Origin of the sequence: Actinacidiphila acidipaludis (genome assembly GCF_019890725.1) — a bacterium.
GTDB classification, from domain to species: Bacteria; Actinomycetota; Actinomycetes; order Streptomycetales; family Streptomycetaceae; genus Actinacidiphila; species Actinacidiphila acidipaludis.
This window is the reverse complement of sequence record NZ_JAINZZ010000010.1, coordinates 1-54,316: the sequence shown is the minus strand read 5'-3', so window position 1 is coordinate 54,316 and position 54,316 is coordinate 1. Positions and strand designations below refer to the sequence as shown.

Below are 54,316 nucleotides of genomic sequence, written 5' to 3'. Positions count from 1 at the left end.
GCTGCCGCGCAGAACCGCCGCCCACACCGCCGACGCCGCGACGACCCCGGTCAGGACTCCGGCCCACACCCGGCGTCGCGCCACGCGGACCGGTGCTTCCTGACGACCGCCGCCTGCGGCCGGGCCGTCCGCCGGAGCACCGCCCTCGATCAGGTCGTCCGCCGGAGCACCCCCTGCGGCCGGGCCGTCCACCGCGCCCGGCCGTCCGGGCTCCTCCGACACTTCCTCCGGCTCCCCGATCACCGGGCCCCCTCTCCCCCGCACGCCCCTCCACCCTACGAGCGACGGCGCACGCGCCTCCAGAGCCGTGACAACCGCTCCCGGGGCACGATCCGGCGCCGGAGCCGCACCCCCGGCCGCGTCCGCGCCCACCTCCGGGGCGGCCTTGCCCCGGCGTTCGTGTCGCGGATAGAACTCGTGTCATGACCACACGTCAGAACGCGTCCGGCGACTCCGGGACCCCCGTCGAGGACTTCCTGCGCGGTCTGGGGGCCGACCGCATCCCCCACCCGGGCGGGACCCTGCTGGCGCACCTCGGCCGGGTCGCCCGGGCGCTGGCCGAGTGGGGAGCGGCGCCCGAGGTCCGGGCCGCCGGCCTCTGCCACGCCGCCTACGGAACGGACGGCTTCGACGAGTCACTGCTCGGCCTCGACGAGCGGGCCCGGCTCGCCGGACTCATCGGCGACCGGGCCGAGGCACTCGTCTACTTCTACGGGAGCTGCGACCGCTCGGCGGTGTACCCACAGCTCGGCGGGAACCGGCCGCTCGTCTTCCGCGACCGTTTCACCGGCGCCGAGCACACCCCCGCCGACGACGACCTGCGTGCTCTACTCGAGATCACCGCCGCCAACGAACTCGATCTCGTGCAGCACAACGAGGACCTGGCCGTCCGCTACGGCGCGGACCTCGCGCGGCTGTTCACCCGTTCCCGCGCCTGGCTGTCCGCACCGGCCCGAGCCGCCAGCACCCGGCTGCTGGCCCCCTACGTCACGGGCCCGACGCGGGCCTGACGCGCCGCTGACGTCGGCACGGCGTCCGCACGCGCTCCCGTCCGGGCCGTTCCGCCGACAGTGAAGACCGGCCCGGTGCGGCGCGCCCGTCACTACGGTCAGGTGTCATGACGGCAGTCACCACGCGAACGGTCGCCTACCCCGCCGACGGCCTGACGATGACCGGGCACCTCGCGCTGCCCTCCGGTTCCGGCCGGCGGCCCGGCGTGCTGCTGGGGCCCGAGGGGCCGGGGATCAGCGACGTCCTGCGCCGCCGGGCCGACGCGCTCGCCGAACTCGGCTACGTGGCGCTGGCCTTCGACATCAACGGCGGACGCTGGTTCGCCGATCCGCGGGAGATGCTGGCGTATGTCACCCCGATGCTCGCCGACCCCGACCGGATGCGCGGGATCGGGCGTGCGGCGCTCGACGTGCTGCGCGCAGAACCGCGGACCGACCCCGACCGGATCGCCGCCGTCGGCTACGGCACCGGCGGTGCGATCGCCCTGGAACTCGGCCGCGCCGGCGAGGATCTGCGGGTGATCGGGACGGTGAACGCCCTGACGACGGGCCGGCCGGGCGAGGCGGCGCGCATCCGCTGCCCGGTGTGGGCGGGGGTCGGATCGGAGGATCCGATCATGCCGCCCGCTCAGCGGGACGCCTTCGCCGCCGAGATGCGGGCCGCGGGTCTCGACTGGCGCCTCGTCGTCTACGGCGGGGCCCAGCACGCCTTCCACCACCCGTCGGATCCCCACGCCGTGGTCCCGGGCGTCGCCTACCACCCGCGGCAGGCGGGCCGTGCCTGGCGCGACGTCGTCGGCCTGCTCGACGAGTGCCTGCCCGTCACCGGGTGAACACGCGCCGGCCGTACCGGGTGACCCGCGCACTCAGTGCTCGTGCGGGTCCTGCGTATGGACCGGGCCGTGCGGCTCCTCGCAGTGCCCGGGCGCCTCGCCGACCTGAAGGGTGGCGCCCTCGGTGCTGTGGTCGACCTGCAGGGTGGTGTGGCCGATGCCCCAGCGCTCGGAGAGCAGCGCCTCGATGTCCCGGCGCGTCCGGTGGCAGTCGCCCTGGGGACGGACCAGGACGTGCGCGGACAGCGCCGGCTGCCCGGAGGTGATCTGCCAGACGTGCAGGTCGTGCACCTCCGTGACCGGGTCCACCGCTGCCATGGCGTCGCCCACCTCCGCGGGGTCGATGTCGGCGGGCGCGGCCTCCAGGAAAATGCGGCCCGATTCCCGCAGCAGGCCCAGACCGGCTCTGGCCATGAGCGCCACGACGAGCAGCGTCGCGATCGCGTCGGCGCGGTCGAACCCGGCGGTCACCACGACGATCGCGGCGATCGCCGTCCCGATGAACGCGAACAGGTCGTTCAGGATGTGCTGGTAGGCGCCCTCGACGTTCAGCGACGTGCGGTTGGCGCGCGAGATGGACCAGGCGGCCGCGATGTTCACCCCGATGCCGACCAGCGCCGTCGCCAGCATGAGGCCGCCCTCGACGTGCGGCGGGTTGACCAGGCGCCGTACCGCCTCCACGGCCAGCCACACGCCCAGGAGCAGCAGGGTCAGTCCGTTGGCCTGGGCGGAGAGGATCTCCGCCCGTTTGAGCCCGTAGGTGAACCTGCCCGTGGCGGGGCGGGCCGCCAGGCGCATCGCGATCAGCGCCAGGACGATGGCGGCGGCGTCGGTGAGCATGTGGGCCGCGTCCGAGATCAGCGCCAGCGACGACGCGGCGACGCCGACGACGACCTCGGCGGCCATGTAGACGACGATCAGGCTCAGGGCGATCGCGAGCCATTTGCGGTCCGCGTCCCGCGCAACGCCGTGCGTGTGCCCGGCATGACCGCCGTCCTCGTGCGGGTGCCCGCCGTGGCCGTGCCCGGCCTCCGTCCCCCGCCCCTGCTCAGCCATCCACCATGTCCTTGTCCGTAGTCCGGCGTTGTCGGGAGTCAATCCCAGCCGGGCGCGCACGGCCAAACCCTGGATCGATGACCGTTTTCATCTCCGGATGTGCCGGGGACGGCGGTCGGGGTCGATCGACAGGGCGGGACGGCGGGCAACGGTCCCCATTCCCACCGCCCCGCGCTCCGGGTGGCACACCGGCCGGTCACGTGCACATCTTCAAGAGTGGCACGCGTGCGGCGCTCTCATCGGCACCTGGGCACGGCGGACCGCGTGCCGCCGCGATCGCGGTCCGGGCGCGCGGCATGGCGCGGGGACACCGGGGGGCTCAGCGGGCATCGCGCGCTCGTACCGTGCGGGGACGGTGTGGCTCGGACCGGCCCTAACCGCTCGCGCCGGGCTTCCAGTCCCGCGCGAGGAGTCCGAGCAGCACCTCGTCGAGGAACTCGCCCATCACCCAGGCCGAGGAGCGCAGCACGCCCTCGCGGACGAAGCCGTTGCGCTCGGCGGAGCGCAGCATCGCGGCGTTGTCCGAGAGCGTCTCGATCTGCAGGCGGTGCAGGCCGCGCACGACGAAGCCGTAGTGGCACAGCACCGCGACCACGTCGGTGCCGTACCCCTTGCCGCGGGCGGACGGCCGCAGTCCCAGCCCGATGTGCGCGGACCGGTTGTGGGTGTCGATGTCCCACAGGGTCGCGGTGCCGACCAGCGTGCCCCCGGCCAGCTCCACGACGGAGAACGGGACGCTCCCCTGTTCCTTGTCGTCGGTCACGAGCCGCGGATCCTTCGAGCCGGGCGCGATCGGCCGCCACGGCCCGGCTTCGGCCCGCGAGGCGTTGACCACGTCGTCGTAGAGCTCGGCCCGCAGGACCGGGATGTCGTCCTCGTGCCGGGCCCGGAACCCGACCTTGCTGCCCTTTAGCATGCGAGTTTCCTATCCGGCCGGGACGGTCGGCGGCAAGCCGGTCGGCGTACCGGCGGCCTACCACTTCTACATCATGTAGTAGGTTGCCTCGGGTCCTCCTTCCGGAGCCGAGAGGAACACCTTCGTTGGACGCGCCGGTCCCCCACCTGCTCACCGTCGTCCCGCTCGCGGGCACGACCGCGACCCACGCCCTGGGACGCGCATGACGTCCGCGAACCGGCTCCCGGACGAGAGCACCGCGACGCCGGGCGGTCACGGACGGCGCGCCGCGTCACGTCACGGCTCCCGGGCCGCCGCGGCGCGAACACCCGGTCCGGAGCGCGACGGCGGCCGGGACGACGCCGGCGGAGTCGTCCCGGTGCTCGTACGCGTGGCCGAACTGTCGGCGTGCTGCGCCGCGTCGTTCCTGGTGAGCCTGCTCGCGGTCGCGGCTCTCGCGACGGTGGCGGTGATCGTCTACACGCTCGTCAAGTAGCCGGGCGGGTGACCCGGTTGCGGGCCGGTGGCCACCACCGGGCCCAGGTGAGGCCCGGGTTCGCGACAGCCCGTCCGCACGTCCAGCGGGCCGGCGGCATCACACCGGGGGTTCCGTGGACGCCACGCGGTGCGCCGGCGCAATCGCACGCTCACGGCCGACACGGGTCGCGCTGGTGGCCCTGCCCGGCGGGCGACCCGCCCCGGGCCGGGTTTACGTGGGCGATGGCCGGTGACTGCCGGTCCGCACACCAGGTGCCGGTGAGTCGTGGGGGCGGCCGGACGGCGCCCGAGAAGAGAAAGTGAACCCATGAGGCCTCATGTCGCACGTATTGCGGCCGTGGCTGTCGGCACGGCCGCCGCACTGCTGGTGGCCGGCCAGGCCGCTTCCGCCGCACCGGCCGGCGGCCCCGGCGGGAGCGGCGGGAGCGGCCAGCCGTTCCTCAAACCCCTGCGCACCGTCAGCACCATCGCCTCGACCGTTCCCGGCGACGGTGATGTGAACCCGTACGGCACCGTCGTCATCGACAAGAGCCCTGCGGAGTGACCCAGGCGGGAAGTCCGTTCACGGGGGTGCGCGAACCGATCGCCAGCGTGCCGTCGGCCATGCCGGCCAGCACCTCACGCCACCGGTCCACGCGCTCCTCCGCGCTGCGCCGGACCTTAGGGTCCTGGTGGGTCACGGCGGTGAGGAAGGCGCGGGCCAACTCGCCCCGGGGATAGGCGTCCTGGACGCCGGCCCGGTCCGAAGTGGTTCCGTCCCGGTCCGGCGCGGTGCCGTCGTGGCCGTCGTGGCGGCCGGAGTCGTTCGTGTCCATAGCCGGCATGGCGGGCTCCGCCCCCGCGCCCTCCGGGTCCAGAGCCCGGTGCTCTCCTGCCTGAGCTACATGCCGTCGTACCCGGTGAGCCTACGGTCCGGCCGACCGCCCGGCCAGCGAATTCCACACGGCCCGGCCCATCCGGCACGGACGGGCGTCAGCTCCGGGTACCGGGAGGGACGACGGCGCCCGCCGCCTGACTGACGGGCCGTCAGGAGGTGCGGCGGAACACCGGGTTGGCGGTGACCAGCCGGGCGTGGTCCAGCAGGCGGTTCTCGATCTCCCGCGGGTCGACGATCCCGATCAGCAGGTCCATCGCATAGCCGTCCTCCAGGGCGACGAAGGAGCGGCCGAGGGCGTCCGCGTCACCGGCCAGCGCGAAGTCGCCGCTCGCCTGCCCGCTCTCCAGCACGTCCCGGTAGAGCCCGGCCTGCTGGTCGGCGAAGAGGCGGTGGCGTTCGGCGGCGCTCTCGTTGCGCAGCGCCACGGGGAAGAGCTCGAAGAGCAGCCGGGTGCTCTCCTCGGCCTGCCCCGGCCACGGCACGCCGGAGTGGATGCAGGCCCGCAGCCGTGCGGTCGGGCCCTCCGCGTCCGCTATGGCCTCACTGCGCGTGACGAAGTAGGTGGCGGCGCTGCGCTCGAACACGGCGGCGAACAGTTCGTGGATGTCGGCGTAGTAGTAGAGCACCGAGGCGGGGGTGACGCCGGCGGCCCTGGCGACGTCGCGCAGCTTGGTGGCCGGAGCTCCGAGGTCCACCACGGTCCTGGCGGTCGCGTCGATGAGCTGGGCGCGGCGTTCCGCCTGGTTTCGGGGTCGGACCATGGGGGACATGGTCGCACACCGCCCCGGGCGGCCCGCGTGATCGTCTCCGGCAGGCCATTGACCCGACCTCATTCGTTAACTAACTTTCGTTTAACGAACTCGAGCCGGATCTGGAGAACCATGTCCCGTGCCCTCCCCCTCGTCCTGGCCCAGGCGGCTCAGCGCGCCGCCGACGACCTCGACGGCTTGGCCATCGACGTACGAAGGCGAACCGCGGGACTGCCCCCGGCGCCCCTGGTCGTCTACCCGGAACTGCATCTGGGCGGCCCGGCCGCCGGCGCCCCGCTGGCATCCGACGAGCTTCCCGAAGCCCTCGCCGAGCCCCTGGACGGCCCGCGCGACAAGGCTCTGGCCGAGCTCGCGGGCGACCTGGGCGTATGGCTGGCGCCCGGCAGCGTCTACGAGCGCGGCGCCGACGGACGCGTGTACAACACCGCGACGGTGTACTCGCCGCGCGGCAGGCGGGCCGCGAGCTACCGGAAGATCTTCCCGTGGCGGCCCTACGAGACCGTCGCCCCCGGCTCCGCGTTCACCGTCCTCGATCTCGACGGCATCGGCCGCGTGGGCCTGTCCATCTGCTACGACGCCTGGTTCCCGGAGTCCACCCGCCACCTGGCCTGGATGGGCGCGGAGCTGGTGCTGAACTTCGTCCAGACCTCGGGCAGCGACCGGGCCCAGGAACTGGTGCTGGCCCGCGCCAACGCCATCGTCAACCAGGTCTTCGTCGCCAGCGTCAACTGCGCGGCACCCGTCGGCACCGGCCGCAGCGTGCTCGTCGACCCGCAGGGCACCGTCCTCTCCGAGACCGCGGCCGACAGCGACACCACCCTCACCGACGTCATCGACCTGGACCAGGTCGCGAACGTCCGCCGGTTCGGAACGGCCGCGCTCAACCGGCCGTGGCAGCAGTTCCGCCCCGACGACCGGCCCCTCGACCTGCCGCTCTATGGTGGCCGCATCGACCCCGCGACCTGGTCCGGCGCCACCGCACCCCTGTCCGGTCAGCCCGCCAGGCCCCACCACACGCTCGGGGAAGAGAGAATGCCGTGACCGATCAACCCGCCCGCATGCGCGGAAACCTCGGACTCCTGTCCGTGGTCGCCTTCGGCGTGGCCTACATGGCGCCCGCCGTCGTCACGTCGATCTTCGGCGTCATCGCCGCCGGCAGCCGGGGCGCGTCGCCCACCGCGTACCTGATCGCCACCGGCGCGATGCTCGTCACCGGCCTCAGCTACGCCAAGATGGCCAAGGTCCACCCCAGCTCCGGGTCGGTCTACACCTACGCGCGCAAGGAACTCGACTCGCGGGTCGGCTTCCTCGCCGGCTGGGCCCTGCTGCTCGACTACCTCTTCCTTCCGATGGTCGCCTGGCTCCTCCAGGCGATCTATCTGCACGCGCAGTTCCCGGCCTTCCCGGAGTGGGCGTGGCTGGTGGTGAACGTGGTCCTGGCCACGGCCATCAACGTCGTCGGGCTCAAGGTCGCCGACCGCGTGAACCGCGTGCTGCTGCTGGGCGTCACCGCGCTGCTGGTCGTGCTCGCCGTGCTCTGCGTGCACTACGGACTCGGGCACGGCGGCACCCCGGCGGCCGGCCACGCCTTCTGGAACAGCACCGGCAGTGTCTCCTCTGTCACCGCCGCGGCCGCCGTCGCCGCCTACGCCTTCCTGGGCTTCGACGCGGTGAGCACCCTCAGCGAGGAGGTGCGCGACCCCCGGCGCACCATCCCGCGCAGCATCGTGCTGACCGTCCTGACCGGCGGCGGCATCTTCGTCGCGATCTCCTTCGTGATGCAGTGGGCGCACCCCGGCGGGTCCTTCCCCGACGAGAACTCCGCCGGCTACCTCGTCTCCACGACGGTCGGCGGGAAGACCTTCGCGGACGTGGCCAACATCGTCAGCATGCTCGGCGGATTCGCGTCCTGCGTGGCGATCCAGGCCAGCACCAGCCGCCTGATGTTCGTCATGGGCCGGGACGGCGCGCTGCCGCGACGGGTCTTCGGGCGCCTGCACCGCAAGCTCCTCACCCCGGTCACCAACGTGCTGGTCATCGGCGCCGTCGGCCTGCTGGCGATGAACCTGTCCCTCGCCGACGCGACCTCCTTCATCAACTTCGGCGCCTTCCTCGGCTTCACCGTCGTCAACGTCTGCGTGATCGCCTACGCCGTGCGCCAGTGGCGCACCGGGACCCGCCACCCGGTGGCGCGCTACCTGCTCCTGCCGGCCGCCGGCGCCGTGATCGACGTCTATCTGATCACGCAGCTCGGCCACACCGCCGTCGAGCTCGGACTCGGCTGGCTGGTGATCGGCATCGCGTGGCTGGCCGTCATCACCCGCGGCTTCCGCCGCCCGGCCCCCGAGCTGCACCTGAACCCGGACGACGAGAACGCCCCCGCCACGGCCGAGTCTCCCGCCCGGGCCTTCGAGCCCGCGGCCCAGCCGCAGGAGAACTGACCGCGTCACCTGTCCGTGCGGCGGGCCCAGCCGACCAGGGCCGGGCCCGCCGGCAGGTCCCGTGCCGGCTCCGGCCCGGCGCCGGCTCACTCCCGGGGCGGCGGGACGGCGGCGAACAGCGGCCGGTCGTGGACGACGAGCCTGGCCCGGACGGTGGTCCGCATCGGCGGCCGGCCGCGGTCCGCGAGCCGGCGGAACAGCAGCTCGGCGCCGGCGCTCCCCACCTGGAACGGGTCGCTGTCGACGACCGAGACCCCCAGCTGCGGTGCCAGGTCGAAGGCGTCGAAGCCGACCAGTTCCGGATGGCGCAGGGCGTACTCCGGCGACCGCAGGACGCCGACGGTCATCCGGTTGTTGTCGGCGAACAGCGCGGTGGGCGGGTCGTCGAGGCGGAGCAGCTCGGTGGCCGCGCGGGCGGCGTCGGCCTCGGTGGTCAGGCCCCGCCGCGCCAGGTCGTCGTCGACGCCGATGCCCGCGTGACGCAGGGCCTGGCAGTAGCCCAGCCAGCGCTTCTGCGCGCCGTCCCCGCGGGGCGGGTGCCCGAGATAGCCGATCCGGCGGTGGCCACGGCCGATCAGATGGGTCACGGCCGTGCGTGTGCCGGCCGTGTTGGTGGTGATGACGGCGTCCGCCGTCAGGCCGGGCGGCCAGGAGTCGATGAAGACGATCGCCGAGCCGAACCGCGCCTCCTGGGCGAGGTGGCCGAAGTCGGTGCCGGTGGGGGCGATGATCAGGCCGGCCACGCGTTGGGCGAGGATCGCCTGGATCGACTCGCGCTCCACACCGGCGTCGCCCTGGGCGTCGGCGCTGATCACCAGGTAGCCGTTGCGGGCGGCGACACGGTGGATGCCGCGCAGCATCGGCGGGAAGAACGGGTTGGCGAGGTCGCCGAGCACGACCCCGAGGGTCTTCATGGTCTGGCCGGTGCTGCGCAGCCCCGCGGCGATGTCGTTGCGGCGGAAGCCGAGGCGCTCGGCCTCGGCGAGGACGCGTTCGCGGGTGGACCGGCGGACGTTCGGCGCGCCGGACAGGGCGCGCGAGACCGTCTTGACCGTGACGCCGGTGGCGTCGGCGATGTCCTGCATACGCGGTCGCGGCACGGGCCGCGCCACCGCCTCGTCCTCCCGCCCGTCCCCACCGCTCAAGCCCGGGTCCCCTTCCTTCTCGGCCCGGGCCAGCATAGGGGGCCCGGCGCACCACGCATGGGTACGGCCGCGCTGACCTGGTCGGATAGCGCGACACCGTGAGGCGCGTAGCGTGAAGAAAAGACCTCCGCGAGCTAGCCCGGCGGCGATGATCATGGATATAAACGGCTCGGTTGCCCTGGTCACGGGAGCCAACCGCGGCATCGGCATGGCCTTCACCGAGGCCCTCCTCGCACACGGCGCGGCCAAGGTGTACGCCGGTGTCCGGGACCCGGCGTCCGTCGTCGCCTCGGGGCTCACCCCGTTGCGGCTCGACGTCACCGACGAGGAACAGGTGGCCGCGGCCGCCAGGACCGCCGCCGACGTCGACATCGTCGTGAACAACGCCGGGGTGACGGGTGGGCCGCCACTGCTGGAGGGGTCCCTGGACGGCGCCAGGTTCGAGATGGAGGTCAACTACCTGGGCACGTGGCGCGTTTCGCGCGCCTTCGCCCCGGTGCTGGCCGCCAACGGCGGCGGCGCGCTGGTGAACATGCTCTCCGTGGCGTCGTGGGTCGCCAACCGGCAGTTCCCCGGCTACGCGGCCTCCAAGTCCGCGCAGTGGTCGCTGACCAACGCCTTCCGTCTGCAACTGCGCGAGCAGGGCACGCTGGTGGTCGGCGTGCACGCCGGTTACGTCGACACGGACCTGGCGGCCGACGTCGACTCCCCGAAGATCCTCGCGGGCGACGTGGCCGAGGCGGCGCTGACCGGAGTCCTCGACGACGCGTCCGAGGTGCTCGTCGACGAGCCCGCGCGCCGGATCCGCGGCGCGCTCTCCGGGGACCTGGACGCGCTCTACGCCAACCGCTGACCGATTCCGCTCCCCCGAATGCGGTCACCCCGTTCGCTCGGTCTCCGCGCCGCGCTTACCTAGGCAACCGCGCGTCGTCAATGCGCGAATCTAGGTCATGTGACAGATTACGGGGCCGCGTCTCCTCCCGCATGATGAGTGGGCGCCGGAAAACACCAGCAGGAAATCCTCGGTGATTCCGGCAGCGGCATTCTTATGTTCCTGAGTTCATGACGAGGAGACGGTCATGTCTGTCACTCCTGAAATCCGCCCTTTCACTTTCGAGTTCCCCGACGCCGAACTCGCGGAGCTGCGCACGCGTATCGCGGCGACGCGGTGGCCCGAGAAGGAGACGGTCGCGGACCAGTCGCAGGGTCCGCAGCTGGAGACCATGAAGGAGCTGGCGCGCTACTGGGCCACCGAGTACGACTGGCGCAAGGTGGAGGCGAAGCTGAAGGCGCTGCCGCACTTCGTCACCGAGATAGACGGGCTGGACATCCACTTCATCCACGTCCGTTCCCGGCACGAGAACGCGCTTCCGCTGATCGTGACGCACGGCTGGCCGGGCTCGGTCGTCGAGCAGCTGAAGATCATCGAGCCGCTCACGAACCCCACCGCGCACGGCGGGAGTGCCGCGGACGCCTTCGACGTGGTGATCCCGTCCATGCCGGGCTACGGGTTCTCGGGCAAGCCCACCACGGGCGGCTGGGGTCCCGACCGCATCGCCCGCGCCTGGGGCGAGCTGATGAAGCGCCTGGGTTACACCAGGTACGTCGCGCAGGGCGGCGACTGGGGCGCGATCGTCACCGACCTCATGGGCGCGCAGGAGCCCGAGGGGCTGGTCGGCATTCACACCAACATGCCGAAGGTGATTCCCGGCGACATCGACGCCGCGCTGCTGACCGGCAATCCGCTGCCGGAGGGTCTGTCCCTGTCCGACGAGGAGCGCCGGGCGGTCGAGCAGCTCGACTTCGTGTACCGGCACGTCTACTACGCCTACATGATGGCCTCGCGTCCGCAGACGCTGACCGGCCTGGTGGACTCCCCCGTCGGTCTGGCGGCGTTCCTGCTCGACCACGACAAGGCCAGCCTGGCCCTGATCACCCGGGCGTTCGCGGGCGAGACCGAGGGCCTCACGCGGGACGACGTGCTGGACAACATCACGCTGTTCTGGCTGACCGGCACCGCGGTGTCCGCGGCCCGCCTCTACGCGGAGAACACGGCGTCCTTCTTCGGGATCAACGACGTCAAGCTGCCCGTCGCGGTGAGCGTCTTCCCCGACGAGCTCTACCAGGCCCCGAAGAGCTGGGCCGAGCAGGCCTACCCGAACCTGGTCCACTACAACCGGCTTCCCAAGGGCGGCCACTTCGCCGCCTGGGAGCAGCCGGAGCTGTTCGTGGACGAGGTCCGCGCCGGCTTCCGGCCGGTCCGCTGATCAGCGAAAGTCACCCGCGCTGCGACGGCCACGGGATGGCCGGGTGACTCGGGTCCGAGTCGCCCGGCCGTCCCCGGGGCGGGGTGCTCGGGCCCGGTCCCGGTCGCGGACCCCGCCGACGATCACAGCGGAGTCGCCTCGTCCTCTTCCAGCGCCTCCCGCAGCATGGCCCGGGAGGTGATCCCCAGCTTGGGAAAGACCTGGTAGAGATGGGCGCCGACGGTCCGGTGGGAGAGGAAGAGACGCCCGGCTATCTCCTTGTTGGTCAGGCCCGACGCCGCCAGGCGCGCGATCTCCCGCTCCTGCGGCGTCAGCGTGCGGGTGCGCGGCGCGCTCGCCCGCGGGCCCCGGGCGCCGGCGGCGCGCAGTTCGTTCCTCGCCCGGTCGGCCCACGGTCGCGCTCCCAGTCGCTCGAACGTGGCCAGGGCACTGCCCAGCGGCTCTCTGGACTCGGTGGTCGCCCGGCTCCGCCGCAGTCGCTCACCCAGCAGAAGCCGCACACGCGCGACGTCGAAGGACCAGCGTTCCACGCCCGGTACGGCCAGTGCCCTCCGGAACAGCCGCACGGCGTCGGCGTCCTCGGCGGCGCACAGCGCGGCGGCGGCCTCCACCAGCATCGCCAGCCGGGGGGAGAGCGCGGCGACGCCGGCTTCCCGTGCGGCCCGCACGTGCCGGGCGGCCTGTTCGTGCCGCTCCGTCCGGACGGCGGCCTCGACCAGGTCCAGGATCACCCACAGGGCGTGCGGCACATGGGAGGCGAGCCGGCCCGTCGGGCTGATGGCGTTCGCGTGCCCGTAGGCCGCGGTGAAGTCCCCCTGCCCGAGGGCGGCGACGGTCGCCGCGTGATGCGCGTAGTGCACGGCGCCGTGCACGCCCCGGGGAGTCGCCCAGCGCGTGATCCGGTCGACGGCGGCCCCGCAGGTCGCGGCCTCACCGCGAACGGCGGCGAGCACCGCCTGGATGTAGACGTAGTACCAGGCGAAGAAGCTGTATCCGTACTCGTCGCAGAGCCGCGCGCCCTCGTCGGCCAGTCGCCGCGCCTCGTCCCACAGGCCGACGAGGTAGTCGTCCAGGCAGAGGTGCATCAGTCCCGCGAGATGCCGCCGGGCCGGGCCGCCGGCACGGCCCTGCCGCACCACCCGCCACGCCGCCTCGCGCGTGTCGCCGAGGCGGTCCAGATACAGGGCGGCCGTCCCCGTGCGCGCGATCTCGGCGGGATCGGTCTCCGCGGGGAGTCGGGCGAGGAGTAGTTCGAGCTCTCCCCGGGCCGAGGCGCCCGTTCGCGCCGGATCCGAGAACGTCCTGGCCGCCACGGACAGCGCCGGTGGAACCTGCGGTCCGAGCTGCCCGAGCGCCGTGCGGAAGGGCCGCCACAGCTCCGCTCGTCCGCCGTGGAAGCAGATCAGCAGCAGCAGATGCAGGGCGTCGAGGCGCGCGGGGTCCTCGGCGCCGGGAACGTACGGCGTGTTCTCGAGCGCGGTCACCAGCAGCCGGTGCGCCGTGTCGAGATCGCCGTCGCCGTTGAGTACCAGGACGGCGACCGCCGCGGCGGAGCGCAGCGAGCCCCGCCGGTCGGCGTCGATCGTGTGGGCGTCGTCCAGGAGGGACCGTGCGCTGAGCAGGGAGCCGGTGGACTCGGCGCCGATGTAGGCGGCCTCGGTCAGCCGGCGGTAGCGGTCGGCGCCGCGCGGGGTCAGCGCGGCGGACCGGATCAGCGTCCGCACGCCGCCCACCGCGTCGCCGCGCTCCAGGGCGCGTCCGGCGGCCCGTTCGAGGAGGGCGGCCACGTGCTCGTCCGGTTCGACCGCGGCCTCGCCCAGATGCCAGGCCTGGTGCTCGGGTCGGTCGACGAGTGTTCGCGCGAGCACCTCGTGCGCCGCGCGGCGCTCGCCGCTCGTCGCGGCGGCCACGACCGCGGAACGCGTCAGCGGATGGCGGAAGTTCAGACGGCGCGTCGCGGCGTCGACGTGCACGAGCTGGGCCCGTTCCGCGTCCTCCAGGTCGTGCAGACCGTCGCCGTGACCGGCCCGGCGCACCGCTGTCCGCAGGACGGCGAGGTCGCCGGTCCCTTCCAGCGCCGCCAGCAGCAGCAGCCGCCGGGACGCCTGCGGAAGACCGGCGATCCGCGCGCCGAAGAGCTCCTCCAGCCGCCGGCCGAGCGGCAGGACGGCGGGCAGATCCTCCACGGAGGCGCGCTGCGCCGAACCCAGCGCGGCCGGCAGCTCCAGCAGCGCGAGCGGATTGCCCTGCGCGGCGGTCAGCACACGCCGGCGCACGGGGCCGGCCAGCCCCGGGAAGCGCGCGTCCACCACCTGCTCCGCGGCTCCCTTCGCCAGGGACCCCAGCGCGTACACGGGGAGGGCGCCGGCCTCGTTCGGGGACCGTGATCCTGGGCGCGCCGCGGCCAGCAGGCGCACTCCCGATCCCGCGAGCCGGCGGGCGACCAGGCCGAGCACGGCGGCGCTCGCCGTGTCGATCCAGGGGAGGTCGTCGACCACCACGAGTACCGGCTGGTGTGCGGCGGCATCGCGCAGGAGCGCGAGCGTGGCGTTGCAGACGATCAGCTTCCCGGGCGGCGGTCCGCTGCCGAAGCCCAGCGCGATCCGCAGGGCCTCCTGGTACGGCTGGTCGACGGCGTCCATCGCGGGCTGCAGCGGCAGCAGGATCTGGTTGAGGCCCGCGTAGGCGCAGTCCGCCTCGAACTCCGTGCCCGAGGCCCGCAGGACCCGGGCCCCCTGTGCCGCCGCCTCCTCCGCGACGGCGTCCAGCACCGCCGACTTCCCGATTCCCGCCTCACCGGACAGCAGCAGCGCCCCGCCGCCGGACTCCGCGCCCAGCAGGCGGCGGATCCGCCGGAGATCCTCGCCACGACCGGCCAGGGCGCTCGTCGCCGTCAGCCCGGACGCGTCGCCACCGCTCACCACAACACTCCTCAGTCCCTGATGCCGTCCCCCGGCGCTCGGCGGCGGCTACGCCCGCTGCGCGGGGGACATCACGTGCGGGAAGAGCGTGGGGAGGCCGCCGTGCGGCCACGGCCCCGGGGTGCCGGGGGCCAGGACGGATCGATCCGCCCGGCCGCCGTCGAGCTGTACCGCTGCCCAGGTTCACCGAGGTGCGCCCGCCCGGTACCGGGGAAACCCCCGGGGGTCGCCCCCGGGGATCGCGCCGACCCGCTTCACCGCCCCGCGCGCTCCGGGCGACCGCCGTCCCTCGCCAGGTCCCCGTCCCGTCCCCGTCTCGTCCTCGTCCCGTCCCCGCCGGGCCCTGGCAGCCGCATGCCCGCGATGTCGCATTACGCCATAATTGGGGGGACAGGAGAGAGCAGCCGAGACCCATGCGCATCCCAGCGGTGTGCCGACGGCGTCGGCCCTGCGGGCGTCCGCCGTCCATCGCGACGAGCCGCATGGAGGGCTCCCATGAGCGACACAGAGCACGACGAGACAGCGAAGAACACCACAGCGGTGGAGGTGGCCGTCGAGGTCGTCGTCATCCCGGTCGAGGACGTCGACCGCGCCCTGTCCTTCTACCAGGGGCTGGGCTGGCGGCTGGACGCCGACTACGAGGCCGGCCCGGAGTTCCGGATCGTGCAGGTCACCCCGCCGGGGTCGCCGTGCTCGGTGCACTTCGGCCGCGGGCTCACCACGGCGGAGCCCGGTTCCGCGCGTGCCTATCTGGTCGCCTCCGACATCGAAGCGGCCCGCGCCGACCTGATCGGCAAGGGCGCCGACGTGAGCCCGGTCTTCCACAACGTCTACGACACCGGCGCCGAAGTGCGGGTGGACGGCCGCGACCCGGACGGTCGCAGCTACGCCACCTACGCCTCGTTCACCGACCCGGACGCCAACGTGTGGACGCTCCAGGAAGTCGGGGAGCGCGCACCCGGGCGGTAGGGGGCCCGCCCGAGCGGCGGGGCGGCTCCGGCCGCCCGCCGAGAGGGAAGGGGCACATATGACGCTGCCGTCCGCACCGGGAGCGGTCGCCCTTCGGGGCAGGGACAGGGAGACGGCGGCACTGGACGCCGTCCTGGCCACCGTGCGGGCGGGCACCGGTTCGGTGCTGGTTCTCCGGGGTGAGCCGGGCATCGGGAAGACGACGCTGCTGGACCACGCCGCCGCGAGGGCGGACGGCCTCAGGATCGCCCGGGTGTCCGGCGTCGAGTCCGAGATGGAGTTGCCGTTCGCCGGCCTGGAGCAGCTGTGCGGGCCGTTCCGGGCCGAGTCCCGCGAACTGCCCGGCCCGCAGCGCGACGCGCTGTCCGTCGCCTTCGGGCTGCGGGCCGGCCCGGCACCGGACCCGTTCCTCGTCGGTCTGGCCGTGCTCACCCTCCTCGCCGGCGCCGCCGAAGTCCGCCCCCTGGTCTGTCTGGTGGATGACGCACAGTGGCTCGATCGCGGGACCCTGCGGGCACTGGCGTTCGCCGCCCGGCGGCTGCGGGCCGAACCCGTCGCCATGGTGTTCGCGCTGCGGCGCCCGGACGGAGACGAGGTCGGAGGCGGGGACGGGGACGCGGACGAAGCTGGGGAACTGGCCGGCCTGCCGGAACTGGCGGTCGGCAGCCTCGGCGGCACCGACGCGCGGGCCCTGCTCGCCTCGGCCGCGCACGCGCCGCTCGACCCCTCCGTGCGCGACCGGATCGTCGCGGAGGCCCGGGGCAATCCGCTGGCCCTGCTGTACCTTCCGCAGACGCTCTCGCCCACCGAGTGGGCGGGTGGCTTCTGGCTGCCGGACTCCCGTCCACCGGCGAGCCGCGTCGAAGACGTCCTGCACGGCCGGTTCCGGGCGCTGCCCCGCGACAGTCGCCGTCTGCTCCTCACCGCCGCCGCCGAACCCGCCGGGAACGCTGACGTGTTGTGGCGGGCCGCGGCTCTCCTGGGGATCCCCGCGGACGCGGCCGGTCCGGCCGAGGCGGCGGAACTGGTCGAGTTCGACGGCACGGTGCGGTTCCGTCACCCCCTGGTGCGATCGGCCGTCTACCGGCGAGCGCCCGCGCCCGAGCGCAGGGCGGTGCACCGGGCCCTGGCCGAAGCCACCGACGGCGACCGCGAACCGGACAGGAAAGCGTGGCACCGCGCTCACGGCACGCTGCGTCCGGACGAGAGCACGGCCCGGGAACTCGAGCGGTCCGCGGGCCGGGCCCGCGGCAGGGGAGGCGCCTCCGCGGCGGCCTCGTTCCTCCGCCTCGCCGTCGGGCTCACACCGGATCCCGCGGTCCGCGCCCGCCGGGCGCTGGACGCCGCCCAGGCCGGCATCGAGTCCGGCGGAGCCGAACAGGCCGACACCATGCTGGTCACCGCGGGGAGTTCGGCGCTGGACCGGCTGCAGCGCGCCCGGCTGGAGCGGCTGCGTGCCCGCTCGGTGTTCGCGCGCGTCCGCGGAGGTGACGCCCCGCGGCTCCTGCTCGACGCCGCGCTCCGCCTGGCACCGCTCGACCGCGACCTGGCGCGCGAGACCATGCTGGAGGCCGTCGGCGCGGCGGTGTTCGCCGGGCGGTTGAGCGACGGTCCGGGGCAGCGGGAAGTGGCCGAGGCCGCCCGCGCCGCGTCCACCCCGGCGACGCCCGAGGGAACCGTCGGGCTCCTCCTGGACGGCATGGTCAGCCGCATCCTCGACGGCCGGGCCACGAGCGCCGCGGCGCTCCGGGGCGCACTGCGCGCGGTGCGGCGGGGATACGCGGGTGACGCCGGCGACAGCGACGACGCCGGTGACGCGACGGACGCCGACAGGTTCCGGCTCCGGCTCGCCTTCCGCGTGAGCCCCGAACCGCTCGCGCCGGAACTGTGGGACGACGAGGCCTGGGAGGAACTGGCGGACGACGGCGTGAGGATCGCTCGCGACGCGGGGGCCCTGGACATCCTGCCGATCGCCCTGACCTACCAGGCGTGCATCCGCCTGTACACGGGGGAGTTCGACACCGCGTCGTCCATGATCGACGAAGCCACGGCGATCTCGGAGGCGATCGGCGGCGTCCCGATGATGCACACCTCGCTCGTCCTCGCCGCATGGAGGGCGAGGGAGCCGGACGCACGCGATCTCATCGAGATCACCCTCCGGGAGGTGAGCGCCCGAGGGGAGGGGCGCGCGGTCGGCCTGGCCCACTACGCGACGGCCGTACTCCACAACGGGCGCGGCCGCTACGAGGCCGCGCTGGAGGCCGCCGCGCGCGCGTGCGCGTACGAGGACCTGGGGTTCTTCGGATGGTCGCTGGCCGAACTCGTCGAGGCGGCCGCACGGAGCGGTCGTCCCGAGTCCGCCGCGGCGGCGCTGCGGGAACTCACCGCACACACCGGCGTCAGCGGCACTCACTGGGCCCTGGGCGTCCAGGACTACGCGCGCGCCCTGCTGAGCGAGGACCGGGACGCGGAGGCGCTCTACCGGCAGGCCGTCGCGCATCTCGAACGCAGCCGGATCGTCCTGCACCTGGCCCGGGCCCGCCTCCTCTACGGCGAGTGGCTGCGCCGCCGCCGTCGCCGTCAGGAGAGCCGCGCCCAACTCCGCTCCGCCTACGAGGTGTTCACCCGTGTCGGTGCGAACGGCTTCGCCGAACGTGCCCGGCGGGAACTCCAGGCCACCGGGGAGACCGTCGGCAGGCGGACCGACGGCACCGTCGCCGAACTCACCGGCCAGGAGACACAGATCGCCGGGCTGGTGACCGCGGGCCACACCAACGCGGAGATCGCCGCCCAGCTCTTCATCAGCCCGCGCACGGTGGAGTGGCATCTGGGCAACGTCTTCACCAAACTCGGCATCACCTCCCGGCGGCAGCTCCGCTCACTTCCCGGCGCCTCGACACGGCCCCACGGATAGCGCGGGAGTCCCTCCGGAGAGGCGGGAGGCCCCCGGTCGGTCGGCACGCGACGGGACGCGACGGGACGTGATGGCCGCGACGGGACGTGATGGGTCTCGCCGGCCTGTCCGGCAGATGGGCGGCGATTGACCACGGCCGGAGCGCCTGTTCCAATGGCCGGGTGTTCTCCGCGACGTACCTGGTGATCAGGGCCCACATCGACTTCGGTCGCGTGTGGTCCGCCGCGTGTCGCTGACCGCGCGCCCGCCACCACGATCCGTTCACACCGTCCCGGAGTCCCTCATGCCCGACCGCAGCCCCCGCGTGCCCGTCCACGTCGATCCGCGCGGACCGCGCTTCGCCGCCGTCCTCACCACCCTCGTCCTGGTGCTCGCCCTGGCCACCGGCAGCGGTGTGCTGCTCGCGGCGCAGGCCGTCGTCTTCGCCCTCGGCGCGGTTCTGGGACTGCGCCGGTCGCCCTACGGCTGGCTGTACCGGCGGCTGGTACGTCCCCGCCTCGGACCGCCGCGGGAGCTCGAGGACGAGCGGCCGCCGCGGTTCGCCCAGGGAGTCGGGCTGGCCTTCGCGGTCCTGGGGGCGGCCGGATACCTGTCCGGCGCGGGCTGGCTCGGCGTCGCCGCGACCGCCGCGGCGGTCGCGGCCGCCTTCCTCAACGCGGCCTTCGGCTACTGCCTGGGTTGCGAGGCGTACCTGCTCGCGGTCCGCGGCCGTGCGCGGCTGGGCCAGGGGTGACGCGGCGATGATCGATCCGACCGGACTCGTCGTGGCCGCCGCCGTGCTGGCCGCCGCGACCCTCTTCGGCCTGGTGCGCGCACGTCGCGACGGCAGGCTGCGCGACGGCGGCCGGGGCCGCGGCGCGCTGCGGTTCTCCTCCGGTGAGCTGGGGGCGGACCTCGGGGAGCGGGCGACGCTGGTGCAGTTCTCGACGGCCCTGTGCGCGACGTGCCCCGGCACCCGGCGCCTGCTGGCCGGCGTGGCCGCGGCGACCCCGGGTGTGCGCCACGTGGAGATCGACGCCGAGGCGCGGCTGGACCTGGTCCGCCGCGCCGAGGTGATGCGCACGCCGACCGTGCTCGTCCTGGACCCTGCGGGCCGCGTGGTGCGCCGGGCCTCGGGGCCGCCCAGCCGCGCCGACGTCATGGCGGCGGTGGAGCTGGCGACGGCCGGCTGAGATCCGGCACTCCTTCGGGTGGGCGTGGGGATCGCCGCGGGGGATCAGCGGCGGGTCGGTACGCGGCGCTGATCGGTGCGCGGTGCGCGGGCCGCACGGAGTGCCCTCTGCGCCCGGAGTGGTTCCGCCCCCGGCTGTGGCCGGGCCGGGGGCGGAGGCGTGGGACCGACCGGGGGTCAGTTCGCGCGCCGGGCCACCGTGAAGTGGTCGATGCGCTCCCCGGTCTCGGCGATCGCGGAGACCGTCAGGGTGGACTCGCGCCCGGCGCGCGCCGGTTCGACGTCCACGGAGATGAAGGAGTAGCCGGTGTAGCGGACCCGCGACCAGTGCACGAGGTCCGTGACCTTGCCGCCGCCCTTGGCCGAGTGCCAGGTGGTGACCGTGTCGACCCGGTTCTCGTGGCCCTCGTAGGAGTCGGGCGCGGGGAAGTTGTAGAGGCTGCGGCCCGCGCCGCCCGCGGTGATGTAGACCGTGCCGTCGGTGGCCGGACGGGTGGTGTCCCCGATCGCCACCTGGTGCGACACCTGGCCGCCGCGGATCGCGTCGGTCCGCTCGTACACGTGGTTGTGGCCGTTGATCACCAGATCGACCTGGTACTTCTCGAAGACCGGCACCCACTCCGCCTGCACACCGCCGTCCGAGGCGTGCGAGTTGGTCGTCGAGTAGGCGCAGTGGTGGAAGAAGACCACCAGGAAGTCGATGCCGCGCTGCTTGCGGTACGCGGCGAGGGTCCGGTCCAGCCACGCGGTCTGGCCGCCGCCGGAGAGCCCGTAGTTGGCCGGGATCTCGTAGGACACGTCGTTGGCGTCCAGTGCCACGACCGCGGTGTTGCCGTACACGAACGAGTACGCGCCCGGCTGCGTCCGGGACGCGAAGCCGTCGCCGGGCAGCGTCCAGCGCGCCTGCTGGCCGCCGTAGCCGTTGGGCGAGTACCAGGCCTCCATGTCGTGGTTGCCGGTCGTCACCATCCACGGCACGCGGGCGGCCACCGACTCGGTCTGCGCGAGGAACTGGTCCCAGGTGCGCGCGTCGTAGTCGGCGGAGTCGCTCGCCTGGCCGGACCCGTCCGGGTCGGCGTAGCAGATGTCGCCGGCGTGCAGGTGGAACGCGGGGTTACGGCCCAGGATCAGGGCGTCGTTCGCCAGCGCGTGGTAGCTGACGCCCTGGTCGCCGAACGCGGTGAAGGTGAACCGCTCGCTGTGCGCGGGCGCGGTGGTGAACGAGCCGATGGTGGCGAACGCCGCGCTGTCCGCCGGGTCGAAGCCGTCGTGGCCGACGCCGTAGTAGTAGGTGGTGCCCGGGCGCAGACCGCCGAGCCGGGCGTGCAGGTAGTACTGGTCGACCGGCGGCAGCTTGCTGTTGAGGAGCTGCGGGGTGTGCAGCTCGCGGACCTCGGCGTCGATCTTGTGGCTCAGCGACCAGGGCTGGAGGCCGATCCGCACGAACGGCTTGCGCACCGCGAGCGGGACCTGCCAGGAGATGGTGAACTGCGTCTTGGGGTCGGACCCGAACTGGAGGTGGCGGCCGAACGGGGCGACCAGCGCGCCGCTGACGCCGTGGTCGGTGGCCGGCCGCGTCAGCAGGGACGGGCTGGGGGCGGCGGCGTGGGCGGTGCCGCCGAGCAGCCCGGAGGCGGCGACCGTGCCGGCCGCGGTGAGTCCGCCGAGAACGGCGCGGCGGCGGCTGACCTTGGAGCGCAGGTATTCGTGCTGCTCGGCCATGCTCATCCGGCCGGCGAGCCTGGCGTCGATACCCATCTGAGGTGTGTCCATGCCGCGCAATGTCGCAGCGGGCGGCGACGCGTCGGCGACGCGCGGATGAACGGGTCACGAGCACCGGCCCGCGACTCGCCCGCCGCCGGCACCGCCCGCCCCAGGAGTGGCGCACGCCCCGGACATCCCGCACGTCACGGCGTCCGATGCGGCCCACGGAGTTCGTGCCGGCTCGGCACGCGCGGCGCAGCCAAACGGCGTCGGTGCGCGCGACGGGATCGCCCGGCCCGCCGGCGGCGTTCACCGCTTGAGGGCCTCGACTCCCTCCTCCGTGGTGGCGTACAGGGTGAACAGGCTCTCCCCGCCGCCGGTCAGGGCGAGTAGGCGGGCGACGGGTTCGGGCGGGGCGGCGAGGGCGAACCTGCCGCCGGCTTCGCGCACGCGGCGCTGCACCCGCAGCAGCGCGTTGAAGCCCGAGGAGTCGCAGAAGTGCACGTGTTCCATGTTCACCAGCAGGTCCAGCCCCTGGCCGGGCTCCGCGTGCTCCGCGAGGACGGCGGTCGCGGTGCCGTGGAACTCCCCCGCGGTGGCCATGTCCAGATCGCCCGTCGCCGTCAGGACCGCCAGCCGGTCCCGGACCTGCGCGACGTGCAGCTTCAGCGTTTCACCCATCGAGTACCCCCTGAGGTCGCCGTGGTCGGTGACGCCTGCACGGCCGCGCTTTCCCCGCCTCGGGGCCCGTACGCCTCCGGCCCGGGCATTGCCGCTGCTCTCGGTCGGTGCGGGTGAGGGAGTCGGCAGGGCCGGCGGAAGGCGAGGTGGTAGGGGCGGCGGGCCCGGGTAGGCGGCTCACATGACTGCAGCAGAGATCGCGTACAAGCCCGTCGGCTGGGCCCTGGGGGCGGCGAGCGGCATGGTGGCGGGAGCCGTCTTCCGGCAGGTGTGGAAGGTCGTCGCCCACGACGACGAGGCGCCGGAGGCCACGGACGAGAACCGCACATGGCGGGAGATCCTGGTCGCCTCCGCGTTGCAGGGCGCCATCTTCGCGGTGGTGAAGGCCTCCGTCGATCGTGGTGGCGCCCTCGCCGTGCGGCGCGTGTCGGCGTGACGCCGTGGGCTGAGGCGCGGGCGTGAGGTGCGGGTCGGCCGGGCCGCCGCGGGTTGCAGGTGATCCAGGGATCCCGGCCAGTTCAGCGCCGTGCCGGGCCGCCCCCCGGGCACCGCGGCGTCCCGGCCCGCCGCCTCACGACTCACCGTCCAGCAGCGCGTACATGACCATGTCCCGGCGCTCTTTCCCCACCCGCTGCCACTGCCGGAGCAGCCCCTCACGCCGGAATCCGCACCGTTCGGCCGTGCGCAGGGAGGCGGTGTTCCACGGCTCCACCCACAGTTCCAGCCGGGGGATCCGCAGGTCGCGCAGGGCCCAGCAGGCCACGGCGCGGACGGCCGCCGCGGCGGTGCCCTGCCCCCGGGCCGATTCCACGACCCAGTACCCGAGCGACGCACGGCCCTGGTCGAGGTTCTTCAGCCACAGACCCACCTGGCCGACCGGCCGGCCGTCGGGGTTCACGACGACGAACGGGTATCCGGCTCCCGTGGCCGCCCGGGCCCACTGCCGCTCGACGAACGCGACGCCCTCCGGTTCGGTGCAGGCCGAGGGCACGGTCGTGATCAGCGGAATGTACGCGTCGTCCGACGCCTCACGCACGAGCGGGAGGTCCGTGAGACGCCACGGCCGCAACGTGAACCCGCCGGTCGCGGAGAGCTCGGGGACGTCGAGTGGTTGTTCCATGCGCCGATCCTGCCGTGGCGCGGTCCTCACCGGCACCTGGGTTTCGGCGCGGGGCCTGCCTTCCGCTTCCCCCGGGGGGCATCCACGTTGCGGGCCTCACCTGCGGCGTCGCCCGGCGGCGCCCGCCTCGCGGGTTAGGCTGGGACCGGCCGCTCGCGGCTCGCCGGCCCCGCCGGAGGGCACCGGCCTCCGTCCGCCGCACCTGGGAGAAGCCGTGCCAGCACCGACCGACTCTCCGGCCGAGCCGGCGCACAGCCACCGGGCCGTCGGGAACCTGATCGCCCGTTACGCCGAGCTCGTGGACGACGGTGACTTCGCGGGACTCGGCGATCTCCTCGCCGACGCCACCTTCGTCGGCAGCGGCGAGCCGGTGAGCGGACGCGACGCGATCGAGCGGATGTTCCGGGACACGCTGATCGTGTACGCCGACGGCACACCGCGCACCCAGCACGTCACCACCAACGTGGCCGTCGAGGTGGACGAGCAGGCCGGCACGGCCGTCGCGCGTTCGTACGTCACCGTGCTGCAGGCGCTGCCCGAGCTGCCGTTGCAGCCCATCGCCGGCGGGCGGTACCACGACCGCTTCGAGCGGCGCGAGGGGCGGTGGCGCTTCGTGGAACGGCGGGTGCGGATCCATCTCGTCGGTGACGTGAGCCGCCACCTGCGCCAGGCCGCCGCGCGGCGGTGACCGCGGGTTTTTCCCGCCGCCCCGTCCCAGGCCGGAGCCGCTGCCGCCGCGGAGGGCCGGCGGAGGGGCCTGGCCAGGAGAACCGTGCTGTGCGACGGTAGTGGGACAAAGAGATTGACCGGCGTCCCGTCACCGCGGTGGCAGGGGGGCCGGTTCACGGGTGCCGGGCATCGCCCCCGTCACGGGCATTCGGCCCCCGCCATAGCTGCCGGGTCGCCTTCGAGGTGTACCGGTGTCCATGGGCTCATGACCCCCTGGAAGGGGGCGCCCATCATGCTCATCACCACGAAGAGCACCGGCACCACGGCTGCCATCACGCCGCACGGAGAGATCAGCTTCGACGCCCTGCCCACGCTGCTCACCGCCTACGAGGCGCTGCCGCCGTCCGTCCGCCAGGTCGAATGGGACCTGCGGGACGCCGTGTTCATGGACGTCGCCGGTCTCCACCTGCTCGTCCACCAGCGGCTCGCCTGCCAGAACGCGGGCCGCACGCTCACCGTGACGGGACTGCGGCACCAGCCGCTGCGACTCCTGCTGCTGGCCCGGACGCTGTTCCCCGCCGACTGCTGGAACGACTTCCTCCCCCCTGACCACCGGCCCGCCACCGCGGCGTGACCCCGCCCCCGCCCGGCCCCCGAGCCGGCTCGGGGGGCGCGTGACGGTGAAGGGTGTGCGCCGGGCGCGGGTGCGACGGGTCAGAAGGGCGGGATCTCGTCGGGGACCAGGCCGGCCTGGCGGAGGAGGCCGTAGAGGTCGGTCTCGCCCCAGAACTCGACGATGCGGCCTGCGCGCAGGCGGTAGGACTTGACGCCCGTCATGGTGAGGTCGCGGCCGCTGCGCTCGTGGGCGTAGGTGAGGGTGAACGCGACGGTGACGCGGTCGCCCGCGGCGAAGAGATCGTCGATGTGCACACGGCAGTCGGACAGCCCGGGGGTGAGCACCGCCCCCTCGGGATACTGCCGGCCCCGGCCGTGGAAGCCCGCGCCGTGCACGAGGACGTCCTCGGCGACGAGTTCCCGGAGCTCGGCGACGTCCCTCGTCTCGAAGACCCGCAGGTACCGGCGGACGATCTCGGCGTTGCTCGCACTGACGACTTCCGCTGCGTCGGGCATGGAGGCACCGTATCCGCCGGCCGGTGCGGCCCGCGAGTACGCGTCCCCGCCACCACCGGACGGTGAAGTTCACCTGCCGCGGCCCGCATCCGGCGACCCCCGCGCGACCGAAGAAGGGGCAGCCGCATCCGCTCCTGAGAGAAGCCGACGCCCATGCATGTCTCGGTCGCCCTGTTCACCGCCGACCTGCGCCTGAACGACCATCCCCCGCTGCGGGCGGCCGTCGACGCGGCGGACGCCGTCGTCCCCCTGTTCGTCCGGGACCGGGCGGTCGAGTCCGCGGGGTTCGCACCGCCGAACCGCCGGGCGTTCCTCGACGCCTGCCTGGCCGATCTGGACGCGGGGCTGCGCGAACGGGGCGGGCGGCTCGTGCTGCGCTCGGGCGACTTCGTGGAGCAGGTGTGCCGGGTGGTCACCGAGGCGGACGCCGACGAGGTGCACATGGCGGCCGGGCACAGCGGCTTCGCCGTGCGGCGCGAGGAGCGGCTGCGGTCCGCCCTCGAGGCGTCCGGCCGGCGGCTGTTCGTCCACGACGCGGTCACCGTCGCGGTGCCGCCCGGCACGGTGACGCCCTCCTCGTCGGACCACTTCGCGGTCTTCACCCCCTACTACCGGCAGTGGGCGCGGGTTCCGCTGCGCCCGGTGGCCGCCGCACCGCGCCGCGTGCCGGTGCCGGACCCGGTGCGGGGTGAGGAGATCGCACGCGGCGCCGTCAGCGGCACCTCCCCGGGCCTGCCGGCCGGCGGGGAGCGGGCCGCGCGCGACCAGGCGGCCGCCTACTGGCGCGACGGTCTGGACGACTACGACACCGTGCACGACGACCTGGCCGCCGACGCGACCTCCCGCTTCTCCGCGCACCTGCACTTCGGCACCCTGTCGCCGGCCGAACTCGTGCACCGCGCACGGCGGCACGGCGGCGCCGGCGCCGAGGCGTTCGTCCGGCAGCTGGCCTGGCGGGACTTCCACCGCCAGGTGCTGGCCGCCCGGCCCGGGGCCGCCCGCGACGACTACCGCTCCAAGGGCGACCGCTGGCGCACCCGGCGCACCGCGGCCGACGAGATCGACGCCTGGTGCGAGGGCCGCACCGGCTACCCGGTCATCGACGCGGCCATGCGGCAGCTGCGTCACGAGGGCTGGATGCACAACCGCGCCCGCCTGCTCACCGCGAGCTTCCTGGCCAAGACCCTCTATGTGGACTGGCGGGTGGGCGCGGACCACTTCCTGCACTGGCTGGTCGACGGCGACGTGGCCAACAACCAGCTCAACTGGCAGTGGATGGCCGGCACCGGCACCGACACCCGTCCCAACCGGGTGCTCAACCCCGTGACGCAGAGCAAGAAGTACGATCCGGACGGCGCGTACGTCCGGCGCTGGGTCCCCGAACTCGCCGACGTGGCCGCGCCGTTGATCCACGAGCCGTGGAAGCTGTCGGGCCTGGACCGCGCGGGTCTCGACTACCCGGACCCCATCGTCGAACTCGCCGACGGGCTCGACCGGTTCCGGCGCGCCCGCCGGAAGCAGCCCTGACGGCTACGGCTCAGGCGAATCACCGCTCCCCCGCTGCCGGGCCCGGGACGCCAGGCGATCGGCGAGGGCCGCGACGAGCTCCCGGAGTTCGCCCGGGCGCTCGATGACGAACGGCCGGTCCAGTGCGGCGAGCACGCCGGGCAGCCAGTCGAGACGCTCCACCCGGAGCCGGACGTGCCACCAGCGCCCGCCCTCGTCGGCGTCGTCTCTCCCGGGTCCGGCCACGGCGGATCCCGCCGCCTCGGGTCCGGCCTCCTCCAGGGTCGCCACACTGGCGGGGAGCCGCGCGCGGATCTGCCCGGCGGTGCCGTGGATCCGCAGCAGCACCTCGTACCGGTACTCGGCGGTGGCCATCGCCGTCACCAGGCTTCGCGCCGGATCAGGTTGGCCCTCGGGCACTTCGAACACGCCGGGCAGGGCGCGGGCGTCCGCGACACGGTCGAGGCGGAAGGACCGGTCCTCGTCGATCCCGGCGTCCTTGCCCGTGACGTACCACCGGCCCGTGTGGGAGACGATCCCGTACGCGTGCAGGATGCGCTCGCTGCGCCGTCCCTTGCCGTCGGTGTACCGGATCGCGACCGGACGGCGGTGGCGGACCGCGTCCGCCAGGGTGAGCAGGACGTCGGCGTCCGGTGCGACGGCCTGGTCCGACCGGTCAGGCTGGTCCGGCCGGTCCGTGAACGCCAGGGTCTCCAGGAGCGCGTCGAGCCGCCGGGCCACGGGCCTGGGCAGCACCCGCCGGATCTTCGCCGAGGCCGTCTCGCTCGCGGTGAGCCCGGCCGTCGCCAAGCCCGCCCGGCGGCCCGCGACCAGACCGAGCAGCACGGCCAGCGCCTCGTCGTCGCTGAGCATGAGCGGGGGCAGGCGGTATCCGGGCCCGAGCCGGTACCCGCCGTAGCGGCCGCGCACCGACTCCACGGGTACGTCGATGTCGACGAGCTGGTCCACGTACCGCCGCACGGTCCGCCCGTCGACGCCGAGCCGGTCGGCGAGTTCGGCCACGGTTCGCGTGCCGCCCGACTGCAGCAGCTCCAGGAGGGTCAGCACGCGGCTGGTGGGTCGGGGCATGACGCCAGCCTAGCCCGAATACCGGACCGATTCTGTCCCCTATTGCCTCTAGCCTGCGAAGGACAGCGGCGCCGGGCGGCCAGGTCCCGGCCCACCGAGCCGGTCGCCGGGCCACACCCACGGGCCACCCGCCCACCGGTCACCCCGCACCGGCGCCACCCCGCACACCTCCTGAGGAGATCACCATGGACTTCGTCTCGATCCGCATCATCACCGGCGACGTCGCCCGCCTCGTCGCCTTCTACGAACGCGCGACGGGAGTGACGGCGACGTGGGCCACCGAGGACTTCGCCGAGCTGGCGACCCCCGGCGCGACCCTCGCCATCGCGAGCACCCGCACCGTTCCGCTGTTCGCGCCGGGCTCGGCCCGACCGGCCGACAACCGCAGCGTGATCACCGAGTTCCTCGTCGACGACGTGGACAAGGTGCACCAGAACCTGACGGAGGTCGTCACCGACGTCGTGGCCGGGCCCACCACCATGCCCTGGGGCAACCGGTCGCTGCTGTTCCGCGACCCCGACGGCAATCTCGTCAACTTCTTCACCCCGGTCACTCCCGCGGCCCGGGCGAAGTTCGCACGGTGACGCCACGTCCCGCACGGGCGGCCGCCCGCAGCAGGCGGCCGCGGCCCCCGAGAGGAACCGTCCACAGGTCGTGGCCGCGCAGCCCCCAGGTCCGCAGAAGGGTGTTGGCGGCGAGGAAGCCGCTGGTGGCGGCGCGTTCCATCAGGGCCACCGGAAGACCGGTGCGGACGGTGTCGCCCGCGACGACCAGGCCGGGCGTGGGGGTGCCGACGGTCGGCCGGTCGCCGTAGCCGCCGACGGTGAACAGGGGGCAGTCGGCGCGCCATTCGTGGCGCGCGTCCACGATGCCGGCCTGGCGCGTCTCGGGGTACACCCGGTGGAGTTCGCTCAGCAGTTCCTTCTCCGTCAGCGTCCGGTCGGCGTCGGGCGGCTGGGCGTAGGCGTGCAGTTCCAGGACCGCGCCGCCGCTGCGGGCGGCCCAGCGGGCGGCCTCGCCCTCCCAGGCGTTCAGCACGCTGACGTTGTCGAGGGGTCCGTACCCGCTGGTGCCGAGGAAGCCCGGCCGATCGGGACGCACCGGCCGGTCCAGCCAGAGGCGGGACACCAGGAAGGGCGGCGCGGTGCGCAGCCGTGCCATGCGTTCACGCCACTCCGCGTCGCCCAGGCCGCCGGATCCGGCGACGAGCGAGCGCAGCGCGCCCGGGTCGAGGGCGAGCACGACGGCGTCGTACGGTGTGTCGCCGTCGGCCGCCGTGACCGCGAAGCCGCCCTCCGGCCGGACCGTGACCGCCTCGACCGGCGCGCCGGTCTGGATCCGGACGCCGAGGGTGCGCAGGTGGCGGGCGAGCGGGTCCCACAGGGCCTGCGGAAACGGCTCGCCGGGCACGTCGAACAGCAGGCCCTCGGCCGATCCGAGGAAGTAGATGTGGAACATCAGCGCCATCTCGGCGGCCGACAGTTCGCGGGGGTCGGCGAAGAAGCTGCGGGAGAACACCTCGAAGGCCAGGTGCCGGGCGGCCTCGGGGAAGCGGATCGCGTCGAGGAGGTCGTACGCGCTCACGCCGTCGAACCGTGCGTAGACCTCGGGAACCCGGACGTCGAGCAGGGGCAGGGCCGCCCGCGGACGCATGCGGACCATCTCACGCAGGGTGAACGACGGGCTCAGCGCGGCGAATCCGAGGGCGCTCAGCGGCGGCGTGCGCGGGACACGGCGGAAGCTGTCCTGCCGTCCCCCGCCGTGGCGCAGCGGGTAGTCGGGCAGTCCGGTGAGGCCGGTCAGGGCGGGATCGGTCCGGCGCAGTAGGGCGCGCAGGTTGTAGTACTGCCGGAAGAAGGCGTGGAAGCCGCGGCTCATGGTCGCCGTGCTGCCGTCGGCCAGCCGGGTGGGCCATCCGCGCAGCCGGCCGCCGAGTTCCGCCTCGCGTTCGTAGAGCGTGACCCCCACGCCGCGTTCGGCCAGCGCGGCGGCCGCGGTCAGTCCGGCGATCCCGCCGCCGACGACGGCGGCGCGGGGCGTCCGGTCGCCGGTGGCGCGTTCGGCGCCGTGGTGGGCGGGCAGCAGGTGGGCCTGCCGGTCCCGGCCGGGTGGGAGGGTGCGGGCGGTACGCTCCCGGCCGGATGCCGTCGCGGTCACCGGTGTGCCTCCTCGGCGGCGGCCGCGGGGCGGCGGGCGACGACCGTGTGGGTGACGCCGGTCTGCCAGCCGGGCAGCGGCAGGACGCGGACGTGCTCGAATCCCGCTCGCCGTACCCGTTCCCCGAGTTGGCCGGCCGTGTCGAAGGTGACGACGCTGCGCCACAGGTGCCGGTAGAGCGGCCCGTCGCCCAGCAGTGTCGCGACGGGCAGCACGAGCCCTCCGCAGACCGCGTTCCAGACCGCGCGGTGCTCGGGCCGGCCGCTGAGCGCGTACTCGTGCACCGCCAGCCGGCCGTGCGGCGCGAGGAGGCCGAACGCGGCGGCCAGCACCGCGTCCGGGTCGGCGGCGTTGCGCAGCAGGTACGCGGCGAACACCGCGTCGAAGGGGCCGTGCACCCCGGCTTCGGCCAGGCGCTCCGCGGGGGCGTGCACGAAGCGCACCGGCCGGGGCCAGCTCCGCCGGGCCGCTCGCCGGAGCATGCCGGCGGAGGCGTCGACGGCGGTGATGTCCGCGTCGGGCATCGCGGCGGCCAGGGCGGCGGTGGAGGCTCCGGTGCCGCACCCCAGGTCGAGCACCCGCGGGCGGCCATCCGCGCCGGTCAGGCCGAGGCGGCGGGCGGAGCGCCGCAGGTGGGCGTGGTAGCCGGGGTTGGCGGCCACCAGCGTGTCGTAGCGGCGGGCCGCGTGGTCGAACGCGGCCGCCAGCTCGGCATCGCGCAGCAGAGGCATGCCGTCTCCGTTTCCGGTCGTGGGCTGGGGGTTCGGGCAGGTCGGGGGTCAGGGGTTCGGTGGCCGGGCTCTTGTGCGGTCGGGCTCTTGTGCGGTCGGGGTCTTGTCTGATCGGGCGGGTCAGGCGCCGGGCTGCGGACGGCGCGGCACGAACGGCAGGGTGAGGGCGGAGCGGAGCATCGCCGGGACGGGCACGTGCAGTCCGATCGTCAGGTCTTCTCGCAGGCTGGTCCGGCCGTCGAGGAACCGCAGCAGCCGGGGTCCTGGCACGCTGCCGAACAGGCCGGCGAAGAAGGCGGGGCCGTCGACCCGGCCGCGGTCGAGGGCGTGCAGCAGCACGGCGTCCATCAGCCGGGAGCGCGCGGAGTGCGCGCGCGGCGGCAGCGGGCGGCGCCCGGTGTGCAGGGCCGCCGCCACCGCGCGGGCCTGGCGTTGCACGGCGCTGAAGGTGTAGCCGGTCGAGGGGCGGGTGGCTCCGGCGGCGGCGCCGATGCGGAACACGCAGGGCGCGGTCTGCCGGGGGAAGCGCGCGTCCGTCATCGGGATCACTCCTTCCTCGGAGGCGACGACCTCGTAGGAACCGGCGCCGAGCACGTCCGCGAGGTAGCGGCGCAGGGCCCGGTCGTAGGCGTCCGGCGCGAGGGGACGGCGGGAGAACTCCGTGTACTCGACGAGCGCTTCGCGCGGCCCGGTCGGCAGCACGTAGCCGAACGACAGGCCGTGCGCCGGCTGCGGAGTACGGAAGTCCATCAGTTCCACGACCGCGGGGTCGAAGACCGGCCGCGCGGTGCGGACGAACCAGCCGCGGAAGTGCTGCAGCAGCGTGGTGCGGGCGGGCGGCAGGCGCGGCGGCGGCCGGGAGTCGAGGACCCAGCGGGCCCGCACGGTGACCGGACCCCTGTCGCGCATACGGGCGTGCACCACGGCTCCCCCGGGCACCGGTTCGATCCGCTCCACGACCGCTTCCAGGCGCGTCACGCCCTGGCTCGCGGCGATCGCCCGTCCGGCGAGCTCCTCGAAGTGGTCGGAGCGCAGCATCTTGTAGCGCTCGGGGCCGGTCGCGGTCTCGACCGCCGAGCCGTCGGGTGACCGCACGCGCAGGCGCTGCCACGACGCGGTCAGCGCCGCGTCGAACGCCCCCTCCCCCTCCTCCCAGTAGCACCAGGTGCGCCGTGCCGGGCGCAGCGGGCCGGGCGGCGCCGTCAGGAGCACCGCGGTGACCGGGCGGGAGCCGGCCGGCGGGCGGGCCAGCCGCATGGCCAGCGACAGCCCTGCGGCCCCGGCGCCCACCACGGCGACGTCCCAGTCCGCGGCCACGGCACGCTCCCTTCCGTTTCTCGGGCTCCCCGTTTCCCGGTGATCCGGCCAGTCTTCCGGCCGGCCGCGCGAAACGGATGCACACCGCGGCGTGTCCGGTGCCGGATCGCCGCCGGCGCGGGCAGGTCCCCCGAACGGTGCATCCGATCCGGCGTCCCGCACGGAATGTGTCCTGACGACCCGGAAAGCGCGATCAGCACATCCGCGGGGCTACGCCCCGATCAACCACTGGGGAAAGGTTCCGTGATGCGTTCCACTCAGGCGATCGGCCGTCGGACGGCGGACCAGCCGTCCACGCTGTGGCCGTCCCGCCCGGCCGGACATCCGGAGGCGGGTGACGCGGTCTCGGCGGCCGCCCCCGGCGCCGGGCCGGCCGCCACCGGGCCCGGCGCTGGACCCCTCTCCACCGGACCCGCCACCGGTCCCACCACCGGACCCGTTCCCGCCGGCCCCGGCACCGACCGCGGCGAGGAGGCGGCCGCCCGTACCGGCCACCAGGGCGTCGCCGACGAGGCCGACATGGTGGACGCCGACGTCCCGCACGCCGTCGGCCTCGAACTCCAGACGCTGCTCGGCCAACGTCTCGCCGAAAGCGCCGAGTTGGGTGCCGAGTTCACCCACGACATCGCCGAGCGGGTGGCCGGCTTCACCCAGCGCGGTGGACACCGTTTCCGTGCCCGGCTCGTCTGGTGGTCCCTGCGGGCGTGCGGTGGCGGCAGCACAGCCCAGACGCGTGCCGCGCTGCAGGCCGCGGCGGCGCTCGAACTGATCCAGACCTGCGCGCTGGTCCACGACGACCTGATGGACCGGTCGTCGACGCGGCGCGGTGGCCCGGCCCTGCACACCGACGTCGCCCGGCAGTACGCCGGCGCCGCACCCCGGGACGTCGCCGACCGGCTGGGCGCCTCCGCCGCGGTCCTGGCCGGGGACATCGCCCTGGCCTGGGCGGACGACGCCATGGCTGAGGTGGTGCTCGGCTGCGGGCTGCCCTCCGGCACCGCGCGGCGCCTGCACGACGTGTGGCGCGCGCTGCGCACCGAGATGGCCGCGGGCCAGTACCTCGACGTCCACGGCCAGGCCACCTCGGTCCGCACGGTGGCCCGCGCGATCCGCTCCGCCTGCCTGAAGAGTGCCCTGTACACGGTGGAGCGGCCGATGGAGATCGGCGCGGTCCTGGCCGGCGCGGACGCCGCCACCATCGGCATGCTGCGCCGGGCCGGGCGCTGCGCCGGCCTGGCCTTCCAGCTGCGGGACGACCTCGACGACGTCTTCGCCGACCCGCGGGTGACCGGCAAGCCGGCCGGCGGCGACCTCACCCAGGGCAAGACGACCTATCTGCTGGCGGTGACACGCGCGCTGGCCACCGCCGCGGGCGACCGCGCGACTCTCGCCCTGCTCGAATCGGCCGCCGCACAGCCCGCGTTGCCCGATCCCCTGCTGGCCGACGTGCGGACGGCCATAGCGGCCACCGGCGCGCGCGACCTGCTGGAGAAGAGGATCGAGCGGCTCGCCGGACGGTCCCGGCGCCATCTCGCGGAGGCCGGTCTCACCCCGCGTCCGGCGGCCCGCCTCGACGACCTGCTGGGCGAGATCACCCGCACGTCCGGCCGGGCGTCCGCCGGCGCGCAGCCCCGCGTCCCCGTCCTGACCGGTTCCCGAACGGAGTGCACCGCATGAGCCGCACGGTAGCGGGACGCACTGACCACGTGGTCGTGGTCGGCGCCGGTCTGGCGGGCCTGTCCGCCGCACTCCACCTGCTCGGCGCGGGCCGCCGGGTCACCGTGGTGGAGCGCGACGCGCAGCCCGGCGGCCGGGCCGGGCGCATCGAACGCGGTGGCTACCTCATCGACACCGGCCCCACCGTGCTGACCATGCCGGACATCGCCGACGAGGCGTTCGCCGCGGTCGGCGAGTCGCTGCACGACCGGGTCGACCTGATCCCCCTGCGACCGGCGTACCGGGCGCGGTTCGCGGACGGCGCCTCCCTGGACGTGCACACCGACGCCGAGGCCATGGAGGCCGAGATCGAGCGGTTCGCCGGACCCGCCGACGCCGCGGGCTACCGGCGTCTGCGCCACTGGCTGGAGCAGCTCTACCACGCCGAGCGGGGCCGGTTCCTCGACGCGGACTTCGACTCGCCCTTCCAGCTCCTGACCCCGGACCTGGTCCGGCTCGCCGCGCTCGGGGGCTTCGGCCGCTGGGAGGCCGGCGTCGCCCGCCACCTGCGTGACGAGCGGCTGCGCCGGGTCTTCTCCTTCCAGGCCCTGTACGCCGGCGTTCCGCCCGAACGGGCCCTGGCCGCCTACGCGGTGATCGCCTACATGGACACCGTCGCCGGGGTCTGGTTCCCGCGCGGCGGCATGCACGCCCTGCCGCGGGCGATGGCCGACGCCGCCGAGGCGGCCGGCGCCCGCTTCCGCTACGGGCAGCCGGTGGTGCGCCTGGAGCGCACGGGCGAGCGCGTCACCGCGGTGGTGACCGAGGAGGAACGCATCGCCTGCGACGCCGTCGTGCTCACACCCGAACTGCCGGTGACCTACGCGCTGCTGGGCCGCACGCCACGGCGCCCGGCCCGGCTGCGGCACGCGCCGTCAGCGGTCGTCCTGCACGCGGGCTGCGACCGCACCTGGCCGGAACTCGGCCACCACACGCTGTCGTTCGGCCGGGCCTGGCGCCGCACCTTCCGGGAACTCACGCGCACCGGTGCGGTGATGAGCGACCCGTCGCTGCTGATCACCCGGCCCACGGCCACCGATCCGTCGCTGGCGCCGCCCGGCCGGCACCTGCACTACGTGCTCGCGCCCTGCCCCAACACCGACATCGGGCCCAGCGCCGCCGACTGGCACGACCTGGCGCCGCGCTACCGCGACAGCCTGCTGCGCGAACTGGAGCGGCGCGGCCTGGCGGGCATCGCCGCGTCGATCGAGGAGGAGTGCCTGGTGACCCCCGCGGACTGGACCCGGCAGCAGCACGCCGCGGGCACGCCGTTCTCGGCCGCGCACACCTTCGCCCAGACCGGACCGTTCCGCCCCCGCAACCTGGTCCGCGGAACCGCCAACGCCGTCCTCGCCGGCTGCGGCACCACCCCGGGGGTGGGCGTGCCGCCCGTGCTGCTCTCGGGCCGGCTGGCCGCCGCCCGCATCACCGGGGGAACCCCGGCGCGCACCGCGCCCGGCGCCCCGATCGCCCGGCCGGCGCGGGAGGTGCGTTCATGACGGCCCGCGAACTGCACGCGGCGGGCATCAGCGACCCCCGCCTGCGCGCCGCCTACGACCAGTGCCGCCGCCTCAACGCCCGGCACGGCCGCACCTACTTCCTGGCCACCCGCCTGCTGCCGCCCCAACGCCGCCCGGCCGTCCACGCGTTGTACGGCTTCGCCCGCTGGGCCGACGACATCGTCGACGCCATCGACGAGACCGGCGCCGATCGCGTCGCCGTCAGGCAACGCCGTGCCGTGGCCCTCGACCGGCTCGGGGACGACCTCGCCGGAGGGCTGGCCGGGGCGGACGGCGCCGAGCCCGTGGTCGTCGCCCTGGCCGACACCAGCCGCCGCTACGGCATCGACCACCGCTACTTCGCCGATTTCCTCGCCTCCATGCGCAGCGATCTGACGGTCGGTCGGTACGCGACGTACGCCGACCTGCGCGCGTACATGCACGGATCGGCGGCGGTGATCGGCCTGGAGATGCTGCCGGTGCTCGGAACCGTGGTGCCCAGTGCCGAAGCCGCCCCCTACGCGGCCGAGTTGGGCGTCGCCTTCCAGCTCACCAACTTCCTGCGCGACGTCGGCGAGGATCTCGACAGAGGGCGCGTCTACGTGCCCGGCGACCTGCTGGACGCGCACGGCGTCGACCACGCGCTGCTGCGCCACTGCCGCAGCACCCGCGGCTCCGATCCCCGGGTGACCTCGGCGCTGCGGGAGTTCGAGGCGCTGACCCGCGCCGCCTACCGCCGCGCGGCGCCCGGACTGCCGATGCTCGACCCGGTCGCCCGGCCCTGCATCCGTACGGCGTTCGTCCTCTACCAGGGCATCCTCGACGCCGTGGCGGCCGAGGGCTGGCCGCTGCACCGCCGCGCGGCGGTGCCCCGCCGCCGCAGGGCCGCCGTCGCCGCCGACGGGCTCGTGCGGGTGGCCGCCGCCCGGCTGGCCGCACGGCGCGGCCCGGGGACCGCCGGCGGCGCCCCGCACTCGTCCTCCCGCCCGAAGGAAGCCGCCTGATGCCCACTCCCCCGCCCCGGCCCGGTCGCCTCCCGCTGCGGCTGCGCCGGTCCCCCACCGCGTGGGAGCGCCAGCGCCCCACCTGGCGCGACGCCCGGCCCGCCCTCATCGCGGACGCCCTCAAACGCGCGCAGGCCCGGCCCACCGGCAACTGGTTCGTCGTCGGGGCGTCCCTCGACCTGCGGGACGACCGGCCGCTGGCCATGACCGTCGCCGGCCAGGAGGTGGTGCTCTGGCGGGACGCGCGGGGACGGGTCGTCGCGGGCCCGGGGATCTGCCCGCACCTGGGCGCGCCCTTGCGGGACAGCGCTGTCCGCTGCGGCACCCTGGTCTGCCACTGGCACGGTCTGGCCCTGGACGGCACGCCCTTCGCCGGATGGCAGCCCTGGCCGGCGCACGACGACGGCGTGCTGCTGTGGGTGCGGCTGGACGACGTCGGGGGCGAGGAACCCACCCCGGTGCCGCCGGTGCCTGAACGCCCGGCGGCGGCCGGCGCGTTGGCCGCCGTCTGCACGGTGACGGGGGTCTGCGAGCCCGACGACGTGGTCGCCAACCGCCTCGATCCATGGCACGGCGCGTGGTTCCACCCGTACTCCTTCGTCGATCTGACCGTCGTCGGCAGCCCGGGCGACACCGGTGAGGAGGACGCGTTCACCGTCGACGTCTCCTTCAAGGTCGCGGGCCGGTTCGTCGTCCCCGTCCGCGCGGTGTTCACGGCTCCCGGCCCGCGCACCGTCGTGATGCGGATCAGCGAGGGCGAAGGCGTGGGCTCGGTCGTGGAGACCCATGCGACGCCCCTGGGCCCGGACACGCGGGGACGGCCGCGGACGGCCGTGATCGAAGCGGTGGTGGCGGCGTCCGACAGGCCCGGCTTCACTCTCGCCCGCCGTGCCGCCCCCCTGCTGCGCCCGGTGATCCGCCACGCCGCGGGCCGCCTGTGGCGCGACGACCTCGCGTACGCCGAACGCCGCTGGGTGCTGCGCTCGACCGGACGGTTCCCGGGCTGAGGGGGGTGTCGCCGCGCGGCGGAGGCGGGTGGCGGCGGCAGCCGGGGGCGCGGGTGCGACCTACGGCTTCAGCCGGGACGGGCTCACCCCCGTACGGGCTCCGCGCCGGCTGCCACGGGTTCGCCCCCGGTCCGCCGGCCCCGTACCGGAGCGGCCACCCCGGCGGGACCCGACCGGCTCGCCCCCGGCGCGAGGCCACCCCGCGGGCCTGACCGGCTCACTCCCGGTGCTGCGGGCGGCGGCCCGCGTGCTCCTCGTCGTACAGGGTGCTCAGCGTCCGCACGGCGTCGGCGAGGCCCGCGCACTGAGGGAAGGCGCCGGCCGTACGGCGGTCCCAGCCGGGACCTGCGGGCAGCACGAACGGGCGGGTGCGGGCGCCGGCCTGGCCCCATTCGAGGCCCGCGACGTGACGGGCGAGGGGCGGCGAGGCGGCCGAGCGGCTCTGGGCCCACAGCACGACGGCGGCGGGGCCGGTACGCCGGACGCACGCGATCAGGGCCTCCACCGGCACCGCCGCTCCCAGCATCCGCGTCGGCACCCCGGCCAGGGCCAGCGCCGCCTCCAGCGCCTCCAGCGGCAGGCAGTGCAGTTCTCCCGGCGTACAGGCCAGCACCACCGGTCCCGCGGCCGTGGCCGGTTGCGCCGCAGGCTCCAGCACGAGCGCCGCGCGCCGCAGCGTGGTGGAGACGTGCCACGACAGCAGGTGCTCCACCTCCACGTAACGGTCGCCGGACGACTCCCACTTGCGGCCCACCGCCCGCAGCGTCGGCACCATGACCTCCTCCCAGGCCACGACGAGCCCGTGCTGGCGGACAGCGTCCACCAGCCGGCGTTCCAGCTCCGGCGCGTCCAGCCGCACCGCGGCCCGGCTCAGTCCCCGGCACTCCTGGCGCACGTCGCCGCCCAGCGGCAGCCCTCCGCCGGCGCCCCCGCGCCGGGCCGGCGCCCCGGGTTCGGCCGTCCGCCACGTCTCGCCGCCCGCCGGCTTCGGTTCGGTGGCCTGCGGGCTGCCGCCGCTCGTCGCGCGGGCGACGCGGGCGGCCTCCGCGGGCGGGGCTCCGGCGGCCGTCAGGCGGCACATCTCCTCGACCACGGCTACGTCCTGGGGGCTCCAGCGGCGGTGGTGGCCCTGCGAGCGGATGACGGGACCCAGCCCGTAACGGCGGTCCCAGGAACGGAGCGTGGTCGGGGAGACGCCGAGCCTCCGCGCCACGGCTCCCGTGGTCAGTCCTGCCACCGCATAGGCGTCGCCCACCGCCGCACATCCTCCCGGTTCCGTGGCTTCCCCCTCTCCAGGGTATCCGATGCGGAATCGATGCAAGTTGCCGCCCTGCTCCGTCGCCGCGCACGCTCGGTCCCATCGACAGCGGCCGGTCCGGCGCGGTGCGGCCCGGAGGCGCTTCGGGCCGCACCGCGCCCGTGAGCCGGCGACACCCACCTCCCCCGAGGAGAGACGTGGCCCCCGATCGCGCTTTGCCAGGTCCGCACCGCAGTCCGCTGACCGCCGTCGCACCGCCGCCCGCCGGGGAGGCGGTGGACGGCCCGCCGGCGCCGCCGGAGGACGACGCCGGCTGGACGGCGTTCCACCGCCGTTGGCGGGGGCTGGTCCACGGACTGGCCCGTCAGGCGCTCGGCGACGCACGTGAGGCGGAGGACGTCACGCAGCAGGTCTTCGCCGACGCCTGGCGCGGGCGGCAGGGCTACGCGCCCGAACGCGGCACACCCGCCGCCTGGCTCGTCGGCATCACCCGGCGCAAGGTCGCCGACGCCTTCGCGGCCCGGACACGCCAGGCCCGCGTGGCCGCCGCCGCGGCCGCGCAGTTGCCCGCGTACGAGCCGTACGACAGCACGGCCGTGCCCGAGGCGGCGCTGGACCGGGTGCTGCTCGCCGAGGCGCTGCACGGCCTCACCGCCGACCAGCGCCACGTCCTCCACCTCGCCTACTACGAGGACCTGACGCAGACACAGATCGCCCAGGTCACCGGGTGGCCGCTGGGCACGGTCAAGAGCCACGCCCGGCGGGGTCTGGACCGCCTGCGCCGCTGCCTGGAGCACGAAGGCGTGAGTGCGGCTGCCTGATGCGCAATCGATGCGAGTGGAGTGGCCGCCGCGAAGGCAGGCATCCCGGCGGCATCCACCCGGCTCTCCGGGGTAGGCACGAGCCAGCGGAGGAGGGTTCTCCGTTGCACGCGCCGCCCGGGGTTCGACACCCGGGTCCGCGCGCGCAGGCAGAAGTCCGTTACGGCGTACGACCGGGAGGCCGAGGATGACGACTGAGCAGGTGGAGCCCGCGGGTTCGGCCGGCACGATCCGGACCACGGCCGGGACGGGTCTCTCCGTGCCCGGCGAGACCACGGTCAGCGGCGGGGCGGTGGGGGCCGACAAACCCGCCGCCACCCGGGGCCGCACCTCCATCGCCGACGTCGTCGTGGTGAAGATCGCCGGCATCGCGGCCCGGGAGGTCCCGGGGGTGTACGACATGGGCGGCGGTCTGGCCCGTACGTTCGGCGCGGTCCGCGACCGCGTCCCCGGCGGCCGGCCCAACGTCGGACGCGGCGTCAAGGTCGAGGTGGGCGAGCGGCAGACGGCCATCGACCTGGACCTCGTCGTCGAGTACGGCGTACCCATCAAGGAGGTGGCCCGGGAGGTCCGGGAGAACGTCATCGCCGCCGTCGAACGCATATCGGGGCTCGAGGTCGTCGAGGTGAACATCGCGGTCGACGACGTCCACCTCCCCGACGACGACGATCACTACGCCGAACCGCGGGTGGAGTAGCGCGTGGAACAGGGCGCCACGTCTCCCGCACCCGCCGGCTCCGTCCTCGGGGCCGACTCCGGCACCAGTGAGTGAGGTTCGTGATGAGCAGAGCAGCAATCGGCCTGCTGGCCGGCATGGCCCTGGCCTTCGCCGGGTGGTTCGGCGGCTTCGGGGCCTTCCTGCTGGTGGCCGCGCTCGGCGCGGTCGGCGCGGTGGTGGGGCGCCTGATGGACGGCGACGTGGACTGGCGTGACTTCCGCACGCCCGGCGGCCGCAGAGTGCGGTGACCGGGACGGCGTGCGGTCACCGCCCGGGGCGGACCGGACGCCACAGGGGCCGGGGGGACGAACGGCCGTACACGGCCGTCTCCACGAACGCCCCGCGCAGCGGACACGCCTGGCGGTACGGGGGGCGTCCGTGGTGCGGGGCCGGCGGGCGGGGCGCGCGCGGGGCGCGTCCGCCCGCCACTTCCGTTCCGGGCCCGTCAAGCTGGTGCCGTGACACCCGCAGCCGGGCCGTCCGCCCGGCGCCGCTCCCCCCACCGTTCCCCTCTCCCGCACGAAGGCCGCGCCGCCTGGCCCGGCAACCCCCGCCGAACCACCGTCCCCACGCTCATCGGAGTTTCATGGCCCTCGAATCCTCAGCCGCGCAGCCGAAGGGGGCCGTACGCTCCGGGACGACCTGGTGGATCGCGCTCCGGCGCGTCCCGGTCGCGATGTGGGACGACAACGTGGCCGACTGGGCGGCCGCGTTGACCTACTACGCCGTCCTCGCGCTGGTTCCCGCGCTCCTGGTGACGCTGTCGCTGATCGGCCTCATCAGTCCCGACCTCACCGACCGCCTGATCGGCAACGTCACCGCGCTCGCACCGGCGCAGGCCTCCGGCGCGTTCCGCGAGACGCTGACGCAGATGGCGCACGAGCGGTCCGCCGCGCTGACCGTGGCCATCACCGGCGGTGTCGCCTCGCTGTGGTCCGCCACCAGCCATCTCGCCGTGTTCCGGCGCGCCCTGCACGCCATGCACGGCATCCCCGACCGGCGCCCGATGTGGCGAAGGCTGCACCGCATCATCCTCACCGCGCTGAGCCTGCTCGCCCTGCTGGTGACCAGTGCCCTCGTCCTGGTGCTCACCGGCCCGCTGGCCGAGGCGCTGGGGCGTGACGTCGGGCTGGGCAGGGCCGCGACCGCCACCTGGTACCTGCTGCGCTGGCCGATGCTGCTCTGCCTGGTGGGGCTGACCGTGCTGATCCTCTTCCGCAGCGGGCCCCCCGCGGCCCGCACGGCGCGTCACGCGGTGCCCGGCGGCGTCCTGGCGACGGTGCTGTGGCTCATCACCTCGGCGGCGTTCTCGCTGTACACGTCGGTCTTCGGCACGTACGGGCGGCTCTACGGCTCGCTGGCCGGAGCGGTGGTGTTCCTCGTCTGGCTCTGGCTCTCCCACCTCGCCCTGCTGGCCGGCGCGCAGTTCGCCGTCGAACTCGGCACGACCGAGCGGGACGGCGCGGGGGCGGTCTGACCGGATCGGCCCCGGGCCACGAGGAGCGGGGAAAGCGTGAGAGGTGCGGGAGGCGCGGGAGGCGTCCGTCAGGTTCCCGGCGCGTCGGGACCCACGGCGCGCGGACTGATGGTCAGGACGCTGTCCAGGCCGAGCCGCAGGAAGAGGTCGCATATCGGCCCCGACACCTGCGTGAGGCTCAGGGTGCCGCCGAGCTGGTCCAGCCGCTGGTACCAGCCGATGAGCAGGGTCGTGCCGGTGGAGTCCAGATAGACCATGTCCGTGGCGTCCAGCGTGAGGTGCCGGCACCCCTCGTCGATGACCCGGTCGCCCACCGCCTGCAGTTTCGGCATCGAGTCGAGGTCGACGTCCTCGGGCAGCCGGGCGGTGACGCGGTCACCACTGCGTTCGGTGACCTGCAGCACAGCGGGTCCTCCATCTCGCCGGGTGGCGAACGCCCCCGACGGCTCGCCGGGCTGGGACCACCACAGTACGCCTCGCCGGCGTGGGCAGCGGCCGGCGCCTTCTGCCCGGTCCCGGACTCGGCGCGTGACACGGCACGTCACGTCGCCGTGAGCCTGGTACGAGCGGCTGGTACGGGGAAGCCGTGCGGGCATGAGGCCGAACAGCGAGCGGGGCCGCGGGAAGCGGCAGGTCGGTCCGTGGCTGCGGTACGGCGCGTGCGCGGTGGCCGTGGCCGCCACCGCCGTCGCGGGCGCCCGGGCCGTCGACCCGGACAGCGTCTGGTACCTGTCACTGGCAAAACCCCCGTGGCAGCCGCCGTCCTGGGCGTTCGGCGCCGTCTGGACGCCGTTGTACGCGACGGTGGCCTACGCGGGCGGCCGCGCGCTCGGCGCCGCGACGGAGCGACGCGAACGGGCCGGCCTGGCGGCGAGCCTGGCCGGCGACCTCGTCCTGAACGCGGGCTGGAACTGGCTGTTCTTCGGGCTGCGCAGCACCCGGGCCGGCCTGGCCGGCACCGTCCTGCTCGACCTGAGCAACGCCGAACTCGTCCGCCGCACGGCGCGATCCGACCGCACCGCGGCCGCCGTCCTGGTGCCCTACGCGGCCTGGTGCGCCTTCGCCACGGCGCTCAACGGCTCCATCGCGGCCCGGAATCCCTGAACCGGCCCGCTCAGCCGAACCAGGAGCCGTTCGCGCCGGCCGGCCGCAGAGCCGCACGGCTGAGTCCCGTGGTGCGCTCCAGCTCCCCGAGGATGCTGTCCGCCGCCGTGCGTACGTCCTCGGGCACGTCGCCCAGTTCCTCGACCAGCTGGTCGTACACCGTGGCCGTCCCATGCGCAGTCACCGAGCGATCTCCTCTGGTCGGGCGAAGCGGACGGCGTGCGTCTGCCCCGGCCCGCCGGATTGATGCGGGCGCCGTACCGACGAGTTTCGGGTACGCGCTCGCGGTGCCGGACCCGGGGCCGGGGCGCCACCGGGAGTTGAGGGACCACTGCGCTGGATGACGCCCCGGCAGTGTTCTTCTGTCCCGTGCGTCACGCGATATCCCTGCATCATGCAAACGCTTCAGGGGGAAGGACCGGAAAACACGCCAAGGCGGTGTTCCTTATTCCCTCCGGAATATGGAACACCGCCGTGGACGGCCACCATGAATGGCTACCAGCGATACCAGCGGCCCCTTCCGCCACTGGAATTCGTCGAGCGCACGACGAAGCCGAGCAGCCATACGACCAGCACGATCACCGCGACCCACCACAGGATTTTCAGGGCGAAGCCCGCCCCGAAGAGAATCAGCGCGAGCAAAAGAACGAGAAGCAACGGTCCCATGATTATCAACCTCCGAAGAGCCGTGTGCCCCGGGACAACGCACCCATGCCACCCCTGATACAGCGGTTTTGGCGCAAGGGCGGAAGGCGCCCGGATCCGTCGTTCCCGCGATCGCCGGGAGCCCGGCACATCCCCCGCATCCGCCGCATCCCCGCATCCGCTGCCCCCTGTCCGGCGGAAGAGGGAGAGAGCAGACTCGTGAGAAGAGCATCGGTCGAGGGACGGACGGGAAGGCATGCGCAGGGAACTCGGTGAACGCCTCTTCGCTCGCGTCGCCGGACCGGACGGGCCCCGCAACCGGGCCCGCATCCACGGCGATCCCGGGCCGCGCTGGTTCGCGGCGGACCGTCCCATCCGCCGGGTGCACGGTGACGCCTCGATGTTCATCGGCGGGCTCTCGGCGCTGCTGCTCCAGTCCCTCCACCCGCTGGCCATGGCGGCGGTCGCCGCGCACTCGGGCTTCCGCGGCGACCCCTGGGGGAGGCTGCAGCGCACCAGCACCTTTCTCGCGACGACGACCTACGGCACGGCCGAACTGGCCGAGGAGGCGTGCGCACGGGTGCGGGCCGTCCACGAGGGCGTCCGCGGCGTGACGGCCGAGGGCGAGCCCTATCACGCCGCCGATCCGCGTCTGCTGGGCTGGGTGCACGTCGCCGAGGTCGACAGCTTCCTGCGCGCGCATCAGCGGTACGGCGCGCGGCCGCTGTCCCCCGCGGGCTGCGACGGCTACGTGCGTGACGCGGCACGGATCGCCCGGGAGCTGGGGGTCGTCGAACCGCCCACCGACCGCGCGGAACTCGTGCGCCGGCTCGACGCGTACCGCCCCGAGCTGCGGGCCACCGCAGAGGCGCACCGAGCCGCGCGGTTCCTGCTGCTCCACCCGCCCGTCCCGCTTCCGGTGCGCCTTCCCTACGCCGCCCTCGCCGCCAACGCCGTGTCCCTGCTGCCGGCCTGGGCCGCCCGCGAGCTCGGACTCCCCCGGCTGCCGCTGGTCGACGCGTGGTGTGTGCGGCCGCTCGGCCATGCGGTGACGTCGACCGTGCGCTGGGCCATGGCGCCGGGCCGCCCCACCGGCGCCTCGGCGGGCGGCTGACCGCCCGCCCGGCGGCTACGGCGCACGGTCGCCTCCCGGCCGCCCCGGTCAGGAGGCCGTGACCGGGGCGTCCCGCAGGGTGACGTTGGCGTGGCTCTCCTGGAAGCTCTGGTCCGAGACGAGGGTCAGCCGGGCGGTGGACCGGAACTCCGGCAGCGTCGTGGAGCCGCACGAGACCATCGTGGTCCTGAGCTTGGCGACGGTCAGGGCGAGCCCTTCGTTCAGGTCGCCCGCGTAGGGGACATAGCCGTCCACGCCCTCCTCGAAGACCAGGCCCTGGCCGCCGCCCTGGCCGTAACGCTGCCAGTTGCGGGCCCGGTTGGAGCCCTCGCCCCAGTATTCCTTCACGAAGCCGTCGCGGGTGGGCAGCTTCGCCCCGGCCGCCTGGTCGAAGCGCGCGAAGTAGCGCCCCATCATGACGAAGTCCGCACCCATCGCGAGCGCCAGAGCCACGTGGTAGTCGTGCACCAGTCCGCCGTCGGAGCAGATGGGCACGTACGCGCCGGTGCGTTCACGGAACGCGTCCCGGGCCGCCGCGACGTCCAGCACCGCACTGGCCTGGCCGCGCCCGATGCCCTTCTGGTCTCGGGTGATGCAGATCGAGCCGCCGCCGACGCCGACCTTCACGAAGTCCGCTCCCGCCTCGGCGAGGAATGTGAAGGCTTCGCCGTCGACCACGTTGCCGCCGCCGACCGGCACGTCGGGGTGGTGCTTCTTCACCCAGGTCAGGGCCTGTGCCTGCCAGTCGCTGTAGCCGTCGGAGGAGTCGAAGCACAGCACGTCGGCGCCCGCCTCCAGCAGCGCGGGGACGCGCTCCCGATAGTCGTGCGTGTTGATTCCGGCGCCCACCCGCAGGCGCTTGGCCGCGTCCACGAGCTGGTCGGGGAAGCGCTTGTTGTCCGCGTAGTCGGAACGGAACACCAGATGCTGAAGGTGCCCGTCGCCGTCCAGTACCGGGAGGCAGTCCAGCCGTTCGTCCCACAGGCGGGCGTTGGCGTCCGAGAGCGTGATCTCGGAGTCGGCGTGGGGCAGTTCGGAGAGCGGGGTCATCCGCTCGCCGACCGGGCCGTCCAGACCGTGCCGCTGAGGGTGGAAGTCCCGCGAGGTGACCAGGCCCAGGAGGCGGCCGGTGGCGGTCCCGTCGTCGGTGACCGCCGCGGTGCTGTGGCCGGTGCGGCGCATCACGTCGGCCAGGACGCCCAGGCTGTCGTCGGGCCGGACGTTGGTGTCGCTGACGACGAATCCGGCCTTGAAGTTCTTCACCTGCCGGACCGCCGCGGCCTGGTCCTGGACCGGCTGGTTGTGGTGCAGGAAGCTGAGGCCGCCGTTGCGCGCAAGGGCGATCGCGAGGGCGGGCGTGCTGACCGCCTGCATGATCGCCGACGTGAACGGCGACCGCAGTTCGATCGCCGGTGCCTGGCCGGCGGAGTGCCGCACCAGCGCCGTACGCAGGTCCACAGTGGCCGCCGAGCAGTCGGTCCGGGTGCGGTTCGGCAGCAGCAGGAACTCGTTGAACGTCCGCGAGACCTCGGCGATGATCTGTGCCACTCGTTCCTCCTGACCCGTCGGCCGGGCCGGCCGCCCCGCCGTGACCAGGCACCTTATCGATCACCGGGGCGCCGCACGAATCGCGCGCCGCACCGGCCGCCGTGCCGGGGCGCGGTCCCGTCGTGGACCCGCAGGGCTACACCGGCACGGCGACCGCCGCGTCCCCCATCGGATCGGCAGAAGGCGGCCCGTTCCGCGTCCACCCGTCCTCGGCCACGCCGTACCGCACAGGCGGCGACACCACCGGGCCGTCTGCGGGCGCGGCCCGCTCACCAGCCCGCCGTGCCGGGTGCGCCCTTGAAGGGCCCGGTCACCGCGGAGGTGATCCAGCCGCCGTAGAAATCACCCGGTTGCGGGACGACGGTCTCACCGTCGACCGTGCAGCGGTCGACCTTGGTCGGGTAGAAGGCCACGTATCCGCGCAGCGCCTCGAAGCCGGGCGAGGGCTCGGGATAACTCCACGCCGCGTCGGGCACCGTCGTGTCGCCGACCCGCAGGTGCCAGTAGGCGGCGGCGCCCTTCCACTCGCACCAGGTGCTGCGCGTGGAAGGGACCAGGAGCCCGTCCCCGACGTCGGCGGGCGGCAGGTAGAACACCGGAGGGTGACTGGTCTCCAGGACACGCAGCGCGCGCCGGGTGTCGGCCACCACGGCGTTCCGGTGCTCGACGGTGACGCGTGCCGGGCACGGCACCACCGCGGGCGGTCGCGGGTAGTCCCAGACCGATTCCACCTGGCCGTCAGTTCTTCTCGTAGGTGGACAGGGCGAGGCCGAGTCCGAAGAAGGTGGGCGCCCACTCGCCCACGAAGATGCCCCAGCGGTCGGCCCGGTCCACTCCCGCGGCCTCGCCGCGCATGGACACCGCCCAGGACATGACGGACAGACCGACGGAGGCCAGCGCCGCCGTGTAGGCGTGTTCGCTGCGGATGCCGGAGTCGTGCAGCTTCTCGACGAGCATGACCGCGCTCCTTCTCTCGGGTTCTCTCGGGTTCTCTCGGGATCAGCGGGGCTCAGCCGTTTCAGGCTCCGGCACCGCCGCGACGTCTGCGAGTCGCATCGTTGATGCATCGATTCGGGCGCCCCGCACGGCCTGGGGGTGACGTCCGGGCCGTTCGGGGCCGTTCGGGGCCGTTCGGGGCCGTTCGGAGTGGTGCGTGCTCAGGCCCCGTGGGTGCCCTGGCTGCCGTACGCGGCGCGCCAGCCGGCGGGCGGCACCCCGGTCTGGCGGCGGAAGAACGTGGTGAAGTTGGCGGCGTCGCGGAAGCCGAGGCGCCGCGCGCAGGCGCCGACCGGCAGATCCGTGTGGGCCAGCACGCGCCTGGCCTCCAGCAGGATGCGCTGGTCGAGGAACGTCTTGGCGCCGGTGCCGGCCGCGGCGCGCGTGGCCCGGGTGAGGGTGCGCACGTCGTAGCCGAGGGCCCGCGCGTAGTCGGCCACCTGGTGCCAGTCGGTGAAGTGCTCCTCGACCGCGGCCCGGTAGGCGCGGAACACCTCGGTGTGACGGCCGGGACCGGCGCCGGTGTCGCCGGTCGGCGTCGTGCTCTCCGTGACCGGCGCGCCGGACAGGGCGCGCAGGAGCAGCGCGGCCAGCAGATGGGAGAGCAGGGGCGGAGACGCGAGCCGCGGTACCCGCACCGCCGTCCCGTGCTCGCGGCGGAGGTGGTCCGCCGCGAGCAGCGCGAGGTCCAGGTGCTCCCGGTCCAGTCGCCAGGACACGGGCGCGGCGGCCTCCTCCGCGGTGAACCCGGAGAGGAACCCGGGCCGGAAGAGGACGAGCGGACCGTCGCACGCGTCGACGTCGCTCCAGCGGTGGACCATACCCGGCCGGATCCAGACCACGTCGCCCCGCGCCAGCGGGGAGGTCCGGAAGTCGGCTTCGTGCGAGCCCTCGCCGGAGGAGACCAGGGCGAGCACGTGGAAGTCGGGACGCTGGAGCCGCGTGCGGCGGCCCCGGGCGTCCATCGCCCGCAGCGCCGCGAAGTCGAGGACCTCCACGCCGTACGCGGCCCCGACGGCCGGCACGTAGCTCAGTTGCCGAACGGCGGCCTGTCCGTTTTCCACAAAACCCGCGCTCCTTTCCACCACCTGCGGAGAACCGTCTCTCCTAACGTCGTGAGTGGGCCTGATGACCACTTCAGGCTACCGACGACGATGCGGCGGGACGACGGAAAGGTCTCCGCGGCCGACAGGAAGGGCGAGATGATGATGGAAACCACAAGGACGGTCCCGGTGGCGGGCGGGAACCTCGAGGTGCGGGTGCGCGACGGTTCGGGGCCGACGCTGGTCTTCCTCCACTACTGGGGCGGTTCCGCGGACACCTGGAGCCGCGTGCTGGAGGGCCTGCCGTCCGGGCAGGCGACGGTCCGGTTCGACCAGCGCGGCTGGGGTGGTTCCGCCGGGCTGCCAGGGCCCTATCACCTGGACCGGCTCGCCGACGATCTCCTCCAGGTGGCCGACGCGTGCGTGCCGGGCCCGTTCGTGGTCGTCGGCCATTCCATGGGCGGCAAGGTCGCTCAGCTCGCGGCGGCCCGCCGGCCCCGCGGACTGGCCGGTCTGGTCCTCGTCGCGCCCGCTCCCCCGCGCCCGCCTGCCGCGATCACCGAGGAGTACCGGGAAGGTCTGTCGCACGCGTACGACTCGGCCGAGTCCGTGGCGGGCGCCCTCGACCATGTGCTCACCGCGACCGCGCTGCCCGCGCCGCTGCGGGCCGCGGCCGTCCGCGACAGCCTCTCGGCCGGCGCCGAGGCCCGGCGCGAGTGGCCGCTGCACGGCATAGCGCGCGACATCACCGGCGCGGCGCGTGCCATCGAGGTCCAGGTGGCGGTGCTGGCCGGTGAGAACGACGTCGTGGAGCCGCCGCGGGTGCTGCGCGACCATCTGCTGCCGCACGTCCCGGGCGCGGGCCTGACGGTCGTCCCCGGTGCCGGTCATCTGCTGCCGCTGGAGGCCCCCGACGCCGTCGCGTCGGCGCTGACCTCGTTCCTGACGTCCCTGCACGGGTAGCGCGTCACCGGGCCGGCGGTCAGGGGCGGCCGGCGGGGGGCGGTTCGGCGTGCCGGCCTGCCGGGGCTCCGGTCAGGAAGAGGCCGCGGACGCCGGTGGTGGCGAGCATGCGCTCCAGAAAGGGAGGCGGGTTGTCGAGGTGCAGCCCGACGCGTCCCACGGCGGTCCGGCGGTGGACCATCAACAGCGCGGACAGGCCCGTGGAGTCGCAGAAGGCGAGTCCGGCGCAGTCCAGGCGCAGGTCGCGCAGCCCGGGATGCGCGTCGAGACACCTGACCGCGACGTCCAGCAGTTCGTCGCCGCTCTCCCAGTCCAGGTCGCCCGCGAGACGGAGGTGTGCGGTGCCCGCGCCGGCTTCAACGGTGACGGTGAAGGAGGAGGGGGGCGGTGAGGTCATGCGTGTGCTCCGGGGTGGGTTCCGCTCGGTACGGACGCGGCGTCCAGGGCACGGCGGGCTTCGCCGAGCAGCCGCAGGGATCGGGGGAAGTCCTTGAGTTCGGTGGCCAGGATGTTCAGGACCGGGCGCAGGGAGGCCGCCGGGACATGCCGCGCGGTGAGGATCTCGGCGGTCCAGGTGATGAATCCGGCGAACAGCTCGTCGGCGTCGCAGTACAGGGCGACGGCCAGGAAGTCGACGATGTGCGCGATGTCCTCGGCGGTGCGCTCGCGCTGGTGGGCGTCGTAGGAGGCCATCGCGGGGAAGGCGGCCTCGAGCCGGGTGAGGACCGTCTTGACGAGGTCGCCCTGGGAGCGGGCGACGAACGTGAACTCCTGGTCGGCCAGGTGCGGCAGGTCGTCGATCCGGCGGTGCCCGGCGGCCAGGTCCGGGGCGGGGATGCCCGCGGCCAGCTTCTCGGCGGCGCCGCGCGCGTCGGCTGCCCAGGCGTCGGCGCCGAGCAGGCGGGCGTAACGTCCGTCGTCGCCGAAGGCGGGACCGCCGGCGATGACGGGGATGCCGATGGCCTGGCAGCCGGTGATCGCGGCGTGCGCGGCCGGCAGCCGGGTGGGGACCGAGGAGGACAGGGCGACGGCGTCGGCTCCGTTGGCGTGCAGGTGGGCGATGAGGTGCGCGGTGGGCACCTGCGCACCGAGGAAGTCGACCCGCCATCCGCGCAGGGTGAGCACCTCGGCCAGCAGGCGGGCCGGCAGAGCGTGCCACTCCTGGTCGACGCATGCCACGGTGACACGGCCCAGGGTGGGGGCGGTGCGGACGGCCGGGTGGTGGGCGAGGGCGGCGATGACGCGCTCGGTGATGGCGCTCGCGGCGTGTTCCTGCGTCACGCTCAGGCGGTTGGCCGCCCATTCGGCGCCCACCCGGACCTGCAGCGGGGCCAGCAGGTCCAGCAGGACCGCCTCGGGCGCCATTCCCTGGGCGAGCGCGTCGAACACGACGTCGGCCGCTCGGTACTCGTCGCGGCTGGTCACCGCGGCCCACAACGCGTCCCGCAGGGCGGGGACGGCGTCCTGCGGCACGGGAGCGACCGTCATACCGTGTACCTGCCCCGGGTGTGCCCGTCCACCGCGCTGAGGTGGGTGGTGCGGGGCGCGCTGATGGCCACCAGGGCCATGTCGTCGTGGCCGCCGTCGTGCAGCCACTCCGACGCGAGCATCTGGATCCGCTCGACCACCGCTTCGGCGGGCATGTCGGCGCAGTGGGACAGGACGCGCTTCAGGCGCTCCTCGCCGAACAGCTCGTTGCCGAGCGGACCGCCGCGGGCCTCGGTGAACCCGTCCGTGTAGAGCAGACACGTCTCGCCGGGTTGCAGCACGACCTGTGCGGAGTGGGACTCGATCCTCGGGAGGGCGCCGATCAGGGTGCCGCGGGTGGGCACCTCCTCGACGGTGCCGTCCAGCCGGACGATCAGCGGGGTGGGGTGACCGGCCGAGGTGAGGCGCAGGCGCACTTCGTTCTCGGCGCGCTGCACCGATGCCAGCACCATGGTCGCGAAGCGGGCGTGGTGCGAGTTCAGCAGGGACCCGTTGAGCAGGTTGAGTATCCGCTCGTGGTCGTCGACCATCGGTGTCAGCGCCTGGAGGGTGCTGCGGATCTTGCCGGTCAGCACGGCCGCGTCCAGCCCCTTGCCGCACACGTCGCCGAGCACCACCAGCGACGCGTCGTCGGGCGAGGGACCGGCGTGGATGTCGTAGAAGTCGCCGCCCACCCGTTCGCTCATCTCCGCGGGCCGGTAGCCGCCGGCGAAATCGACGCCGTTCAGGCGCTGCATGCGGGGCGGCAGCAGCTCGCGCATCAACGTCTGGGTGATCGCGGTCTGTTCGCCGTACAGCCGCGCGGCGGACAGGGCGGCGCCGGCCCGGGCGGCGAAGAGCCGGGCGAAGATTTCTTCGTCCTCGCTGAACCGTGCCTGGTCGCCGCGGCGCAGCAGGATCAGGGCACCCGCGGGCACACCGTGGCCGGGCAGCGAGGTCACGACGACCGACCCGATCGTGCCGGTGAACCCCTCGGGCAGCAGCCAGTCCGGCAGCAGTGCTCCGTCGATCCATCGCGAAGGGAGCGGCGGGAATCCGCGCAGAGCCTCGGCGAGGCCGGGGAGACTCGACGGATCGGCCGCGATCAGACCCGCGACGGCGCTCTGCCCGGCCACGGCGTGCACCACCGGCAGTCTGCCGCGGGTCGGCGGGGCGACGACGATCGCCACATCCGCGAGGTACTCGGCGGCCAGCCGCACGGTGGCGGCCATGCACCGCTCGGTGTTCAGCGAGGCCAGCAGGACGTTCGACGCCTCGACGAGGAATCCGGTGCGTTGGCGCTCGGTGGCCAGCGCCTGCTCGGCGACCCTGCGGTCCGTGCCGTCGATGAGCCACCACGCGATCTCCCCGCCGGGGCTCGGGGTGGGGTGGGCCTCGAAGCTCCGCGCTCCGACCGGCCCGGAAGAGGGCGCAGGAAGGTCGCCCGTACATCCCGCGTGCGCGGCGAAACGCGTCAGCGCCTCCCTGTGGGCCCGGGCCAGCCAACCCGGCACGGTGTCCGCCATGCTCGCCCCGGGCAGGGCCTCACGCAGCAGCAGCGCGGCCGCGGGGTTGGCCCTCACCACGGTGCCGGACGCGTCGGCCACGATCACCGGATAGGGGGCGAGCGCCCACAGGCCGGAGGTCGGGGCCTGCCCGGCTCCCGCAACGGGGTTTCCCTCGATAGAGGTCATGTACGGGGCCCGCCTGGGGCGAGCCGCACCAACTTTCCACAGAAAGGCGAAATTATTTGCCGCGCGGCAACTATCCCCCATACGTGCGTGCGATGACAACCCGCCCCGACGCGTCGTCCCTGCCCACACGTGCCATCAGGGATCCTCACGGCACGTGTCGGTCCCGGCACGGGGGAAACGCGGGCTCACCCCGGCGTCGCGCGAGCCCACGCCACGCGACACCGCTCTCAGTGACCGGCCTGCCGGCCGGTCCAGTCCAGGCACATCACGAGGGCGTCGTCGGCGGCCGGCCCTGATCCCCGGTGCCCGAGCAACGCCTGCAGTATCGCCCGCGGCACCTGGGCGGCCGGCAGCAGACGTGTCTCGTTGATCGAGTTGACCAGCGCGTGGAGGCTGTACTTCTCCCCGACGGGCGAGAGGGCGTCATAGACGCCGTCACTGATGAAGAGCAGGCGGTCCCCAGGAGCCACCGTGAAGCGCTGCGGCTCGTAGACGGTGTCCTCGAACATCCCCAGCGGCAGTTGCGCCTCGAGTTCGATCAGCTCGACGGCGCCTTCCCGTACCCGCCATATCCGCGGCGAGCCGGCGTCGATGATCTCCACCTCCCCGGTCGGCAGGTGGAAGCGGAGCAACAGCGCCGACAGGTACTGGGTGCCCTGGTGCTGCCCGTAGATGGCCTGGTCCGCCAGGTACGCCTGGTCGTGGAGGGCCAGTCCGGCCCGGCGGGCGTTGCGCAGCGCGCTGACCGCCAGGTTGGTCAGCAGCGCGGCGTCTATCCCCTCGCCCATGCCGTTGTTCACGGTCAGGTACAGCTCGTCGGCCGAGGCCGACCAGTCGAAGCTGTCGCCGAAGATGGCGTACGCCGGTTCGAGCTGAGCACCGAGCGCGTACTCGGGTCGCGAGCACGAGCGGCCGGGCAGCAGCTGCCACTGCATCTCGGCAGCCAGGGTGAGCCGTTCGGCGCGGCGCGCCTGCAGGAACAGGTCCGTGTCCCGCTCGGCGACGACCAGCTCGTGCGCCAGCGCGTCGGCACACTCCTCGAGTTCCTCGATCACCGCCGGCGCCGGCCCCTCGCCGTCCTCGTCCGGCAGGGTGACGCTCAGGACCCCCAGCCGGTCCCCCCGGACGCTGACCGGCAGATGCACGGTCACCGCCGCGGCCGCCGCGTCCGGCACGCAGTACGGCTCCTGGGCGCCGAACGCCCGCCCGGGGGCACTCTCGTAGACTGAGAGCGGCGCTCGGGTGTGCGGCAGCCGCCCCACGGGCTGGAGCTTGGTCATGGCGTAGTCCGCCATCAGCAGCTCCACCGCCCGGGCGTGATGGTCGCGCTCGATCGTGGAGCGGAGCACCTCGAAGATCTCGTGGGGCGCCGCCTCACGAAGACGGCGCTCGACGGTCCAAGGTCTGTCCACGGCTATCGGTCCTACTTTCCTTGACATATCGTCGTCCAGGCGACAGCCGGATCGAACAGCTGGAACGAGCCAGCGCGGCTCACTCGGGAGTGTCACATGAACGAGGCCCCCACGGCCCTCCACGGGCACACTTCCGATGACGTGTCCGCGATCGGCGGGGTCCTGGAGCACCTCGAAGTGGCGTGGGAGCGCGCTCGCGGGGCCTTCAGCACCGCGCCGCTCTCCGCCGCCCAGACGCGTGTGCTGTACGTCATCGAACGCGAGCCCGGCATCAACCCGACCGCGCTGGGGCGGAGCCTGTCGGCGGCCGCGCCGTCCGTCACCCGCCTCTGCGACCGTCTCCAGGCGGCCGGGTTCCTCCGCAGGGCGGCCGGCGCACAGGACCGCCGCGAGGTGGAGCTGGAGCTGACCGCGGCCGGGGCCGCGCACCTGCGGACCATCAGGGAGCGCCGGGAACAGGCGCTGCGCCGGGCCATGGAACGGATGACGCCGGAGGCCAGGCAGGCACTCGTCACCGGCCTGGAGGCGCTCAACGCCGCGGTCGGCGACCCCGCCCAGGGCACCGGCCTCACCCAGCGCGCGGGCTGAGCCCTCCCCCTGCCACCGGCCTGCGCTTACCTCGGGTAGCACCCGAATTATGCGCATTTACCGCAAGACATCGTGCTCCCCCCAGGAGATGGGCGGACATAAGTCCCATCCAGGCCTTCACCGCTTTTCAGCGATATCACTGCATGTTTCTCCCCCGGATTCGCAAAACCATTTCACAATCGGCGCTTCCCGCAGTTGACGCGTGAAGGTTTTGCACTAGGGTGAGGCATCCTGCGGTCCGGAACGAACGACAGGGTGCCCCAGGGAGGTCCACCTTCGGTACCGGGCCCGACCGTGCCGTCTCGCGCATACGCGCTGTTCACGGCTCCATCGACTCCGTCCGACCGCTCCGCCGGGCCCCCGGGACGTC

Annotated in this window: 56 protein-coding genes and 1 tRNA gene (1 of these 57 cut by a window edge); 29 read left to right on the top strand and 28 right to left on the bottom strand. The window is 74.1% G+C overall.

Annotation, left to right across the window (positions count from 1 at the left end):
- A protein-coding gene (locus tag K7862_RS11620; RefSeq protein ID WP_222962417.1) for a hypothetical protein crosses the window boundary here: on the bottom strand, window positions 1–243 show its 5' end (the start). It extends 609 nt beyond the left edge of the window; the window shows 243 of its 852 coding nt (coding positions 1–243); it begins with the start codon at window positions 241–243; its stop codon lies beyond the left edge, outside the window.
- Window positions 244–422: 179 nt separating this feature from the next.
- Here K7862_RS11620 and K7862_RS11615 point away from each other — a divergent pair, with 179 nt between their 5' ends.
- Window positions 423–1,010, top strand: coding sequence for a DUF6817 domain-containing protein (locus tag K7862_RS11615; RefSeq protein ID WP_222962416.1), 588 nt, complete (start codon window positions 423–425; stop codon window positions 1,008–1,010).
- A gap of 107 nt (window positions 1,011–1,117) precedes the next feature.
- A complete protein-coding gene (locus K7862_RS11610) occupies window positions 1,118–1,843 on the top strand; it encodes a dienelactone hydrolase family protein (RefSeq protein ID WP_222962415.1) in 726 nt (241 codons plus the stop codon).
- Window positions 1,844–1,876: 33 nt separating this feature from the next.
- Here K7862_RS11610 and K7862_RS11605 read toward each other — a convergent pair whose 3' ends face one another.
- Window positions 1,877–2,899, bottom strand: coding sequence for a cation diffusion facilitator family transporter (locus K7862_RS11605; protein ID WP_222962414.1), 1,023 nt, complete (start codon window positions 2,897–2,899; stop codon window positions 1,877–1,879).
- A 373-nt stretch (window positions 2,900–3,272) separates the two neighbouring features.
- The gene (locus K7862_RS11600) at window positions 3,273–3,815 is read right to left on the bottom strand and encodes a GNAT family N-acetyltransferase (RefSeq protein ID WP_222962413.1); all 543 of its coding nucleotides are present in this window, start codon (window positions 3,813–3,815) and stop codon (window positions 3,273–3,275) included.
- 202 nt (window positions 3,816–4,017) lie between these two features.
- On the opposite strand from K7862_RS11600, the gene K7862_RS11595 reads away from it, so the two are divergent.
- Both K7862_RS11595 and K7862_RS11590 read left to right on the top strand, forming a co-directional pair.
- A complete protein-coding gene (locus K7862_RS11595; RefSeq protein ID WP_222962412.1) occupies window positions 4,018–4,290 on the top strand; it encodes a hypothetical protein in 273 nt (90 codons plus the stop codon).
- 339 nt (window positions 4,291–4,629) lie between these two features.
- On the top strand, window positions 4,630–4,836 hold the full coding sequence (locus tag K7862_RS11590) for a hypothetical protein (RefSeq protein WP_222962411.1): 207 nt from the start codon (window positions 4,630–4,632) through the stop codon (window positions 4,834–4,836).
- Here the strand turns inward: K7862_RS11590 and K7862_RS11585 are convergent.
- The 3 genes from K7862_RS11585 to K7862_RS11575 all read right to left on the bottom strand — a co-directional run bounded on the left by K7862_RS11585 (window position 4,811) and on the right by K7862_RS11575 (window position 5,930).
- Window positions 4,811–5,107 carry a hypothetical protein gene (locus tag K7862_RS11585; RefSeq protein ID WP_222962534.1) on the bottom strand — a complete coding sequence of 99 codons (297 nt, stop codon included), beginning with the start codon at window positions 5,105–5,107 and terminating at the stop codon, window positions 4,811–4,813. The genes K7862_RS11590 and K7862_RS11585 overlap by 26 nt on opposite strands.
- A gap of 2 nt (window positions 5,108–5,109) precedes the next feature.
- Window positions 5,110–5,182 (bottom strand) — tRNA-Gln (locus tag K7862_RS11580).
- Between the two features lie 136 nt (window positions 5,183–5,318).
- A complete protein-coding gene (locus tag K7862_RS11575) occupies window positions 5,319–5,930 on the bottom strand; it encodes a TetR/AcrR family transcriptional regulator (RefSeq protein ID WP_222962410.1) in 612 nt (203 codons plus the stop codon).
- A 120-nt stretch (window positions 5,931–6,050) separates the two neighbouring features.
- Here K7862_RS11575 and K7862_RS11570 point away from each other — a divergent pair, with 120 nt between their 5' ends.
- Window positions 6,051–6,980, top strand: coding sequence for a carbon-nitrogen hydrolase family protein (locus K7862_RS11570; RefSeq protein WP_222962409.1), 930 nt, complete (start codon window positions 6,051–6,053; stop codon window positions 6,978–6,980).
- Complete coding sequence (locus tag K7862_RS11565; protein WP_222962408.1) at window positions 6,977–8,380, top strand: APC family permease; 1,404 nt, start codon at window positions 6,977–6,979, stop codon at window positions 8,378–8,380. The genes K7862_RS11570 and K7862_RS11565 overlap by 4 nt, the downstream gene beginning before the upstream one ends.
- An 86-nt stretch (window positions 8,381–8,466) precedes the next feature.
- Here the strand turns inward: K7862_RS11565 and K7862_RS11560 are convergent, their stop codons facing one another.
- A complete protein-coding gene (locus K7862_RS11560; protein ID WP_222962407.1) occupies window positions 8,467–9,525 on the bottom strand; it encodes a LacI family DNA-binding transcriptional regulator in 1,059 nt (352 codons plus the stop codon).
- 154 nt (window positions 9,526–9,679) lie between these two features.
- Here K7862_RS11560 and K7862_RS11555 point away from each other — a divergent pair, with 154 nt between their 5' ends.
- A complete protein-coding gene (locus tag K7862_RS11555) occupies window positions 9,680–10,378 on the top strand; it encodes an SDR family oxidoreductase (RefSeq protein ID WP_222962516.1) in 699 nt (232 codons plus the stop codon).
- 226 nt (window positions 10,379–10,604) lie between these two features.
- Entirely contained in the window at window positions 10,605–11,792 is a 1,188-nt protein-coding gene (locus tag K7862_RS11550) for an epoxide hydrolase family protein (protein ID WP_222962406.1), read from the top strand.
- A gap of 122 nt (window positions 11,793–11,914) precedes the next feature.
- On the opposite strand, the gene K7862_RS11545 is transcribed toward K7862_RS11550, so the two are convergent.
- The gene (locus K7862_RS11545; RefSeq protein ID WP_222962405.1) at window positions 11,915–14,713 is read right to left on the bottom strand and encodes a helix-turn-helix transcriptional regulator; all 2,799 of its coding nucleotides are present in this window, start codon (window positions 14,711–14,713) and stop codon (window positions 11,915–11,917) included.
- Between the two features lie 495 nt (window positions 14,714–15,208).
- On the opposite strand from K7862_RS11545, the gene K7862_RS11540 reads away from it, so the two are divergent.
- The 4 genes from K7862_RS11540 to K7862_RS11525 all read left to right on the top strand — a co-directional run bounded on the left by K7862_RS11540 (window position 15,209) and on the right by K7862_RS11525 (window position 19,768).
- Entirely contained in the window at window positions 15,209–15,682 is a 474-nt protein-coding gene (locus K7862_RS11540; protein WP_262412986.1) for a VOC family protein, read from the top strand.
- 58 nt (window positions 15,683–15,740) lie between these two features.
- A complete protein-coding gene (locus K7862_RS11535) occupies window positions 15,741–18,596 on the top strand; it encodes an ATP-binding protein (protein ID WP_222962404.1) in 2,856 nt (951 codons plus the stop codon).
- 283 nt (window positions 18,597–18,879) lie between these two features.
- A complete protein-coding gene (locus K7862_RS11530; protein ID WP_222962403.1) occupies window positions 18,880–19,329 on the top strand; it encodes a DUF4395 domain-containing protein in 450 nt (149 codons plus the stop codon).
- A 7-nt stretch (window positions 19,330–19,336) separates the two neighbouring features.
- Window positions 19,337–19,768: a TlpA family protein disulfide reductase gene (locus K7862_RS11525; RefSeq protein WP_222962402.1), complete on the top strand. Its 432-nt coding sequence runs from the start codon at window positions 19,337–19,339 to the stop codon at window positions 19,766–19,768.
- 176 nt (window positions 19,769–19,944) lie between these two features.
- Here the strand turns inward: K7862_RS11525 and K7862_RS11520 are convergent, their stop codons facing one another.
- Window positions 19,945–21,540: a purple acid phosphatase family protein gene (locus K7862_RS11520; RefSeq protein ID WP_222962401.1), complete on the bottom strand. Its 1,596-nt coding sequence runs from the start codon at window positions 21,538–21,540 to the stop codon at window positions 19,945–19,947.
- A gap of 240 nt (window positions 21,541–21,780) precedes the next feature.
- Entirely contained in the window at window positions 21,781–22,152 is a 372-nt protein-coding gene (locus tag K7862_RS11515; protein ID WP_222962400.1) for an STAS domain-containing protein, read from the bottom strand.
- 181 nt (window positions 22,153–22,333) lie between these two features.
- On the opposite strand from K7862_RS11515, the gene K7862_RS11510 reads away from it, so the two are divergent.
- Window positions 22,334–22,588: a DUF4235 domain-containing protein gene (locus tag K7862_RS11510; protein WP_222962399.1), complete on the top strand. Its 255-nt coding sequence runs from the start codon at window positions 22,334–22,336 to the stop codon at window positions 22,586–22,588.
- A gap of 135 nt (window positions 22,589–22,723) precedes the next feature.
- Here the strand turns inward: K7862_RS11510 and K7862_RS11505 are convergent, their stop codons facing one another.
- Window positions 22,724–23,272: a GNAT family N-acetyltransferase gene (locus tag K7862_RS11505; RefSeq protein WP_222962398.1), complete on the bottom strand. Its 549-nt coding sequence runs from the start codon at window positions 23,270–23,272 to the stop codon at window positions 22,724–22,726.
- Between the two features lie 214 nt (window positions 23,273–23,486).
- On the opposite strand from K7862_RS11505, the gene K7862_RS11500 reads away from it, so the two are divergent.
- On the top strand, window positions 23,487–23,960 hold the full coding sequence (locus tag K7862_RS11500) for a nuclear transport factor 2 family protein (protein WP_222962397.1): 474 nt from the start codon (window positions 23,487–23,489) through the stop codon (window positions 23,958–23,960).
- 246 nt (window positions 23,961–24,206) lie between these two features.
- On the top strand, window positions 24,207–24,575 hold the full coding sequence (locus K7862_RS11495) for an STAS domain-containing protein (protein WP_262412984.1): 369 nt from the start codon (window positions 24,207–24,209) through the stop codon (window positions 24,573–24,575).
- Between the two features lie 80 nt (window positions 24,576–24,655).
- Here K7862_RS11495 and K7862_RS11490 read toward each other — a convergent pair whose 3' ends face one another.
- Window positions 24,656–25,072, bottom strand: a complete 417-nt coding sequence (locus K7862_RS11490; RefSeq protein WP_222962396.1) for an ester cyclase — start codon at window positions 25,070–25,072, stop codon at window positions 24,656–24,658.
- Window positions 25,073–25,225: 153 nt separating this feature from the next.
- Between K7862_RS11490 and K7862_RS11485 the strand changes: the two genes are divergently transcribed.
- Entirely contained in the window at window positions 25,226–26,599 is a 1,374-nt protein-coding gene (locus tag K7862_RS11485; RefSeq protein WP_222962395.1) for a cryptochrome/photolyase family protein, read from the top strand.
- A gap of 3 nt (window positions 26,600–26,602) precedes the next feature.
- Here K7862_RS11485 and K7862_RS11480 read toward each other — a convergent pair whose 3' ends face one another.
- Entirely contained in the window at window positions 26,603–27,667 is a 1,065-nt protein-coding gene (locus K7862_RS11480; RefSeq protein WP_222962394.1) for a helix-turn-helix transcriptional regulator, read from the bottom strand.
- 185 nt (window positions 27,668–27,852) lie between these two features.
- Between K7862_RS11480 and K7862_RS11475 the strand changes: the two genes are divergently transcribed.
- Entirely contained in the window at window positions 27,853–28,251 is a 399-nt protein-coding gene (locus tag K7862_RS11475; protein ID WP_222962393.1) for a VOC family protein, read from the top strand.
- Here K7862_RS11475 and K7862_RS11470 read toward each other — a convergent pair.
- The 3 genes from K7862_RS11470 to K7862_RS11460 all read right to left on the bottom strand — a co-directional run bounded on the left by K7862_RS11470 (window position 28,217) and on the right by K7862_RS11460 (window position 31,872).
- Window positions 28,217–29,824: an FAD-dependent oxidoreductase gene (locus K7862_RS11470; RefSeq protein ID WP_222962392.1), complete on the bottom strand. Its 1,608-nt coding sequence runs from the start codon at window positions 29,822–29,824 to the stop codon at window positions 28,217–28,219. The two genes, K7862_RS11475 and K7862_RS11470, sit on opposite strands and share 35 nt — an antisense overlap.
- The gene (locus K7862_RS11465; RefSeq protein ID WP_222962391.1) at window positions 29,821–30,555 is read right to left on the bottom strand and encodes a methyltransferase domain-containing protein; all 735 of its coding nucleotides are present in this window, start codon (window positions 30,553–30,555) and stop codon (window positions 29,821–29,823) included. Before K7862_RS11465 ends, K7862_RS11470 begins: the two co-directional genes overlap by 4 nt.
- Window positions 30,556–30,675: 120 nt before the next feature.
- Window positions 30,676–31,872, bottom strand: coding sequence for a lycopene cyclase family protein (locus K7862_RS11460; RefSeq protein WP_222962390.1), 1,197 nt, complete (start codon window positions 31,870–31,872; stop codon window positions 30,676–30,678).
- A 246-nt stretch (window positions 31,873–32,118) separates the two neighbouring features.
- Here K7862_RS11460 and K7862_RS11455 point away from each other — a divergent pair, with 246 nt between their 5' ends.
- Genes K7862_RS11455 through K7862_RS11440 form a run of 4 tightly spaced genes read left to right on the top strand, consistent with a single transcriptional unit; the run spans window position 32,119 to window position 37,098 of the window.
- Entirely contained in the window at window positions 32,119–33,549 is a 1,431-nt protein-coding gene (locus K7862_RS11455) for a polyprenyl synthetase family protein (protein ID WP_262412983.1), read from the top strand.
- Window positions 33,546–35,087 (top strand): phytoene desaturase family protein, encoded by a 1,542-nt coding sequence (gene crtI / locus K7862_RS11450; RefSeq protein ID WP_222962389.1) that lies wholly within the window; start codon window positions 33,546–33,548, stop codon window positions 35,085–35,087. Before K7862_RS11455 ends, crtI begins: the two co-directional genes overlap by 4 nt.
- Complete coding sequence (locus K7862_RS11445; RefSeq protein WP_222962388.1) at window positions 35,084–36,091, top strand: phytoene/squalene synthase family protein; 1,008 nt, start codon at window positions 35,084–35,086, stop codon at window positions 36,089–36,091. The genes crtI and K7862_RS11445 overlap by 4 nt, the downstream gene beginning before the upstream one ends.
- The gene (locus K7862_RS11440) at window positions 36,091–37,098 is read left to right on the top strand and encodes a Rieske (2Fe-2S) protein (RefSeq protein ID WP_222962387.1); all 1,008 of its coding nucleotides are present in this window, start codon (window positions 36,091–36,093) and stop codon (window positions 37,096–37,098) included. The genes K7862_RS11445 and K7862_RS11440 overlap by 1 nt, the downstream gene beginning before the upstream one ends.
- Window positions 37,099–37,315: 217 nt before the next feature.
- On the opposite strand, the gene K7862_RS11435 is transcribed toward K7862_RS11440, so the two are convergent.
- Window positions 37,316–38,353, bottom strand: coding sequence for a MerR family transcriptional regulator (locus tag K7862_RS11435; protein ID WP_222962386.1), 1,038 nt, complete (start codon window positions 38,351–38,353; stop codon window positions 37,316–37,318).
- A gap of 200 nt (window positions 38,354–38,553) precedes the next feature.
- On the opposite strand from K7862_RS11435, the gene K7862_RS11430 reads away from it, so the two are divergent.
- The 4 genes from K7862_RS11430 (at window position 38,554) to K7862_RS11415 (ending at window position 41,372) form a co-directional block, all read left to right on the top strand.
- Entirely contained in the window at window positions 38,554–39,177 is a 624-nt protein-coding gene (locus tag K7862_RS11430; protein ID WP_372461556.1) for an RNA polymerase sigma factor, read from the top strand.
- Between the two features lie 187 nt (window positions 39,178–39,364).
- Complete coding sequence (locus K7862_RS11425) at window positions 39,365–39,874, top strand: Asp23/Gls24 family envelope stress response protein (protein ID WP_222962385.1); 510 nt, start codon at window positions 39,365–39,367, stop codon at window positions 39,872–39,874.
- Between the two features lie 83 nt (window positions 39,875–39,957).
- Window positions 39,958–40,143 carry a hypothetical protein gene (locus K7862_RS11420; protein WP_222962384.1) on the top strand — a complete coding sequence of 62 codons (186 nt, stop codon included), beginning with the start codon at window positions 39,958–39,960 and terminating at the stop codon, window positions 40,141–40,143.
- 338 nt (window positions 40,144–40,481) lie between these two features.
- Window positions 40,482–41,372, top strand: coding sequence for a YihY/virulence factor BrkB family protein (locus K7862_RS11415; RefSeq protein WP_222962383.1), 891 nt, complete (start codon window positions 40,482–40,484; stop codon window positions 41,370–41,372).
- 68 nt (window positions 41,373–41,440) lie between these two features.
- Here the strand turns inward: K7862_RS11415 and K7862_RS11410 are convergent, their stop codons facing one another.
- Window positions 41,441–41,776: an STAS domain-containing protein gene (locus tag K7862_RS11410; RefSeq protein ID WP_222962382.1), complete on the bottom strand. Its 336-nt coding sequence runs from the start codon at window positions 41,774–41,776 to the stop codon at window positions 41,441–41,443.
- A 190-nt stretch (window positions 41,777–41,966) separates the two neighbouring features.
- Here K7862_RS11410 and K7862_RS11405 point away from each other — a divergent pair, with 190 nt between their 5' ends.
- Complete coding sequence (locus tag K7862_RS11405) at window positions 41,967–42,476, top strand: TspO/MBR family protein (protein WP_222962381.1); 510 nt, start codon at window positions 41,967–41,969, stop codon at window positions 42,474–42,476.
- 10 nt (window positions 42,477–42,486) lie between these two features.
- Here K7862_RS11405 and K7862_RS11400 read toward each other — a convergent pair whose 3' ends face one another.
- Window positions 42,487–42,660, bottom strand: coding sequence for a hypothetical protein (locus K7862_RS11400; protein WP_222962380.1), 174 nt, complete (start codon window positions 42,658–42,660; stop codon window positions 42,487–42,489).
- A 311-nt stretch (window positions 42,661–42,971) separates the two neighbouring features.
- A complete protein-coding gene (locus K7862_RS11395; RefSeq protein WP_222962379.1) occupies window positions 42,972–43,142 on the bottom strand; it encodes a DUF5670 family protein in 171 nt (56 codons plus the stop codon).
- Window positions 43,143–43,377: 235 nt separating this feature from the next.
- Here K7862_RS11395 and K7862_RS11390 point away from each other — a divergent pair, with 235 nt between their 5' ends.
- On the top strand, window positions 43,378–44,235 hold the full coding sequence (locus tag K7862_RS11390) for an oxygenase MpaB family protein (protein ID WP_222962378.1): 858 nt from the start codon (window positions 43,378–43,380) through the stop codon (window positions 44,233–44,235).
- Between the two features lie 48 nt (window positions 44,236–44,283).
- Here the strand turns inward: K7862_RS11390 and K7862_RS11385 are convergent, their stop codons facing one another.
- From K7862_RS11385 to K7862_RS11370, 4 genes are all read right to left on the bottom strand, one after another.
- Complete coding sequence (locus tag K7862_RS11385) at window positions 44,284–45,783, bottom strand: IMP dehydrogenase (protein ID WP_222962377.1); 1,500 nt, start codon at window positions 45,781–45,783, stop codon at window positions 44,284–44,286.
- A gap of 269 nt (window positions 45,784–46,052) precedes the next feature.
- Window positions 46,053–46,514, bottom strand: a complete 462-nt coding sequence (locus K7862_RS11380) for a DUF427 domain-containing protein (protein ID WP_222962376.1) — start codon at window positions 46,512–46,514, stop codon at window positions 46,053–46,055.
- Window positions 46,515–46,521: 7 nt separating this feature from the next.
- Complete coding sequence (locus tag K7862_RS11375) at window positions 46,522–46,740, bottom strand: hypothetical protein (protein WP_222962375.1); 219 nt, start codon at window positions 46,738–46,740, stop codon at window positions 46,522–46,524.
- A 200-nt stretch (window positions 46,741–46,940) separates the two neighbouring features.
- Window positions 46,941–47,843 (bottom strand): helix-turn-helix domain-containing protein, encoded by a 903-nt coding sequence (locus K7862_RS11370; RefSeq protein ID WP_222962374.1) that lies wholly within the window; start codon window positions 47,841–47,843, stop codon window positions 46,941–46,943.
- A 138-nt stretch (window positions 47,844–47,981) separates the two neighbouring features.
- On the opposite strand from K7862_RS11370, the gene K7862_RS11365 reads away from it, so the two are divergent.
- The gene (locus K7862_RS11365; protein ID WP_262413003.1) at window positions 47,982–48,785 is read left to right on the top strand and encodes an alpha/beta fold hydrolase; all 804 of its coding nucleotides are present in this window, start codon (window positions 47,982–47,984) and stop codon (window positions 48,783–48,785) included.
- A gap of 19 nt (window positions 48,786–48,804) precedes the next feature.
- Here the strand turns inward: K7862_RS11365 and K7862_RS11360 are convergent, their stop codons facing one another.
- From K7862_RS11360 to K7862_RS11345, 4 genes are all read right to left on the bottom strand, one after another.
- On the bottom strand, window positions 48,805–49,182 hold the full coding sequence (locus tag K7862_RS11360; RefSeq protein ID WP_222962373.1) for an STAS domain-containing protein: 378 nt from the start codon (window positions 49,180–49,182) through the stop codon (window positions 48,805–48,807).
- Window positions 49,179–50,273: a cobalamin B12-binding domain-containing protein gene (locus tag K7862_RS11355; protein WP_222962372.1), complete on the bottom strand. Its 1,095-nt coding sequence runs from the start codon at window positions 50,271–50,273 to the stop codon at window positions 49,179–49,181. Before K7862_RS11355 ends, K7862_RS11360 begins: the two co-directional genes overlap by 4 nt.
- Window positions 50,270–51,946: a PP2C family protein-serine/threonine phosphatase gene (locus tag K7862_RS11350; RefSeq protein ID WP_222962371.1), complete on the bottom strand. Its 1,677-nt coding sequence runs from the start codon at window positions 51,944–51,946 to the stop codon at window positions 50,270–50,272. The genes K7862_RS11355 and K7862_RS11350 overlap by 4 nt, the downstream gene beginning before the upstream one ends.
- Before the next feature lie 227 nt (window positions 51,947–52,173).
- On the bottom strand, window positions 52,174–53,358 hold the full coding sequence (locus tag K7862_RS11345; protein WP_222962370.1) for a PP2C family protein-serine/threonine phosphatase: 1,185 nt from the start codon (window positions 53,356–53,358) through the stop codon (window positions 52,174–52,176).
- A gap of 96 nt (window positions 53,359–53,454) precedes the next feature.
- Between K7862_RS11345 and K7862_RS11340 the strand changes: the two genes are divergently transcribed.
- Window positions 53,455–53,946 (top strand): MarR family winged helix-turn-helix transcriptional regulator, encoded by a 492-nt coding sequence (locus K7862_RS11340; protein WP_222962369.1) that lies wholly within the window; start codon window positions 53,455–53,457, stop codon window positions 53,944–53,946.
- Window positions 53,947–54,316 lie beyond the last annotated feature (370 nt).

What these genes read in the sequence shown, in the direction of transcription:
- K7862_RS11615 (WP_222962416.1), top strand. Translation starts at nt 423, where the DNA reads ATGACCACACGTCAGAACGCGTCCGGCGACTCCGGGACCCCCGTCGAG.
- K7862_RS11610 (WP_222962415.1), top strand. Translation starts at nt 1,118, where the DNA reads ATGACGGCAGTCACCACGCGAACGGTCGCCTACCCCGCCGACGGCCTG.
- K7862_RS11605 (WP_222962414.1), bottom strand. Translation starts at nt 2,899, where the DNA reads ATGGCTGAGCAGGGGCGGGGGACGGAGGCCGGGCACGGCCACGGCGGG.
- K7862_RS11600 (WP_222962413.1), bottom strand. Translation starts at nt 3,815, where the DNA reads ATGCTAAAGGGCAGCAAGGTCGGGTTCCGGGCCCGGCACGAGGACGAC.
- K7862_RS11595 (WP_222962412.1), top strand. Translation starts at nt 4,018, where the DNA reads ATGACGTCCGCGAACCGGCTCCCGGACGAGAGCACCGCGACGCCGGGC.
- K7862_RS11585 (WP_222962534.1), bottom strand. Translation starts at nt 5,107, where the DNA reads ATGGACACGAACGACTCCGGCCGCCACGACGGCCACGACGGCACCGCG.
- K7862_RS11575 (WP_222962410.1), bottom strand. Translation starts at nt 5,930, where the DNA reads ATGGTCCGACCCCGAAACCAGGCGGAACGCCGCGCCCAGCTCATCGAC.
- K7862_RS11570 (WP_222962409.1), top strand. Translation starts at nt 6,051, where the DNA reads ATGTCCCGTGCCCTCCCCCTCGTCCTGGCCCAGGCGGCTCAGCGCGCC.
- K7862_RS11555 (WP_222962516.1), top strand. Translation starts at nt 9,680, where the DNA reads ATGGATATAAACGGCTCGGTTGCCCTGGTCACGGGAGCCAACCGCGGC.
- K7862_RS11550 (WP_222962406.1), top strand. Translation starts at nt 10,605, where the DNA reads ATGTCTGTCACTCCTGAAATCCGCCCTTTCACTTTCGAGTTCCCCGAC.
- K7862_RS11540 (WP_262412986.1), top strand. Translation starts at nt 15,209, where the DNA reads ATGAGCGACACAGAGCACGACGAGACAGCGAAGAACACCACAGCGGTG.
- K7862_RS11535 (WP_222962404.1), top strand. Translation starts at nt 15,741, where the DNA reads ATGACGCTGCCGTCCGCACCGGGAGCGGTCGCCCTTCGGGGCAGGGAC.
- K7862_RS11530 (WP_222962403.1), top strand. Translation starts at nt 18,880, where the DNA reads ATGCCCGACCGCAGCCCCCGCGTGCCCGTCCACGTCGATCCGCGCGGA.
- K7862_RS11525 (WP_222962402.1), top strand. Translation starts at nt 19,337, where the DNA reads ATGATCGATCCGACCGGACTCGTCGTGGCCGCCGCCGTGCTGGCCGCC.
- K7862_RS11520 (WP_222962401.1), bottom strand. Translation starts at nt 21,540, where the DNA reads ATGGACACACCTCAGATGGGTATCGACGCCAGGCTCGCCGGCCGGATG.
- K7862_RS11515 (WP_222962400.1), bottom strand. Translation starts at nt 22,152, where the DNA reads ATGGGTGAAACGCTGAAGCTGCACGTCGCGCAGGTCCGGGACCGGCTG.
- K7862_RS11510 (WP_222962399.1), top strand. Translation starts at nt 22,334, where the DNA reads ATGACTGCAGCAGAGATCGCGTACAAGCCCGTCGGCTGGGCCCTGGGG.
- K7862_RS11505 (WP_222962398.1), bottom strand. Translation starts at nt 23,272, where the DNA reads ATGGAACAACCACTCGACGTCCCCGAGCTCTCCGCGACCGGCGGGTTC.
- K7862_RS11495 (WP_262412984.1), top strand. Translation starts at nt 24,207, where the DNA reads ATGACCCCCTGGAAGGGGGCGCCCATCATGCTCATCACCACGAAGAGC.
- K7862_RS11490 (WP_222962396.1), bottom strand. Translation starts at nt 25,072, where the DNA reads ATGCCCGACGCAGCGGAAGTCGTCAGTGCGAGCAACGCCGAGATCGTC.
- K7862_RS11485 (WP_222962395.1), top strand. Translation starts at nt 25,226, where the DNA reads ATGCATGTCTCGGTCGCCCTGTTCACCGCCGACCTGCGCCTGAACGAC.
- K7862_RS11480 (WP_222962394.1), bottom strand. Translation starts at nt 27,667, where the DNA reads ATGCCCCGACCCACCAGCCGCGTGCTGACCCTCCTGGAGCTGCTGCAG.
- K7862_RS11475 (WP_222962393.1), top strand. Translation starts at nt 27,853, where the DNA reads ATGGACTTCGTCTCGATCCGCATCATCACCGGCGACGTCGCCCGCCTC.
- K7862_RS11465 (WP_222962391.1), bottom strand. Translation starts at nt 30,555, where the DNA reads ATGCCTCTGCTGCGCGATGCCGAGCTGGCGGCCGCGTTCGACCACGCG.
- K7862_RS11455 (WP_262412983.1), top strand. Translation starts at nt 32,119, where the DNA reads ATGCGTTCCACTCAGGCGATCGGCCGTCGGACGGCGGACCAGCCGTCC.
- crtI (WP_222962389.1), top strand. Translation starts at nt 33,546, where the DNA reads ATGAGCCGCACGGTAGCGGGACGCACTGACCACGTGGTCGTGGTCGGC.
- K7862_RS11445 (WP_222962388.1), top strand. Translation starts at nt 35,084, where the DNA reads ATGACGGCCCGCGAACTGCACGCGGCGGGCATCAGCGACCCCCGCCTG.
- K7862_RS11440 (WP_222962387.1), top strand. Translation starts at nt 36,091, where the DNA reads ATGCCCACTCCCCCGCCCCGGCCCGGTCGCCTCCCGCTGCGGCTGCGC.
- K7862_RS11425 (WP_222962385.1), top strand. Translation starts at nt 39,365, where the DNA reads ATGACGACTGAGCAGGTGGAGCCCGCGGGTTCGGCCGGCACGATCCGG.
- K7862_RS11420 (WP_222962384.1), top strand. Translation starts at nt 39,958, where the DNA reads ATGAGCAGAGCAGCAATCGGCCTGCTGGCCGGCATGGCCCTGGCCTTC.
- K7862_RS11415 (WP_222962383.1), top strand. Translation starts at nt 40,482, where the DNA reads ATGGCCCTCGAATCCTCAGCCGCGCAGCCGAAGGGGGCCGTACGCTCC.
- K7862_RS11405 (WP_222962381.1), top strand. Translation starts at nt 41,967, where the DNA reads ATGAGGCCGAACAGCGAGCGGGGCCGCGGGAAGCGGCAGGTCGGTCCG.
- K7862_RS11395 (WP_222962379.1), bottom strand. Translation starts at nt 43,142, where the DNA reads ATGGGACCGTTGCTTCTCGTTCTTTTGCTCGCGCTGATTCTCTTCGGG.
- K7862_RS11390 (WP_222962378.1), top strand. Translation starts at nt 43,378, where the DNA reads ATGCGCAGGGAACTCGGTGAACGCCTCTTCGCTCGCGTCGCCGGACCG.
- K7862_RS11375 (WP_222962375.1), bottom strand. Translation starts at nt 46,740, where the DNA reads ATGCTCGTCGAGAAGCTGCACGACTCCGGCATCCGCAGCGAACACGCC.
- K7862_RS11365 (WP_262413003.1), top strand. Translation starts at nt 47,982, where the DNA reads ATGATGATGGAAACCACAAGGACGGTCCCGGTGGCGGGCGGGAACCTC.
- K7862_RS11360 (WP_222962373.1), bottom strand. Translation starts at nt 49,182, where the DNA reads ATGACCTCACCGCCCCCCTCCTCCTTCACCGTCACCGTTGAAGCCGGC.
- K7862_RS11355 (WP_222962372.1), bottom strand. Translation starts at nt 50,273, where the DNA reads ATGACGGTCGCTCCCGTGCCGCAGGACGCCGTCCCCGCCCTGCGGGAC.
- K7862_RS11350 (WP_222962371.1), bottom strand. Translation starts at nt 51,946, where the DNA reads ATGACCTCTATCGAGGGAAACCCCGTTGCGGGAGCCGGGCAGGCCCCG.
- K7862_RS11340 (WP_222962369.1), top strand. Translation starts at nt 53,455, where the DNA reads ATGAACGAGGCCCCCACGGCCCTCCACGGGCACACTTCCGATGACGTG.